Origin of the sequence: Sandarakinorhabdus sp. AAP62, from assembly GCF_000331225.1 — a bacterium.
Lineage (GTDB): Bacteria > Pseudomonadota > Alphaproteobacteria > Sphingomonadales > Sphingomonadaceae > Sandarakinorhabdus.
The window spans coordinates 1-54,029 of sequence record NZ_ANFY01000011.1 but is presented as its reverse complement, the minus strand read 5'-3'; the positions used below and the strand labels follow the sequence as shown (position 1 = coordinate 54,029).

At 65.8% G+C, this 54,029-nt stretch carries 63 protein-coding genes and 1 pseudogene (1 of these 64 running past the window's edge); 38 read left to right on the top strand and 26 right to left on the bottom strand.

Annotation, left to right across the window (positions count from 1 at the left end; genetic code table 11):
- The 3 genes in view from D619_RS18340 to D619_RS0111805 are tightly spaced (at most 41 nt apart) and all read right to left on the bottom strand, a layout consistent with a single transcriptional unit that may run on beyond the window.
- Positions 1–1,254: the 5' portion of an NTP transferase domain-containing protein gene (locus D619_RS18340; RefSeq protein ID WP_017668807.1), read on the bottom strand. The gene continues 315 nt to the left of window position 1, outside the view; 1,254 of the gene's 1,569 nt are visible here — the first part of the coding sequence; the start codon lies at positions 1,252–1,254; its stop codon lies beyond the left edge, outside the window.
- Positions 1,251–2,165, bottom strand: coding sequence for an XdhC family protein (locus D619_RS0111810; protein ID WP_243442646.1), 915 nt, complete (start codon positions 2,163–2,165; stop codon positions 1,251–1,253). Before D619_RS0111810 ends, D619_RS18340 begins: the two co-directional genes overlap by 4 nt.
- 41 nt (positions 2,166–2,206) lie before the next feature.
- Positions 2,207–2,809, bottom strand: coding sequence for a carbon monoxide dehydrogenase subunit G (locus tag D619_RS0111805; protein WP_017668805.1), 603 nt, complete (start codon positions 2,807–2,809; stop codon positions 2,207–2,209).
- A 183-nt stretch (positions 2,810–2,992) separates the two neighbouring features.
- On the opposite strand from D619_RS0111805, the gene D619_RS0111800 reads away from it, so the two are divergent.
- Together D619_RS0111800 and D619_RS16480 are read left to right on the top strand one after the other, a co-directional pair.
- Entirely contained in the window at positions 2,993–3,553 is a 561-nt protein-coding gene (locus tag D619_RS0111800; protein WP_017668804.1) for a cold shock domain-containing protein, read from the top strand.
- Positions 3,553–4,029 (top strand): DUF192 domain-containing protein, encoded by a 477-nt coding sequence (locus tag D619_RS16480; RefSeq protein ID WP_017668803.1) that lies wholly within the window; start codon positions 3,553–3,555, stop codon positions 4,027–4,029. The genes D619_RS0111800 and D619_RS16480 overlap by 1 nt, the downstream gene beginning before the upstream one ends.
- On the opposite strand, the gene D619_RS0111790 is transcribed toward D619_RS16480, so the two are convergent.
- Positions 4,030–4,362: a hypothetical protein gene (locus D619_RS0111790; protein ID WP_017668802.1), complete on the bottom strand. Its 333-nt coding sequence runs from the start codon at positions 4,360–4,362 to the stop codon at positions 4,030–4,032. It lies immediately after the preceding gene.
- Between the two features lie 125 nt (positions 4,363–4,487).
- Positions 4,488–4,748, bottom strand: a complete 261-nt coding sequence (infA, locus tag D619_RS0111785) for a translation initiation factor IF-1 (protein ID WP_017668801.1) — start codon at positions 4,746–4,748, stop codon at positions 4,488–4,490.
- A gap of 181 nt (positions 4,749–4,929) precedes the next feature.
- Here infA and D619_RS0111780 point away from each other — a divergent pair, with 181 nt between their 5' ends.
- Genes D619_RS0111780 through fghA form a run of 4 tightly spaced genes read left to right on the top strand, consistent with a single transcriptional unit; the run spans position 4,930 to position 7,945 of the window.
- Entirely contained in the window at positions 4,930–6,039 is a 1,110-nt protein-coding gene (locus D619_RS0111780) for an S-(hydroxymethyl)glutathione dehydrogenase/class III alcohol dehydrogenase (RefSeq protein WP_017668800.1), read from the top strand.
- A gap of 48 nt (positions 6,040–6,087) precedes the next feature.
- Positions 6,088–6,555, top strand: a complete 468-nt coding sequence (locus D619_RS0111775) for a hypothetical protein (RefSeq protein WP_017668799.1) — start codon at positions 6,088–6,090, stop codon at positions 6,553–6,555.
- Positions 6,552–7,082, top strand: coding sequence for a hypothetical protein (locus D619_RS0111770; RefSeq protein ID WP_017668798.1), 531 nt, complete (start codon positions 6,552–6,554; stop codon positions 7,080–7,082). Before D619_RS0111775 ends, D619_RS0111770 begins: the two co-directional genes overlap by 4 nt.
- 17 nt (positions 7,083–7,099) lie before the next feature.
- On the top strand, positions 7,100–7,945 hold the full coding sequence (gene fghA / locus D619_RS0111765; RefSeq protein ID WP_017668797.1) for an S-formylglutathione hydrolase: 846 nt from the start codon (positions 7,100–7,102) through the stop codon (positions 7,943–7,945).
- Between the two features lie 51 nt (positions 7,946–7,996).
- Here the strand turns inward: fghA and D619_RS0111760 are convergent, their stop codons facing one another.
- Both D619_RS0111760 and D619_RS16475 read right to left on the bottom strand, forming a co-directional pair.
- Positions 7,997–9,658 carry a thiamine pyrophosphate-binding protein gene (locus D619_RS0111760; protein WP_017668796.1) on the bottom strand — a complete coding sequence of 554 codons (1,662 nt, stop codon included), beginning with the start codon at positions 9,656–9,658 and terminating at the stop codon, positions 7,997–7,999.
- On the bottom strand, positions 9,655–11,097 hold the full coding sequence (locus tag D619_RS16475; protein WP_017668795.1) for a DUF1254 domain-containing protein: 1,443 nt from the start codon (positions 11,095–11,097) through the stop codon (positions 9,655–9,657). Before D619_RS16475 ends, D619_RS0111760 begins: the two co-directional genes overlap by 4 nt.
- Before the next feature lie 93 nt (positions 11,098–11,190).
- Between D619_RS16475 and D619_RS0111750 the strand changes: the two genes are divergently transcribed.
- Together D619_RS0111750 and D619_RS0111745 are read left to right on the top strand one after the other, a co-directional pair.
- Positions 11,191–12,366: an acetyl-CoA C-acetyltransferase gene (locus D619_RS0111750; protein WP_017668794.1), complete on the top strand. Its 1,176-nt coding sequence runs from the start codon at positions 11,191–11,193 to the stop codon at positions 12,364–12,366.
- A 157-nt stretch (positions 12,367–12,523) separates the two neighbouring features.
- Positions 12,524–13,423, top strand: a complete 900-nt coding sequence (locus D619_RS0111745; protein ID WP_017668793.1) for a crotonase/enoyl-CoA hydratase family protein — start codon at positions 12,524–12,526, stop codon at positions 13,421–13,423.
- 17 nt (positions 13,424–13,440) lie between these two features.
- Here D619_RS0111745 and D619_RS0111740 read toward each other — a convergent pair whose 3' ends face one another.
- The 3 genes from D619_RS0111740 to mgtE form a co-directional block, all read right to left on the bottom strand.
- The gene (locus D619_RS0111740; protein ID WP_017668792.1) at positions 13,441–13,776 is read right to left on the bottom strand and encodes a GntR family transcriptional regulator; all 336 of its coding nucleotides are present in this window, start codon (positions 13,774–13,776) and stop codon (positions 13,441–13,443) included.
- A gap of 77 nt (positions 13,777–13,853) precedes the next feature.
- Positions 13,854–14,264: a DUF1489 domain-containing protein gene (locus D619_RS0111735; RefSeq protein WP_017668791.1), complete on the bottom strand. Its 411-nt coding sequence runs from the start codon at positions 14,262–14,264 to the stop codon at positions 13,854–13,856.
- On the bottom strand, positions 14,264–15,673 hold the full coding sequence (gene mgtE, locus D619_RS16470; RefSeq protein ID WP_017668790.1) for a magnesium transporter: 1,410 nt from the start codon (positions 15,671–15,673) through the stop codon (positions 14,264–14,266). Before mgtE ends, D619_RS0111735 begins: the two co-directional genes overlap by 1 nt.
- Before the next feature lie 111 nt (positions 15,674–15,784).
- On the opposite strand from mgtE, the gene D619_RS0111725 reads away from it, so the two are divergent.
- Positions 15,785–16,336 (top strand): hypothetical protein, encoded by a 552-nt coding sequence (locus tag D619_RS0111725; RefSeq protein WP_152417432.1) that lies wholly within the window; start codon positions 15,785–15,787, stop codon positions 16,334–16,336.
- Positions 16,337–16,384: 48 nt separating this feature from the next.
- On the top strand, positions 16,385–16,750 hold the full coding sequence (locus D619_RS16465) for a hypothetical protein (RefSeq protein ID WP_017668788.1): 366 nt from the start codon (positions 16,385–16,387) through the stop codon (positions 16,748–16,750).
- On the opposite strand, the gene greA is transcribed toward D619_RS16465, so the two are convergent.
- The 8 genes from greA to D619_RS0111680 form a co-directional block, all read right to left on the bottom strand.
- On the bottom strand, positions 16,747–17,226 hold the full coding sequence (gene greA / locus D619_RS0111715) for a transcription elongation factor GreA (RefSeq protein ID WP_017668787.1): 480 nt from the start codon (positions 17,224–17,226) through the stop codon (positions 16,747–16,749). The two genes, D619_RS16465 and greA, sit on opposite strands and share 4 nt — an antisense overlap.
- Positions 17,227–17,263: 37 nt before the next feature.
- A complete protein-coding gene (locus D619_RS0111710) occupies positions 17,264–17,611 on the bottom strand; it encodes a hypothetical protein (protein ID WP_017668786.1) in 348 nt (115 codons plus the stop codon).
- A 107-nt stretch (positions 17,612–17,718) separates the two neighbouring features.
- Complete coding sequence (queA, locus tag D619_RS0111705) at positions 17,719–18,780, bottom strand: tRNA preQ1(34) S-adenosylmethionine ribosyltransferase-isomerase QueA (protein ID WP_020480476.1); 1,062 nt, start codon at positions 18,778–18,780, stop codon at positions 17,719–17,721.
- Positions 18,781–18,832: 52 nt separating this feature from the next.
- Positions 18,833–19,564 carry a peptidylprolyl isomerase gene (locus D619_RS0111700; protein WP_017668784.1) on the bottom strand — a complete coding sequence of 244 codons (732 nt, stop codon included), beginning with the start codon at positions 19,562–19,564 and terminating at the stop codon, positions 18,833–18,835.
- Positions 19,561–20,073, bottom strand: a complete 513-nt coding sequence (coaD, locus tag D619_RS0111695) for a pantetheine-phosphate adenylyltransferase (protein ID WP_017668783.1) — start codon at positions 20,071–20,073, stop codon at positions 19,561–19,563. The genes D619_RS0111700 and coaD overlap by 4 nt, the downstream gene beginning before the upstream one ends.
- Before the next feature lie 11 nt (positions 20,074–20,084).
- Positions 20,085–20,984, bottom strand: coding sequence for a polyprenyl synthetase family protein (locus D619_RS0111690; protein WP_017668782.1), 900 nt, complete (start codon positions 20,982–20,984; stop codon positions 20,085–20,087).
- Positions 20,985–20,996: 12 nt separating this feature from the next.
- On the bottom strand, positions 20,997–21,239 hold the full coding sequence (locus tag D619_RS0111685) for an exodeoxyribonuclease VII small subunit (protein ID WP_017668781.1): 243 nt from the start codon (positions 21,237–21,239) through the stop codon (positions 20,997–20,999).
- 33 nt (positions 21,240–21,272) lie between these two features.
- A complete protein-coding gene (locus D619_RS0111680; protein ID WP_017668780.1) occupies positions 21,273–21,929 on the bottom strand; it encodes a glutathione S-transferase family protein in 657 nt (218 codons plus the stop codon).
- Between the two features lie 99 nt (positions 21,930–22,028).
- Here D619_RS0111680 and D619_RS0111675 point away from each other — a divergent pair, with 99 nt between their 5' ends.
- Positions 22,029–23,132, top strand: coding sequence for an NAD(P)-dependent alcohol dehydrogenase (locus tag D619_RS0111675; protein WP_017668779.1), 1,104 nt, complete (start codon positions 22,029–22,031; stop codon positions 23,130–23,132).
- A gap of 119 nt (positions 23,133–23,251) precedes the next feature.
- Here the strand turns inward: D619_RS0111675 and D619_RS0111670 are convergent, their stop codons facing one another.
- The 4 genes from D619_RS0111670 to D619_RS0111655 form a co-directional block, all read right to left on the bottom strand.
- Positions 23,252–24,052 (bottom strand): enoyl-CoA hydratase-related protein, encoded by an 801-nt coding sequence (locus tag D619_RS0111670; RefSeq protein ID WP_026090990.1) that lies wholly within the window; start codon positions 24,050–24,052, stop codon positions 23,252–23,254.
- Positions 24,053–24,125: 73 nt separating this feature from the next.
- Entirely contained in the window at positions 24,126–25,256 is a 1,131-nt protein-coding gene (locus D619_RS0111665; RefSeq protein WP_017668777.1) for a M14-type cytosolic carboxypeptidase, read from the bottom strand.
- The gene (locus D619_RS16460; RefSeq protein ID WP_193743307.1) at positions 25,253–25,846 is read right to left on the bottom strand and encodes a DUF4136 domain-containing protein; all 594 of its coding nucleotides are present in this window, start codon (positions 25,844–25,846) and stop codon (positions 25,253–25,255) included. The genes D619_RS0111665 and D619_RS16460 overlap by 4 nt, the downstream gene beginning before the upstream one ends.
- Positions 25,847–25,928: 82 nt before the next feature.
- The gene (locus D619_RS0111655; protein WP_017668775.1) at positions 25,929–26,324 is read right to left on the bottom strand and encodes a RidA family protein; all 396 of its coding nucleotides are present in this window, start codon (positions 26,322–26,324) and stop codon (positions 25,929–25,931) included.
- Between the two features lie 147 nt (positions 26,325–26,471).
- Here D619_RS0111655 and ykgO point away from each other — a divergent pair, with 147 nt between their 5' ends.
- Both ykgO and D619_RS0111645 read left to right on the top strand, forming a co-directional pair.
- Positions 26,472–26,597 carry a type B 50S ribosomal protein L36 gene (gene ykgO, locus D619_RS0111650; protein ID WP_017668774.1) on the top strand — a complete coding sequence of 42 codons (126 nt, stop codon included), beginning with the start codon at positions 26,472–26,474 and terminating at the stop codon, positions 26,595–26,597.
- A gap of 85 nt (positions 26,598–26,682) precedes the next feature.
- Positions 26,683–27,291: an HAD family phosphatase gene (locus tag D619_RS0111645; RefSeq protein WP_017668773.1), complete on the top strand. Its 609-nt coding sequence runs from the start codon at positions 26,683–26,685 to the stop codon at positions 27,289–27,291.
- A 110-nt stretch (positions 27,292–27,401) separates the two neighbouring features.
- Here D619_RS0111645 and pyk read toward each other — a convergent pair whose 3' ends face one another.
- Entirely contained in the window at positions 27,402–28,853 is a 1,452-nt protein-coding gene (pyk, locus tag D619_RS0111640; protein ID WP_017668772.1) for a pyruvate kinase, read from the bottom strand.
- 78 nt (positions 28,854–28,931) lie between these two features.
- Here pyk and D619_RS0111635 point away from each other — a divergent pair, with 78 nt between their 5' ends.
- The 16 genes and pseudogenes from D619_RS0111635 to D619_RS0111565 all read left to right on the top strand — a co-directional run bounded on the left by D619_RS0111635 (position 28,932) and on the right by D619_RS0111565 (position 41,817).
- Positions 28,932–29,252: a DUF1244 domain-containing protein gene (locus D619_RS0111635; protein WP_017668771.1), complete on the top strand. Its 321-nt coding sequence runs from the start codon at positions 28,932–28,934 to the stop codon at positions 29,250–29,252.
- 34 nt (positions 29,253–29,286) lie between these two features.
- Positions 29,287–29,526 carry a DUF2312 domain-containing protein gene (locus D619_RS0111630; protein WP_017668770.1) on the top strand — a complete coding sequence of 80 codons (240 nt, stop codon included), beginning with the start codon at positions 29,287–29,289 and terminating at the stop codon, positions 29,524–29,526.
- A 16-nt stretch (positions 29,527–29,542) separates the two neighbouring features.
- Positions 29,543–30,184 (top strand): glutathione S-transferase family protein, encoded by a 642-nt coding sequence (locus tag D619_RS17370; RefSeq protein ID WP_017668769.1) that lies wholly within the window; start codon positions 29,543–29,545, stop codon positions 30,182–30,184.
- Between the two features lie 63 nt (positions 30,185–30,247).
- The gene (locus D619_RS0111620; protein WP_017668768.1) at positions 30,248–30,736 is read left to right on the top strand and encodes a (2Fe-2S)-binding protein; all 489 of its coding nucleotides are present in this window, start codon (positions 30,248–30,250) and stop codon (positions 30,734–30,736) included.
- A complete protein-coding gene (locus tag D619_RS0111615) occupies positions 30,729–31,505 on the top strand; it encodes an FAD binding domain-containing protein (RefSeq protein WP_017668767.1) in 777 nt (258 codons plus the stop codon). The genes D619_RS0111620 and D619_RS0111615 overlap by 8 nt, the downstream gene beginning before the upstream one ends.
- Before the next feature lie 11 nt (positions 31,506–31,516).
- Positions 31,517–31,840 carry a YbjQ family protein gene (locus D619_RS0111610; RefSeq protein WP_017668766.1) on the top strand — a complete coding sequence of 108 codons (324 nt, stop codon included), beginning with the start codon at positions 31,517–31,519 and terminating at the stop codon, positions 31,838–31,840.
- A gap of 73 nt (positions 31,841–31,913) precedes the next feature.
- On the top strand, positions 31,914–32,654 hold the full coding sequence (locus tag D619_RS0111605) for a YebC/PmpR family DNA-binding transcriptional regulator (protein ID WP_017668765.1): 741 nt from the start codon (positions 31,914–31,916) through the stop codon (positions 32,652–32,654).
- A 23-nt stretch (positions 32,655–32,677) separates the two neighbouring features.
- On the top strand, positions 32,678–33,091 hold the full coding sequence (locus tag D619_RS0111600) for a DUF4440 domain-containing protein (protein ID WP_193743306.1): 414 nt from the start codon (positions 32,678–32,680) through the stop codon (positions 33,089–33,091).
- A 93-nt stretch (positions 33,092–33,184) separates the two neighbouring features.
- Positions 33,185–33,511 (top strand): annotated as a pseudogene (locus D619_RS18335) (DUF559 domain-containing protein); the annotation flags it as partial.
- A gap of 147 nt (positions 33,512–33,658) precedes the next feature.
- Positions 33,659–34,141, top strand: coding sequence for a crossover junction endodeoxyribonuclease RuvC (gene ruvC / locus D619_RS18330; RefSeq protein ID WP_026090989.1), 483 nt, complete (start codon positions 33,659–33,661; stop codon positions 34,139–34,141).
- Entirely contained in the window at positions 34,138–34,734 is a 597-nt protein-coding gene (ruvA, locus tag D619_RS0111590; protein ID WP_017668762.1) for a Holliday junction branch migration protein RuvA, read from the top strand. The genes ruvC and ruvA overlap by 4 nt, the downstream gene beginning before the upstream one ends.
- Positions 34,735–34,876: 142 nt before the next feature.
- Positions 34,877–35,890, top strand: coding sequence for a Holliday junction branch migration DNA helicase RuvB (gene ruvB, locus D619_RS0111585; RefSeq protein WP_017668761.1), 1,014 nt, complete (start codon positions 34,877–34,879; stop codon positions 35,888–35,890).
- A gap of 38 nt (positions 35,891–35,928) precedes the next feature.
- Positions 35,929–36,471: a peroxiredoxin family protein gene (locus D619_RS16450; protein WP_017668760.1), complete on the top strand. Its 543-nt coding sequence runs from the start codon at positions 35,929–35,931 to the stop codon at positions 36,469–36,471.
- Between the two features lie 37 nt (positions 36,472–36,508).
- Entirely contained in the window at positions 36,509–37,744 is a 1,236-nt protein-coding gene (locus D619_RS0111575; protein WP_017668759.1) for a cysteine desulfurase-like protein, read from the top strand.
- 51 nt (positions 37,745–37,795) lie between these two features.
- Positions 37,796–39,211: a 3-isopropylmalate dehydratase large subunit gene (leuC, locus tag D619_RS0111570; RefSeq protein WP_017668758.1), complete on the top strand. Its 1,416-nt coding sequence runs from the start codon at positions 37,796–37,798 to the stop codon at positions 39,209–39,211.
- A 155-nt stretch (positions 39,212–39,366) separates the two neighbouring features.
- Positions 39,367–41,817, top strand: a complete 2,451-nt coding sequence (locus tag D619_RS0111565) for an EAL domain-containing protein (protein WP_193743305.1) — start codon at positions 39,367–39,369, stop codon at positions 41,815–41,817.
- Here D619_RS0111565 and nadB read toward each other — a convergent pair.
- Positions 41,814–43,436 carry an L-aspartate oxidase gene (nadB, locus tag D619_RS0111560; protein WP_017668756.1) on the bottom strand — a complete coding sequence of 541 codons (1,623 nt, stop codon included), beginning with the start codon at positions 43,434–43,436 and terminating at the stop codon, positions 41,814–41,816. The genes D619_RS0111565 and nadB overlap by 4 nt on opposite strands.
- A complete protein-coding gene (locus D619_RS0111555) occupies positions 43,417–44,346 on the bottom strand; it encodes an ABC transporter ATP-binding protein (protein ID WP_026090987.1) in 930 nt (309 codons plus the stop codon). Before D619_RS0111555 ends, nadB begins: the two co-directional genes overlap by 20 nt.
- Before the next feature lie 259 nt (positions 44,347–44,605).
- Here D619_RS0111555 and D619_RS0111550 point away from each other — a divergent pair, with 259 nt between their 5' ends.
- Positions 44,606–45,040, top strand: a complete 435-nt coding sequence (locus D619_RS0111550) for a hypothetical protein (protein ID WP_152417430.1) — start codon at positions 44,606–44,608, stop codon at positions 45,038–45,040.
- 20 nt (positions 45,041–45,060) lie between these two features.
- Here the strand turns inward: D619_RS0111550 and D619_RS0111545 are convergent, their stop codons facing one another.
- On the bottom strand, positions 45,061–47,379 hold the full coding sequence (locus tag D619_RS0111545; RefSeq protein ID WP_017668753.1) for a TonB-dependent receptor: 2,319 nt from the start codon (positions 47,377–47,379) through the stop codon (positions 45,061–45,063).
- 158 nt (positions 47,380–47,537) lie between these two features.
- Here D619_RS0111545 and D619_RS16445 point away from each other — a divergent pair, with 158 nt between their 5' ends.
- From D619_RS16445 to D619_RS0111505, 8 genes are all read left to right on the top strand, one after another.
- Positions 47,538–47,738 carry a zinc-finger domain-containing protein gene (locus D619_RS16445; protein ID WP_017668752.1) on the top strand — a complete coding sequence of 67 codons (201 nt, stop codon included), beginning with the start codon at positions 47,538–47,540 and terminating at the stop codon, positions 47,736–47,738.
- Entirely contained in the window at positions 47,735–48,676 is a 942-nt protein-coding gene (locus tag D619_RS0111535; RefSeq protein WP_017668751.1) for a hypothetical protein, read from the top strand. The genes D619_RS16445 and D619_RS0111535 overlap by 4 nt, the downstream gene beginning before the upstream one ends.
- Before the next feature lie 61 nt (positions 48,677–48,737).
- Positions 48,738–50,168 carry a metalloprotease TldD gene (tldD, locus tag D619_RS0111530; RefSeq protein ID WP_017668750.1) on the top strand — a complete coding sequence of 477 codons (1,431 nt, stop codon included), beginning with the start codon at positions 48,738–48,740 and terminating at the stop codon, positions 50,166–50,168.
- Between the two features lie 11 nt (positions 50,169–50,179).
- Positions 50,180–50,737: a pyridoxamine 5'-phosphate oxidase family protein gene (locus D619_RS0111525; RefSeq protein ID WP_017668749.1), complete on the top strand. Its 558-nt coding sequence runs from the start codon at positions 50,180–50,182 to the stop codon at positions 50,735–50,737.
- Positions 50,737–50,940: a DUF2007 domain-containing protein gene (locus D619_RS0111520; protein WP_017668748.1), complete on the top strand. Its 204-nt coding sequence runs from the start codon at positions 50,737–50,739 to the stop codon at positions 50,938–50,940. Before D619_RS0111525 ends, D619_RS0111520 begins: the two co-directional genes overlap by 1 nt.
- A 93-nt stretch (positions 50,941–51,033) precedes the next feature.
- On the top strand, positions 51,034–51,372 hold the full coding sequence (locus tag D619_RS0111515; protein WP_017668747.1) for a P-II family nitrogen regulator: 339 nt from the start codon (positions 51,034–51,036) through the stop codon (positions 51,370–51,372).
- A gap of 89 nt (positions 51,373–51,461) precedes the next feature.
- Positions 51,462–52,139 carry a 2,3-diphosphoglycerate-dependent phosphoglycerate mutase gene (gpmA, locus tag D619_RS0111510; RefSeq protein WP_017668746.1) on the top strand — a complete coding sequence of 226 codons (678 nt, stop codon included), beginning with the start codon at positions 51,462–51,464 and terminating at the stop codon, positions 52,137–52,139.
- Between the two features lie 113 nt (positions 52,140–52,252).
- Positions 52,253–53,965 (top strand): amidohydrolase, encoded by a 1,713-nt coding sequence (locus tag D619_RS0111505; protein ID WP_017668745.1) that lies wholly within the window; start codon positions 52,253–52,255, stop codon positions 53,963–53,965.
- Positions 53,966–54,029: the final 64 nt, after the last annotated feature.

Genomic DNA, 54,029 nt, shown 5'->3' with positions numbered 1-54,029 from the left:
CGCGATGCCGGCGGCCAGGCTGCGCCCCATGCCCTCTGCCCAGTCGGGCGCTGCCACGAACTGCACATCATATCCGGCCAGGGCGGCGCGAACGGCCGCTTCATCATGGCCCAGCACCACGATCGGCGGCGGTAACCCGGCGGCGACAATGGCGTCCACCGCATGTGCCACCAGCGGCTTGCCGCGCCAGGGCGCCAGCAATTTGTGGCCGGCACCAAAGCGGCTGGAGCGGCCGGCGGCGAGCAGCACCGCGCCGACCCGGCCTGGCGCGCTGGCCACGGCGCGCGGCTCCGGCCGTTCGGCTTCCGGAAGCAGGCCACCGTCACCCATGGCGCCGATTGTCGCGGCGGTCACCGCCAAGCCCGCGGCGAGGCGTTCCAGCACCAGATCGAGACCGTTGCGCTTGGGGCTCTTGGCGCAACCGGGCAGGCCGATTACCGGCCGGCCAGCGAGCCTGCCCAGCACCAGCAGATTGCCCGGGTCCACCGGCATGCCCAGCCGCTCTACCGTGCCGCCTGCGGCAATGATGGCTTGCGGGATCACGTCACCACGATCGACCGTGGCCGAAGCACCGGCAAGCAGCAACAGATCGGCACTGCACGCCGCCAGCTGCAAGGCCAGCGCGGCCACATCGTGCGGGCAGTGTGGCAACATCTCCAGCCGGCTGCCGAGCGCCGTGATCCGCGCCGCCGTTACCCGTTCCAGCTTGGCGAGCGCCTTGGCACTGGTGCCGGGCAGGGTGGTCGCGATCAATCCGACGGACAAGGGCCGGAAGGCTGCCACCGCCAGTGGACGCGCGGCGGCGATGGCGGTGCGCAATGCGTCGCCAGAGACCGCATAGTTGATCGTCTTGATGGTGGCGACAATGGCCCCTGCCGCCACTCGGGTGCCGATGGGCAGCGTGGCGAGGGTCTGGGCTTCATCGACAGCGTTCACGGCCGCCACCATGCCGGGCGGGGCGGTGAACAGGCCGGCGGCAGTGGCAGCGAGATTGACGCGGCCATGCACCGGCGACAGCGCCGTCAATCCCGGCCCGGCCAGCGCAGCCGCCAGGGCGGCGGCCGCCTCGTCTTCAGCGACATCGCCGGTTTCAAGCCGGGCGACGACCAGTTCGGCAAGGCCTGATGCCGCCGCTTCGGCCAGATCGGCCGCGCCGAGCACATGACCCTTGGGCAGGCGCCGCTGGCCGATCTGCAGTCCGTGCGCCAGCAAGGCACCTTCGGCCTGTGCCAGCGGAACTGGCCCGAACTTCATGGCGCAAGCGCGCCTCGCCAGGCCGCGGTCATCTGCGCGGCAATGGCGAGGGCGATTTCGGCCGGGCCGGTGGCGCCGATGGCAAGGCCGGCCGGGCCGTGGACACGGGCCAGATCAGCGGGGCCAAAGCCCTGTGCAGCCAGCCTTTCAAGCCGGCTGGCATGATTTTTCCGGCTACCCAGCGCGGCGATATAATGGGCCGGCGAGCGCAGCGCCGCGGCCAGCGCCACGTCATCGATCTTGGGATCATGGGTGAGCGCCACCACGGCAGACGCCGCATTGAGTGCACCCTCCAGAGCCTCATCCGGCCAGCGTCGATCCAGCGCCAGCCCGGCAAAGCGCGCATCGGCCGCAAACAGGCCGCGCGGATCGATGACGGCGGGCACCACGCCCAGCGCATCCGCCAGCGGCACCAGCGCCTGCGCGATATGGACGGCGCCGATGATGAACAGCCGGCGCGGCGGCGGATAGCGACGTACGAATGGGCCATCGTCGCCCGGCACGGCGCGCCCGGTGGCGGGATCGCTGCTGATCGCCATCGTGCGTCCGGCAGCGGTGGCGGCCAGCACTTGGCCAACGAGCACCGGCGGCAGCGCATCATCGGCGAGGCGTTGCACCAGGATCGAAATGCGCCCGCCGCAGGCCAGACCCGCGGTCCACGCCACCGTATCGGCGACGCCATAATCCAGCACGGCGTGGCCAGCTTGTGCTGCGATCATGTCCTGCGCGGCCAGGATCACATCGGCTTCGACGCAGCCGCCCGACACGCTGCCAGCAAACAGGCCATCAGCGCGGATGGCGAGGTGGCTGCCTTCGCGGCGCGGCGCCGAACCCCAGGTGGTGATGACCGTGGCGATCGCCACGCCGTGGCCGGTCTGCGCCCATGCCAGCGCTGTGGCCAGGGTGGTCAGATCCTCATCGCGGCCAACGCCGGTCAGATCCGCCGGCTGGTTCACCTGCCTGACCATTGCCAGAGCAGGAAGAGCAGGGTGACGATGATCAGGCCAGAGCCCCAGATCATCGCCGACAGGCCGCCGGTGGCGGGTTCCGGTCCGGCGGCCGTGGCCTCGTCGGAAGCGGCGGCCAGCGCCACGATATCGAGCTGCGGCGTTTCCACTTCAGACTTCAGTTTGGCGAAGAAGGCTTCGGCATATTGCCTGGCCGCACCTTCCACCAGCCGCGCCCCAAGCTGGGCGAGTTTGCCGCCCACTTGGGCCTTCACCACATAATCCAGCTGCGTCTTGGTCGGGCTCAGTTCGGTGAGCACGACATCGGCGCTGCCCTTGGCAAAACCGGCGACTCCACCCTTGCCTTCGCCGACCAGGCGATAGCTGACAGGCGCCACAATCTCTTCCAGACGCACGGTTCCGGCAAAGCGCGCCCGCACCGGGCCAACCTTGGCCTGCATGACTCCATCGAACACCGGCACATCGGCTTCGGTGCGAGTCAGGCTTTCCACGCCTTCGATGCAGCGGGCCAGCATGTCGGGGTCATTCAGCGCCGCCCACAGGATTTGGCGCGGGCTGGCAATCTCCACCGATCCTGCAAGGTCCATAAACTCTCTTTCCGGTTCAAGGCGGTGGGGGTAGGGCCGTGCTCTTTCGATGCCAGTTTTGCATGACAAGTCAATCATGAGCCGAAAAGCATCATTGCGATTTAAAAACTTTCCGTTAATAATCCGTTTCAGACTTATGTGCTGCGGGGTGTGCGACGTGCGTTGTAGGGTTTGGGGGGTTAGATGAAGGGCGCCGAGGAAGCGACGCAGCTTGCCGCTGATGAAGTGATCGTGCGTGGCACGATGAAGTGGTTCGACCCTGTTCGGGGTTATGGATTCATGGTGCCATCGGCCGGCGATGGGACGGATGTGCTGGTGCATTTCAGCCTGGTACGCGAACTGGGTCGTCGCACCTTGCCGGAAGGGGCCACGCTCACCTGCGTCGTGGTCGCGCGCGATCGCGGTCGCCAGGCGCGCCGCATCATCGATCTCGATCTCACCACTGCTGTTGGTCCGGATCCGGAAACCGCTGCCGCACGCGCGGCCGATCGGGTCAATCCGCAGGCCATGCTGGCGGCGGCCGGGCCGTTCGAACCAGCGCTGGTCAAGTGGTTCAACCGCTTGAAAGGCTATGGTTTCGTGGTGCGGCCGGGTTCCACGGAAGATATCTTCATCCACATGGAAACCGTGCGCCGGGCCGGGTTGGCCGAATTGCAGCCGGGGCAGGCGCTGGAAGTTCGGGTGGCACCGGGGCACAAGGGCCCATTGGCGGTTGCGGCACAAGCGGCTAATACGCCGGGGTGATGACCGCCCGACGCACCGCAGCTTTCCTGTTCGGCATTGCCCTGCTGGTGCCATTGGCAGCACCGGCGGCTGCCGCCACTTGCCCCAACAGCGGCCTGCGCACGTCCAGCGTGGCCTTTCACACGGCCAAGGGGCGTTTCACCTACAAGCTCGAGGTTGCGGCGACGGCCGAAGAGCAGGCCTGCGGCATGATGTTTCGCGATCGCATGGCGCCGGGCACCGGCATGGCCTTTCCGATGCAGCCGCCGCGCGCCACCGGGTTCTGGATGGAAAACACGCCGCTGCCGCTCGACATCATCTATGTCTCGCCGGCCGGGCGCGTGCTGAATGTGCGGCGCGGCCAGCCATATTCGCGCGAGGTGCTGAATTCGGCCGGTGTCACCGCTGAAGTGATCGAACTTCTGGCCGGTGAAGCAGATCGGATCGGGCTGAAACCGGGCGACCGCGTGCAGCGCCCACCCGCGAAATCACGCTGATCAGCGCGCGTCGGGATCAAGCAGGCGCTGCCACCAACGTTGCGCCTTGACCTGGGAACCACGGTGCATTTCCATCTGCCAGTGCGGCAGGCTGCTGGGTGCCACTTCGCGGCCCTGATCATCCACTACCAGGATGGCGATATTGCCGGCCGGATCGCGCCGCGCCGTCAGTGTGTGACTGCTGCCATCCAGCACGAATTCATGCTGTCCGTCGGCCATCAGATCGAGCAGGGAGGACGGGGTGGCCATCCACCCGGGCCCAATGATGCGATCGAGCACCGCACCCGCCGGGGTCGAAACAGCCTTGAACGCAGAAACAATGTAACGAGCCATGAGCCACCGTAACACACAAATGTTGCGACGCGAGGTCCAAGTTGCTGCGTTAGCGGACTGGCCAGAACGTCGCAAGCAACGCCCGGTTCCAAGCTGGTCAGCCCGGCCGGAGCAATGCCCCCCTGTCAGCGGCGGAAGAAGCGCCGCTGGTTCATGGGCATCGGGGTCGTCTTCTCGCGGAAGACGATGCGGCCCTTGTCCAGATCATAGGGCGTCATTTCGACATGCACCCTGTCACCCACGATGGAGCGGATGCGGTTCTTGCGCATCTTGCCAGCGGTGTAGGCGATGATCTCGTGCTCGTTCTCCAGCTTCACGCGGAAACGCCCGTCGGGCAGGATTTCGGTGATTTCACCTTCGATCCGGATGATTTCCTCTTTCGGCATTTTACGCCTGATATCCGCTGGCAAACTGCATGAATGATCCTGTGTTGAGTGCCCCGCCTGTGGCTTTCCACGGCGACCGGCCTGCCCCATGGCCCGAGCAGCCGAAAAATGCAAGCCTGCCACCTTGGCAAGGCGCAGCTTTGGCGGCAGGTGTGGCCCACATTCATCAGGGGAACTTGTCATGAAAAGCCGTGCCGCCGTCGCCTTCGCGCCCAACACGCCGCTGGAAATCGTCGAAGTTGATCTGGAAGGCCCAAGGGCCGGCGAGGTGCTGGTGGAAATCATGGCCACCGGTATCTGCCACACCGATGCCTACACGCTGGAAGGCAAGGACAGCGAGGGCATCTTCCCATCGATTCTGGGCCATGAAGGCGCCGGCATCGTGCGCGAGGTGGGCGCCGGCGTGACCAGCGTGGCACCGGGCGATCACGTCATCCCGCTCTACACGCCGGAATGCCGGCAGTGCAAAAGCTGCCTGTCGGGCAAGACCAATTTGTGCACCGCCATCCGCGCCACGCAGGGCAAGGGCCTGATGCCGGATGGCACGACACGCTTCAGCTACAAGGGGCAGCCGATCTTCCACTACATGGGCTGCTCCACCTTCTCCAACTTCACCGTGCTGCCCGAAATCGCCGTGGCGAAAATCCGCACCGACGCGCCGTTCGACAAGGCCTGCTACATCGGCTGCGGCGTCACCACCGGGGTGGGCGCGGTGGTGAAGACCGCCAAGGTGGAGCCGGGCGCGCGCTGCGTCGTCTTTGGCCTCGGCGGCATTGGCCTCAACGTCATCCAGGGCCTGAAACTGGTCGGCGCAGACCAGATCGTCGGGGTGGACATCAACCCCGACCGTGAAGCCTGGGGCCGCCAGTTCGGCATGACCGATTTCGTCAATCCGAAGGAAGTTTCCGGCGACCTGGTCGCCCATCTCGTGGCCCTGACCGATGGCGGTGCCGATTACACCTTCGATTGCACCGGCAACACCGACGTGATGCGCACCGCGCTGGAGGCCTGCCACCGCGGCTGGGGGGAAAGCATCATCATCGGCGTGGCCGAAGCCGGCAAGGAAATCGCCACCCGTCCGTTCCAGCTGGTGACCGGCCGGGTGTGGAAAGGCAGCGCCTTCGGCGGCGCCAAGGGCCGCACCGATGTGCCGAAAATCGTCGATTGGTACATGAACGGCAAGATCGCCATCGATCCAATGATCACCCATGTGCTTGATCTGGAAGATATCAACAAGGCGTTTGACCTGATGCATGAAGGCAAGAGTATCAGGAGCGTGGTGGTCTTCTAAAAGGCCAGTCATCATGATATTCTTCCTCTCTCTTGGGGGGAGATCATCATGCGTGCGTTTTCTGCACTGTTGCTGGCCGGCGCGTTGGCAACCTCTGTCGCCGCCCAGCAGGCACCGGCAACAGCGATCAAGCTCAATCCGGCGATCATCAAGACGCTGCCGCCACCAATGGTCGCGCAACCGGCCAAGCCGCTGGCCGATCTGCTTGCCACTTGCCCGGCCTGCCAGACAATCGCGACGCCCACCGGCACCTTTCAGATGAAACCGGGCGCTGGTGGCCAGATGGTCATCATGCAGACGAAGGGCAATCCTTTTGGCGCCGCCGCCTGCCCGGCAGGGCTTGATGCTGCGCAGACGACGGCGATGAAAGCGCGCCTGGCCAGTCTGATCGGCGCACCGACCGTGAAGCTGCTCGAACAGGGCGCTGCGAGGGAAAGCTGCCCCAACGTCGCGCTCGCCATCAGTTTCGCGCAGATCGTGCTGGGGGACGATATCAGCATCGCCAAGAAGCCATGATCCGCTGGCTGCTGGCCGTGCTTTGGCTGGTGCTGGCAGTGCCGGCGGCGGCGGCGACCGCCGAGGAGATTGCCGCCGGATTGGTGAAGCAGCAGGCGGCGCGTCCCCCCGTTGCAGCGGAACTCTTGCCTTCCGGCGTTTGCCCGGCCCCGCCCGATCTTGGCCGGAAAGGCGAAGCCCTGTGTGAATCGGCGCTGGATGCCGCCACCGAAGCCATGCGCTTCAATGTCGAGGTGCATCGCTATAACGCCAACATGTATCGCCGCCACCAATTCTGGACAGAGGCTGCGGCGGTGGCGGTCTACCTGCTCACCTTTTCCGGCCTGGTATTTGCCGGGCTGCAATTCTTCGGCTTTGGCAAGGCCGGTATCCGGAACAGTGATGTGGAGATCGTGGGGCTTGCCAAGATCAGCTCGCCGGTAATCGGGCTCGTTATCCTTATCATTTCGTTTGGATTTTTCTACCTTTACGTGAAGGACGTCTATACCATAAAGCCGGCTGGCCCGGCGCAGCACGCATCGGGCTGATCCAGGCGCAAGGCATCATGACCCAGATTGAAACGCTTGCGCGCGCCGCTGCCCATGGCGGCGTGCAGAGTTTCCACAGCCACCAGAGCAGCGCCTGCGGCACGGCGATGCGCTATGGCGTGTTCGTGCCGCCCAGGTCCGAGCTGCGCCAGGGGCCGTTTCCCGTGCTCTGGTGCCTGGCCGGGCTGACCTGCACGGAAGAGACTTTCGCCATCAAGGCTGGCGCGCAAAGGCTGGCGGCGGAGCTGGGCCTGATGCTGGTGACGCCCGATACAAGTCCGCGCGGCGAGGCTGTGGCCGACGATCCGGCATGGGACATGGGGCAGGCCGCAAGCTTCTATCTGGATGCGACCGCCGCACCCTGGGCGTCGCATTATCAGATGCGGACGTGGCTGATGGACGAACTTCCGCACTTGATCGCGGCGCATTTCCCGGCAGACATGGGCCGGCAAGGCATCACCGGGCACAGCATGGGCGGGCACGGTGCGCTGACGCTGGCGCTGAAGCATCCGGGCGTGTTCCGTAGCGTGTCAGCCTTTGCGCCGATCGTCGCGCCAACCCAGGTGCCATGGGGCCAGAAGGCGCTGCCGGCCTATCTGGGCGATAATCGCGGCGCGTGGGCAGCGCATGATGCCTGTGCGCTGATCGACGCTGGGGCGCGCGTGACGGAACTGCTGGTTGATCAAGGCGAGGCGGATGCCTTCCTCGCTGATCAGTTGCGCCCGGAACTGCTGGAAGCCGCTTGCGCGCGCGCCGGCGTTCCGCTGACGCTGCGCCGCCATGCCGGCTACGACCATGGCTATTGGTTCGTGCAGAGTTTTGTTGCTGATCACCTGAAATGGCATGCGGCGCGGCTCGCCTAGGCCATTCCCACCCCCATCCCTTCCCGCCGGCAGGAGGGCTTGGGGGTGGGTTCACGGTGCTCGCGCCACCGGCACTTCGATCAGCGTTGGTGCATCGCTGGCCAGCGCGGCCTTGAACGCATCGATCAGCGCCGGGATGCTCTCCACCCGCACGCCCTGCACGCCATGTGCTGTCGCCAGCGCCATGAAGTCGATGGGCGGGTTTTCCAGGTCCATCGCCACGAACACCCCTTCACGGGCGCTGTGGTCGCCGATGGCGCGGGTGCGCTGCTTGAGGATGCGGTAGCTGCTGTTGTTGAACACGATGGTGACGACCGGCAGCTTGTAGTGCGCGCAGGTCCACAGCGCGGCGGCGGAATACATCAGGCTGCCATCGCCGGTCAGCGCCACCACCGGCCGGCCGGGGTTGGCCAGTTGCATGGCGGCGGCCTGCGGCAGGGCGACGCCAATGCCGCCGCCGCGCATACCGAACCATGAGTCAGGCCGGGTGGCGGGCAGCAATTGGCGGACGGTGTTCATGCCGGAGGACAGCAATTCCTCGATGATGATGGCATCATCGGGCATCACTTCGCCCAGCCGCTTCAGCACGGCCATTGGGTCCATCGGGCTCGCACCCATCGCGGCTTCGGCCTTGGCATGCAACGCCGCCCTGGCCCCGGCAATCTTCGCCTCGACGCCGACGCGGCGGCCCACGCCGCAGCCCTGCACCAACGTCGTCAATTCCGGCAACGTCGCCTTCGGGCAGCCCTGAATGGCGGCGGTGGCGGCGAAATTCTTGCCGATCTGCCACGGTTCATCATCGAGGTGGACCACCCTGGTGCCGGGCGCGAGCGCCTCGACCCCCGTGGCCTGGCTTTGCGTAAGCAGGTCAGCGCCGATGCTGATCAGCAGGTCATGGTTCTGCATGGCAGCGCGCAAGGCCGGCGTCATGCGCGGCACGGTGCCGGCGTAGAGCGGATGGTTCGACGGGAAGGCGGCGCGGTTGGCCATGCCTTCCATGTACACTGGCGCGCCCACGGCTTCGGCGAAGGCGACAATTTCGGCAAAGGCATCGCGGTTGGCCACGCAATCGCCGGCGAAGATCACCGGAGTTTCGGCCTGGCTGATCAACGCAGCGGCCTTGGCGATCTCGTTTGCATCACCGCGGATGCCGCCACCGATGCGGGTCGGCGCGCCGATGTCGAGGCCCTCGGGCGCCATGGCGGTCAGCACGTCGCCGGGGATGGAGAGGAACACCGGGCCCGTCGGCGCCGTCAAGGCTACCTTGGCCGCCCGGCGTACGGCGCGCGGCAGTTCCTCGATGCTGTTCACTTCAAACGACCATTTGCACAGCGGGCGCGCCATGGTGGCCAGATCGTCCCACAGCAACGGCTCCGTCAGGCGGATGCTCATGTCCTGCTGGCCGGCGGTCACCAGAACCGGCGCGCCGGCCTTGGCCGCGTTGTAGAGCATGCCCATCGCGTTGCCCAAACCGGGTGCGGCATGGAGGTTGCACACGGCCAGCTTGCCGGTGGCCTGGGCCCAGCCATCGGCCATGCCCATCACCACCACTTCGTTCAGGCCGAGCACATAGCGCAACCGGTCTTCCACCACGAAGGCATCGAGCAGCGGCAATTCGGTGGTGCCGGGATTGCCGAAGATGATCTCCACGCCCTCGCTATGCAGGATGTCGAGGAACAGGTGCTTGCCGGCTTGTCGCGTGTTTGCGTTCATGGGATCATCTCGTCTTCGGTCACCGGCGGCAGGCGGAACGAGCCATCAAGCAACGGCGCGCCGGGCAGATAGGCGCGGAACATCAGGATGAAATTGCCCTTGGGTGCTGGCAGCCAGTTTACCACACGCTCGCCCGACGGCTTGGTTGCCTGCACGAACAATTCGATGCTGCCGTCGCGTTCCGGGCGCAGATGCTGCGAACGATCACCCACAGCGAAGCGGTTCAGTTCGTTCGGCACGAAGAACAGCCGGCCATCCTGTGTCTGCTCATACATGGTCAGCGACCAGAAACCGCCCACTGGCACATTGGCCGGAATCTTCACCCGCCAGCTCTTGTCGCCGGTCAGCCGGCGGCCCTGGCCATCCTTGCTGGCCGAAACATAGACCGCCTCGATGCGCGGCAGGGCGGCCAGGCCGCCGAGTGCGACGCGGGCGCGCAGATCGTCATCCTCGCCATACAGCGCCATGTTGAAAGGCGGATAGACCCAGCCATCAATACCGTCGCCATCGAACAGCCCGGCGCGCAGTTCGTGGATCAACGCTGGCAGGCTGTCATTCCACAGTTTCTGCTGTTCCGGTGTCAGCGAGTCCCACGTCCTGCCAAGGCCCTGATCGGCAAATTGCGTGGCGCGATTGGCCAGCAGCGCATCACCCGAACGCTCGATCGCGGTGTTGACCGTGGTGAGGAAGGCCTGCCCGTCGGGCCGCGTCGGCACCTTCAGATCAAGCGGGGTGTCGCCGGCCACAGCCGACAGGGTGAAGCGGGTGAGCCCATCGGCAGCCGCGGCCAGATCCTCCTCGCCGTTCACCACCACCCGCACCAGCAGCCAGGCATCGTTCGACTGTGAGCGCACCATTTCAACGCCCGCTGGCAGATCGCCGCGCCAATTGGGGCCCACGATGGCATAGCGCCCGCCAGTGCGGCCATTGGTGCGCGTGCCGAGCAGGGCGACCACATCGCCGGTGATGCTCATCAGTGCCGCCGAGTGATAGCGATTGAGGCCGGGGATCGAGAAGAACACCGGCCCCTGGGCCAGATCGAGCCAGGCTGAGCCATAGAGCGTGTCATTGTTGGGTGTCGTCACGTCCCTCGTGTTGGCATCGGCCAGCGTGAGGCGCGGGACCAGCGCGTTGATCCCAGTGCCCATGCCGGCAGCGCTCACCCGGCTGATCTGCATCTGGCGGGTGCGCAGCATTTCGTAGGGCGCAAAACCAAAGCGAAAGGCGCGGCGCAGCGCCTGGATTTCCGGCGTGTCGGGTAGGGGGGCGGGGGTGATGATAGCCGCCGCTGCCGGTTTGGCAGCGGGCTTTGCTGGCGCCGGTTTGGCAACCGGCTTGGCGGGTGCAGCCTTCTTCGCTGGCGCGCTGGCGGGCGCGGCATCCCCCGGCTGAGTTGCCAAGGCCAATGCGACAGCGACGATTCCCCAATGGCGGCGCATTCGCCTCTCCCTGATTATTTCGTCCGTCAATGCCCAAGGGGGTGAGCGGCGTAAAGTGCTGCGTTGCGAATCTCTCGATCAGGAGTGGGAAGAATGAGCGAAGCCTATATCGTTGCCGCCCAGCGCACCGCAGGTGGCCGTCGTGGCGGCCTGCTGCGCGATTGGCATCCGGCCGATCTGGCCGGCAAGGTGCTGGATGCACTGGTGGACAAGACGGGCGTTGATCCGGCCCTGATCGAGGATGTGATCATGGGATGCGTGGGCCAGGGCGGCCAGCAGAGCACCAACGTCGCGCGCAACGCCGTGCTCAGCTCCAAACTGCCGGAATCGGTGCCGGGCACAAGCGTCGACCGCCAGTGCGGTTCCAGCCAGCAGGCGGTGCATTTCGCCGCCGCCACGGTGATGAGCGGCCAGATGGACGTGGTGATCGCCGCCGGTGTCGAATCGATGACGCGCGTGCCGATGGGCATGACGGTGGCACTGCCGGCCAAGGCTGGCATGGGCATGCCCTATGGCGAGGCGATGGCGGCGCGCTATCCAGGCATCCAGTTCAGCCAGTTCACCGGCGCCGAGTTGATCGCCGCCAAATATGGGCTGACCAAGGACATGCTCGATGAATTTGGCTATGAAAGCCAGGTTCGCGGCGGCGCGGCGGCCAAGGCTGGCGCCTTCGATGCCGAAATCGTGCCCATCGATGTGACCGATCATGACGGCAACCCGCTGGTGCACCGACAGGACGAAGGCATCCGCTTCGACGTCAGCCTGGAAGGCGTGAAGGGCGTAAAGCTGATCAACCCCGACGGCGGCCGGCTGACGGCGGCGACCAGCAGCCAGATCTGCGACGGCGCTTCGGGCGTGATGATCGTCAACGAGCGTGGGCTGAAGGCGCTGGGCGTCAAGCCGCTGGCCCGCATCCACACCATGACCGTGGTGGGCGAAGACCCGGTGATCATGCTGGAAGCCCCGATCGGCGCGACCAAGAAGGCGCTGCAGCGCGCCGGCATGAACATCGGCGACATCGATCTGTATGAAGTGAACGAGGCCTTTGCCTCGATCCCGATGGCGTGGATGCAGGTGCTGGAAGCCGATCATGCCCGCCTGAACGTCAACGGCGGTGCGATTGCGCTCGGCCATCCGCTCGGCGCGTCGGGCACCAAGCTGATGACGACGCTGGTGCACGCCCTGCACGCCCGCGGCAAGCGCTGGGGCCTGCAGACGATGTGCGAAGGCGGCGGCTTGGCCAACGTGACGATCATCGAGGCGTTGTGACAAATACCCTCTCCCCTTGCGGGAGAGGGTCGACTCGCGCCGCAGGCGCGGCGGGGTGAGGGGCGGCTCACGGGGCGCTTCATGAACCCCTCACCCCGGGCCGCCTTCGGCGTCTCTCGCCCTCTCCCGCAAGGGGAGAGGGGTAAAGGAGCAGACCATGACCTATACCCAGATCGCCCTCGATATCGACGGCCCCATTGCCACCATCACCCTTGATCGGCCGGACAAGCTGAACGCCTTCACGGGCGTGATGATGGCCGAGATGATCGCAGCGTTTGACGAGACCGACGCCAATGACGCGGTGAAGGCCGTCATCGTCACCGGCCGTGGCCGCGCCTTCTGTGCCGGGGCGGACCTCAGCGCCGGTGCCGCCACCTTCGATTACGAGAAACTGGGCGGTGCGCGCAGCGCCAACCCGGTGCGCGAGGATGGCAGCATCGATTGGCGCCACCCGGCCACCCGCGACGGCGGCGGCCAGGTGACGATGCGCATCTTCCGCAGCTTGAAACCGGTGATTGCGGCCGTGAATGGCCCGGCCGTCGGCATTGGCGCGACCATGCAGCTGGCGATGGACATGCGGCTGGCCAGCGACACCGCCCGCTTCGGTTTCGTCTTTGCCCGGCGCGGCATCGTGCCGGAGGCGGGGTCGAGCTGGTTCCTGTCCAAGCTCGTCGGCCTGCCGCAGGCGCTGGAATGGTGCATGACCGGCCGGGTGTTCGACGCGACCGAAGCCGAGAAGGGCGGCCTCACCCGCTCCACCCACGCGCCCGATGATCTGCTGCCCGCCGCCCGCGCGCTGGCGCTGGAAATTGCCGAGAACACCGCGCCGGTATCGGTCGCGCTCACCCGCCAGATGCTGTGGCGCATGGCGGGTGCCGCCAGCCCGTGGGACGCGCACCGGCTCGACAGCCGCATGGTCTACATGCGCGGGCGCTCAGGGGATGCGAAGGAGGGCGTGGTCAGCTTCCTCGAGAAGCGCAAGCCGACCTATCCCGACACGGTGAGCCAGCACATGCCGGAGAATGTGTTCCCGTGGTGGCCAGAAGAAGAGTGGTAACAGAGCGCTGGTAAGCCTCAGGCCTGTTCGAACAGGTCTGCCACGTCCAGCCCGAGCTGGCTGATGCGGGCCTGCACGCGCGGCCATTCCTCGGTGAGGAACTGGTTGCGTTCCTGAGCGAGCAGATTGTTCAGTGCGCCATCGGCGGCAAACAGGCCGACGCCCTTCTTCGCTCGCACCAGTCCGCTGCTCTGCAGGTCCTGATAGGCCTTGGCGACAGTAAGCGGGTTCACGCCTGCTTCGGCGGCCAGCGCCCGCACGGAAGGCAGCATGGCGCCATCCCCTAGTGTGAGGATGCGATCGATGATCAGATCGCGGATCTGGCGATAGATGGGACGATCAGTGGCAAACATGGACTGTTGTATGCCGCCAGCACAGCCAAAGGTCAACTCTGTGTTAAATGCGTAACTCACGTTGGGGGGTAAGCGGTTCAGATCAGCCACAGGCTTTGCAGTTCGCGCACCAGGCCGGCAGGCAGGGCGTCGATGCCGTCGCCGGGGCCTTCCCCCAGGTCCGGCGGCGCGTCCTCGGCGGCCAGATAGCGCCAGCCCTGGTGGGCGCGGCACGGGCGCGGTGCCACCCGCACCGGGCCGGGCTGCAGCGCGATGGCGCATTTCGGGCCCCAGTCGGTGTTGGCCATTTCGATGGCAAGGATGGTCTGCCGCGCCACCAGCCGGTGGCCGATGATCCAGAAGATCGAGCCGCCGATCAGTTCCTCGGCACGTTTCGGCATGAAGCGGGTGTGCGCCCCGGCGCGGCTCGCGCCCCACCAGTGCGCCTGCCGGGCGGCCAATGTCTCGATATCGGGGCAGCCGGCGGCCACCTTGGTGAGATGCAGCATCAGCCCAGGTACTGCACGCCCACCAGCGTGGCGAGGCCGAGGAAGGCGAAGAAGCCCATCGAATCGGTGATCATCGTCACGAACACCGACGACGCCACCGCCGGGTCGGCCTCCAGCCGGTCGAGGGTGAGCGGCACCATCACCCCAGCGAGGCCGGCCACCACGATGTTGAACAGCATGGCCGCCGCGATCACCAGGCCCAGATTGGCATTGCCGAACACCAGCATGACGCCGGCCGCCATCAGCGCCGCCAGCGTGAGGCCATTCAGGAACGCCACGCGGATCTCGCGCCAGATGGTGCGGCGCGTGTTGCTGTCGGTCAGCTGGTTGGTGGCAAGCGCGCGTACCGTGACGGCCATCGTCTGGTTGCCGGCATTGCCGCCGACGCTGGCGACGATGGGCGACAGCGCGGCGAGGGCCACCAGCGCCTCGATGCTGGCCGAAAAGGCGCCGATGACGCTGGCCGAAACGAGCCCGGTGATCAGGTTGGCGACCAGCCAGCGCGAGCGGGTGCGATAGGTGCTCAGCACCGGCTCGTTGATGTCGCCATCGCCGGCGCCCGACAGTTTCAGCACGTCCTCGCCGGCTTCGGCCTGGATGATGTGCACCACGTCGTCTACGGTGATGACGCCGACCAGCTTGCCGGCATCATCCACGACGGCGGCGGAAATCAGCGCATATTTCTGGAACTGCAGCGCCACTTCCTCCTGGTCCATGGTGACCGGGATCAGCGTCTGCTCGCGCTTCATCACGTCAGCTACCATCAGGTCGGGTGGCGCGGTGAGCAGCCAGGAAAGCCGCATGGTACCAATGGGGCGCCCGGCGATATCGACAACGAAGATTTCCCAGAAGTCCGTCGCCGGATCGATGCTGGCGCGGATGCGATCGATGACGCCGACCACGCTCATCGTTTCAGTCACCGCCACCAGGTCGCGCTGCATCAGGCGGCCGGCGGATTCTTCCGGGTAGTTCAGCGCGGCTTCGATGTCGGCGCGGTCTTCCGGCGCCAGCGCGCGCAGCACCTCGCGCTGTTCGTCGGCCTCCAGATCCTCGATGACCGCCACGGCATCATCGGTATCGAGCTGGGTGACGACTTCGGCCACCTCGCCGGGCGAGAGTGCGTCCAGCACGTCTTCGCGCACATAATCGTCGAGCTCGGCGATGACTTCGGCGCCCAGCAGTTCGCCCAGCGCATCGGCCAGCGGCGCACGCATATCGGCAGCCAGCGCAGCAAACAGATCGGCGATATCGGCCGGGTGCAACGGGCTGACCAGCGCGCGAACGCCATCATCGTCGCCGGCCTCCACGGCAGCAGCAACGTCGCTGACAAAGGCGCGGCTCAGCCGGCCTTCTTCCAGCGCATCCGGGGCCTCGTCGGCCCGCGGATCAAGACGCAGATCGTCGTTCACGGCGACGGGTTATACGCGCCTTTGCCGGGAGCGCCAGCCTTGCCAGCGCGACGGGAAAAAGCGCCGCAGCCGGGGCTTGTCGAGGTCCATGCAACCGATATGCTGGCCTGCATGCGCCTCAATCTGCCGTCCGCCATGCCGCTGTTCATTGCCGCCGGCCTGTCGGTTGGCGCGATCATCACCAGCTGGCCGGAGCCGCTGGCTGGGGGATGGGAGTGGGCATCGCTGCTGGCGGCCGCGGTGGGTGTGCTGTTCAGCCTGCCCTTCTGGCGCGCCGCGCAGATCGATGCCATGGCCGATGGCAAATCGGGGATCGGCGCGTTGATTGCCGCGATCTTTGCCGGCATGCTGGTGGCAGTGACCCTGCTGCACCTGGGCAATGCCATCCTGCCGCCCGGCGGTTCACAGGAAATCGTGGTGGCCGTGACCGAAAAATATGTCAGTCGCGGCCGGCGCGGGCGGCGCAGCTATCACGTGGTGACGACACCGGTGCCGGGTGACAATGACCGCACCGATCACAAGGTGGGCGGGCTGTTTGCCAGTTCGGGCAGTTACAACGATTATCAGATCGGCGGCTGCATGGCGTTGCGCTGGCGGCCTGGCTGGTGGTGGCCGGTGGTGGTGCGGCGCGAACCGGTCAGCTGTGCCGCGCTCGAGGCGTGACGCGGGGATGACAACTGCTATAAGCGGATGGGCAGGGGAGGCGCAGCAATGCTGATCTGGTTGCCGATCATGATCTATGGAACCACCGTTGCGTTGGGGCTGGCGCTGGGCTGGTATTTCCTGAGCGAGAAGCGCCCGCCGCGCGCCCTGCAGGCCCTGCATCTCATCCTGGGGTTTGGCGGCCTGGAAGCCGTGATGCTGACCACCACAAAGGTGGGCGGCAGCCCCGATCTGAAGCAGAATGCCACCATCGCGCTGGTCTTGCTGGGCATCACGGCGGTGGTCGGCCTGTTTGCCGGGATCATGGCCAAATCGCACCCCGCCAACATGGGCACGATCCTGGCCGCGCATGGGCTTGCCGGCGGCACGGCGTTCCTGGTGCTGGCCAACTGGGCGATGAACGCTGCGGGTTAGTCGACCGCAACGATCTCCACGTCCTGCCCGGCGAGGATCACCACATCGCCAGCCATCTTGCCAATCATGGCGCGCGCCAGCGGCGAGACATAGCTGACACTGCCCTGGGCCGGATCGGCTTCATCGTCGCCAACGATGGCATAGCGCTGGATGCGGCCGTCGGCACGCTCGAACGACACGCGGCTGCCAAAGCCGACGCTGCCATCACTGGGCCGGGCCTCCACCAGCTGCGCCGAGGTGCGCCGGGCGGACCAATAGCGCAGATCGCGGGTGGCGCGGGCCATGGCGGTGCGGTCGCTGCTGATCTGGTCGCTGGCCTGGGCCTCGGCATAGGCGGCGCGGGCGGCAGTCAATGCCATCTCGATCTGGGCCAGACCCGTAGCGGTGACGAGATTCGGGTGCGCCGGGATCGGCCGGTCCGGCAGATCGGCGGCAACGGCTTCCGCGTCTGATTCCCTGGTGAAGGCAACACTCATGGTCTGGCCCTCAGAAGGAAAGCTGCACGCCGTCGCTTCAGGCGCGGGCGGTGGTTCCGAGCAGGCGGTTCAAACGACTGCGCAGGGACCAGGCCGGCCGCTGCGTGGCCGCCGGGGCCGGAGCGGGCGCCACGAGTCGGCTGAGCTGCACCAGCTGACCGTTGCCGTCGACGGCCACGAGGCAATCCGCGCCAGCGGCATCGCGCATCACCACGAACCGGGCATCGCCATCCGACGTGGCCATCACGAAGCTGTGCTGATTGCGGCGGACATAGGACATGATGTTGACTGCCATGTCTGACCAGCCGGCGCCGCCCAGCCGCTCCGCCACATAACCATCGCTGCCAGGCAGCACTTCGATTTTGGACACATGATACTCAGCCATGCCGCCACCCTAGGACGCACCGGATTGATTCGACAACAGCTATTTATCAAAACGAAAGAAATGTGAACGAAACAGCTCGTCCTGCCTCTGCTGGGCCGATTGGTGGCTCAAGGCAGCAACAGGCTGCCGTCACCATAGCTGTAGAAACGATAGTCCTTCTCGATGGCGTGGGCATAGGCCGATCGCATCACGTCCAACCCCATCAGCGCGCTGACCAGCATGAACAGGGTCGAGCGCGGCAGATGGAAATTGGTGATCAGGCCGTCGACGGCCTTCCAGCGATAGCCGGGGGTGATGAAGATCGACGTATCGCCGGAGAAAGCCCGTATGGCGCCGCTCCCATTGGCCTCGCTGTCGGCCGCGGATTCGAGCAGGCGCAAGCTGGTGGTGCCCACGGCAATGATGCGGCCGCCAGTGGCGCGGGCGGCGTTGAGGCGCAGCGCGGTCTGATCGTCGATGCTGCCCCATTCGGCGTGCATCTGGTGATCCTCGACCTTGTCGGCCTTTACGGGCAGGAAGGTGCCAGCCCCCACATGCAGGGTCACGGTCTCGCGGCTGATGCCGGCTGCATGCAGGGCCGACCACAGGCGCGGCGTGAAATGCAGGCCGGCGGTGGGGGCCGCGACAGCGCCATCCCTGGCGGCGTGTAGCGTCTGGTAATCGCTGAAATCCTGGGCATCGATGTTGCGTCGGCGCGCGATATAGGGCGGAAGTGGCATCTCGCCCACGCTGTGCAGCGCTGATTCCAGCGGCTGGCCAGCGGTTTCGAACTGCCAGAGCACGCCGCCCTCGTCGGCCTTTTCGATTACCTCGCCGATCAGCACGGCACGGCCGCCCTGGCTGAAATCCACGCGGATGCCCGGCTTCAGGCGGCGGGCGTTCTTGACGAAGCTCCACCAGCGGTTGTCGGATTCGCGCTTGTGCAGCGTCACGCCGATGGCGGCTTCACCCACGGTTGCAAACAATTGCGCCGGGATGACGCGGGTATCGTTCACCACCAGCACGTCGCCGGCGCGCAGCTGGCCGGGCAGATCGGTGAAGAGGAGATCATCCAATGCGCCGACATTCCTGCCGCGCACGGTCAGCAGCCGGGCGCTGTCACGCGGGCTCACCGGCCGCAGCGCGATGCGGTCTTCAGGCAAGTGGAAATCGAAATCAGAGACAAGCATCTCTGGCAGCATCGGGGGAACAGCCCTTTGGTGGAAACTGGAAGCGGCGGAATCAGCGCGGCGGCTGCGGCCCCGTCGGCGGCGGCAGATTGAGCACGCCGGCTGGAATCGGCGTTGCGGCGGCCTTGAGCGCGGCGAAATCGGGCGGGGGCACCTTGTCGGCCGCGATGCTGGCCTTGATGATGCGCGACGGGTTTTCCGGCGGCTCTCCCTTTTCGATGCCATCGACAAACGCCATGCCTTCCACGACGCGGCCCCACACGGTGTAGGTGCGATCCAGCTTCAGCGCTGGCATCAGCACGATGTAGAACTGGCTGTTGGCGCTGTCGTCGCTTTGCGAACGCGCCATGGCGGCGGCGCCCCGCACGTGCGGCAGATCGTTGAACTCGGCTTTCAGATCGTCCAGCTTGGAACCGCCGGTGCCGGTGCCGGTCGGATCACCGCCCTGCGCCATGAAGCCATCGATGACGCGGTGGAAGATGGTGCCATCGTAAAAGCCCTGGCGCGCCAGCGTCTTGATGCGCTCGACATGCTTGGGCGCCACATCGGGGCGCATGACGATCTTCACGCGGCCGCCCGACGACAGATCGAGCACCAGCACATTTTCCGGATCCACCTGGGCGATCATGCCGGCAATATTGGACGGCGCCGCCATTTCCGGCAGCTTGGGCGGGGCCTTCAAATCCTTGGGGTCCGGACGCGCCGGCTGGGCCAGGGCGCCGGTAAGGGCCGGGCCGGTGGCCAGCGCAAGAACTGCAGCAATCAACAACGAAAATCGCATCATTGGCCTTTCATGCCCATTTCCGTCACCCGGGCCATCACGTCGTCGGCGATGCGGGGCGGAACGAACTTGTGGATGTCGCCACCATAGACAGCGATTTCCTTGACCAGGCGTGAAGCGATCGGCTGCAAGGCGACATCGGCCATCAGGAAGACCTGTTCGATATCGTCGTTCAGGGCACGGTTCATGCCGGTCATCTGGAACTCATACTCAAAATCGCCGGCACCGCGCAGGCCGCGCACGATCACCGTGGCGCCGAGCCGTTCGGCAAACGACATCAGCAGTTCGTCGAATTCCACCACCTCGACATTGCCGATTTCGGCGCATTCCCGGGCAATCTGCGCCTTCCGCTCAGCGAGCGTGAACATCGGCGATTTCGACGGGTTGGTGGCGACGCCGATCACCAGCAGGTCCACCAGCCGCGCGCCGCGACGGATGATGTCCATATGCCCAAGCGTCATTGGATCGAAAGTGCCGGGATAGACGCCGATACGCGGGCCAATCGTGGTCATGGGCGGGTTCCTTACCGGTCACGCTCTACGGCAAAGCGGGCGATGGCACGCAACAGGTCGGCCTCTGGCCCGAACGCAGATAGGTGGGCGATGGCCTGATCGATCAGCATGTTGGCCTGGGTGCGGGCGCGTTCAACGCCCATCAGCGAAACGAAGGTCGCCTTGCCGGCGGCGGCATCCTTCTGCACGGCCTTGCCGGTCTTGGCGGATTCGCCTTCGACATCGAGCAGATCATCGGCAATCTGGAACGCCAGTCCGAGATCGCGGGCATAGCCACGCAGCGATTTGCGGCTGGCTTCCGATGCGCGGCCCATGATGGCGCCGGCTTCCAGGCACCACTGTATCAGCGCGCCGGTCTTCAATTGTTGCAGGCGGGTGATGCCGGCCAGATCATAGGCCACGTCGCCGGCCACCATGTCCATCATCTGGCCGCCGGCCATGCCGGCCGGGCCGCTGTGGATCGCCAGTTCGGTCACCAGTTCGAGCCGCACCGCCGGGTCTTCATGGGTGGCCGGATCGGCGAGGATACCGAACGCCAGATCATGCAGGCAATCGCCGGCCAGCACGGCAGTGGCTTCGTCAAAGGCCTTGTGCACGGTGGGCTTGCCGTGGCGCATGTCGTCATTGTCCATGCACGGAAGATCATCGTGAATCAGGCTATAGCGGTGGATACATTCGATCGCGAGCGCGACGCGCAGCGCCTGCTCGCGATTGACCTGAAAGATGTCGCAGGCCGCCACCACCAGCAGCGGCCGCATGCGCTTGCCGCCGCCGATCACCGAATGGCGCATGGCTTCATACAGGCGCGCGCGCGGATCATCCGGCACAGCCAGCAGCCGGTCAAAGCGCTGATCAATGGCCTTGCCGATGGCATCAAGGGCGGGTTTCAGGCTGAGCGAGGGCTGCACCATCGTCGTTCCCCCTTATTGCGCGTCGAAGGGGCGGGTGGCGACGGCTTCACCGGCGGCACTCTGCTGGATCTGTTCGATACGCATGCGGGCATCATTGAGCCGCGCCTCGCACAATGACTTGAGCGCCTGTCCGCGTTCATAGAGGCGGATACTGTCATCCAGGCTGAGATCGCCCGATTCCAGCTTGCGCACGATATCTTCCAGTTCGCGCAGAGCTTCCTCGAAACTGGGCGGGGTGGCGGCAGGCGGTTCCATGGTCGCCGTATCTGGACGGGCGCGGGCGCGTGGTCAAGCGGTGCGCGGGGCCGTCAGCCGGGCCATGAAGCCATTCTCCCGCGCCACCAGCCCGGCAAGGCAGGGGCGGGCAAGAATATCAGCCACATAAGCCGCCAATCGCGGCCAGCGATCGGCATCGATGTGCCAGCCGGCGTGGGCCAGATTCACGAACACGCTGGCCACCGAAATATCGGCCAGGGTGAAGCGCCCGCCGACAAGATGGCCATCGCCGGGAATCGCCGCGTTCAGCCAGTCGAGGATCGGTTCCAGCTCTCGCGCGCCAGACTCGGCGGCGGCTTCGTCGCCGGGCCGCTTTTGCAGGATGGGGGCGACGACACGGTTGAAGAAGATCTTGGCAGCTGGCGGCTGGAAAATGGTGTCGGCAAATTCGTCAAACCACACCACCCGGCCGCGCTGCTGCGGATCGGCCGGGATCAGCGCCGGTTCCGGCACCTTGGCATCCAGATAATGGGCGGTGGCCGAACTGTCGGCCAGGGTGAAGTCGCCATCGCGCAGCGCCGGCATCTTGCCGAATGGGCTGGCAGCGCGGAATTCCGGATCGGGATCGCCCAGGCCAACGTTCTTCAGCTCGACGGACAGGCCCTTTTCAGCAGCCACAGCCAGAACCTTGCGCACGAAGGGCGAAAGTCCGGCACCATAAATGATCATGTCGTTCTGGTCCCAAAATATTGCTCTGATGCGCAATCTGGCGCTTGCGGGTCGAAGCTGCAAGCGCGACACTATCTTGGGGAATTTGGGGAGTTTGCCATGCCGATGCCCGTTCGTGCCGCCGTATTGCGACAGCGTGGTGGCCCCTATGCCATCGAGCAGGTGGAACTGGTCGATCCGGGGCCGGGGCAATTGCTGATCAAGCTGGCGGCGTGCGGTATCTGCTTCACCGATGTGGGCGTGCAGCGTTATGAGCAGGGCACGCCGCTGCCGCAGGTTCTGGGCCATGAAGGTGCCGGCACGGTGCTGGCGGTGGGCGCGGGTGTCCGCCATGTGGCGGTCGGTGACCGGGTGGTGCTCAGCTATGCCAGTTGCGGTGCCTGCGCCAACTGCGGCCATGATCATCCGCAATATTGCAGCAACTTCATGGCACTCAACTATGCCGGCGTGCTGCCCGATGGCCGGGTGCCGATGCGCCAGAATGGCCAGCCGGTCTATGGCGGCTTCTTCGGCCAATCCAGCTTTGCCGATCACGCCATCGCCTATGCCCGCAATACGGTGAAACTGGCCGACGATGTGCCGTTCGCCCTGGCGGCGCCCTTTGGTTGTGGCCTGCAGACCGGCGCAGGCACGGCCTATAATACCCTCAACGTGCAGGCGGAACACAGCTTTGCCGTGATGGGCGCCGGCTCGGTGGGCCTGGCGGCGATGCTGGCGGCGGTTGATCGCGGCTGCCACAGCATCATCGCCATCGACCGGGTGGCGGAGCGACTGGAGCTTGCCCGGCAATTGGGCGCGACCCACACGATCCTGGCGGACGGACGCGATGTCATGGCGGCCCTGCGTGCGATCGTGGCCATCGGTATCGATCGTATTGTCGATACCACCGGCGCGTCGCCGGTGATCCGCGCCGGGCTGGAGGCTCTGGCCAGCCGCGGCGAGCTGGCCATGCTGGCCGTCACGGCGCCGGGCACGGAAATCACCTTCAATCCCAACACGCTGCTCGGCGGCCGATCGCTGAAGGGCGCGGTGGAAGGCGATGCCGATCCGCAGAGCTTCATCCCGTGGCTGATCGACCGCCACCGCGCCGGCCGCTTCAATCACGCGCCGCTGGTGCGGGAATATCCGCTGGAGGCGATCAACGAGGCCGTGGCCGACATGGCCAGTGGCAAGGCGGTGAAGCCGGTGCTGGTGATGAGGTAAGAAGGCCTCGCGCTGCTCGGCACCCTCCCCCAGCCCCTCCCTTGCAGGGAGGGGAGGCTTCTTCTGCTCCCCTCCCTGCAAGGGAGGGGCTGGGGGAGGGTGTGAGCGGAGCGAACCCCCTACTTCCCTGTGAACGCGGCGGGCCGCTTCTGCAGGAAGGCGCTCACCCCTTCGATGAAATCGGCGCTGCGGCCAGCTTTCAGCTGATTGCGGCGCTCGACCATCAGGCCTTCGGACAGCGATACATCCAGGCAATCGCGGATGCCCTGACGGATCAGCGCATAGGATCTGGTCGGCCCTTTCGCCAGTTTCTCGGCCACGGCGCGGGTGGCGGCGGCGAGATCGGCATCGTCGACCACCTTGTACACCATGCCCCAATCCAGCGCGGTTTCAGCTGGGATCCGTTCGCCCAGCATCATCATCGCCTGCGCCCGCGCGCGGCCAGCGAGGCGCGGCAACAGCCAGGTCGAACCAACGTCGGGCACCAGCCCGATGTTGACGAAAGCCTGCAGAAAATAGGCGGATTTGCCGGCAATCACGATGTCGCCGGCCAGCGCATAGGAACAGCCGGCACCCGCCGCGGCGCCATTGACCGAGGTGATGAACGGCACCGGCAGCGCGAACAGCCGCTCCAGCAACGGGTTGAAATGGGTTTCCAGCACGGCGCCGGCGTCGGGCGGGCCAGAGCGTTGCGCGCCGCCCCCGGCGCCGCCCCCGGCCAGATCGGCACCCGAACAGAAGGCCCGGCCCGCGCCGGTGAGCACCAGCACGCGGGCGCTGCCTTCATCCCGCACCCGATCCACCGCGTCGATCATTTCGCTGATCACGCCGATATGGAGCGCGTTCATCACCTGCGGACGGTTGAGGGTGATGGTGGCGATGCCTTCGGCTTCGTCGAACAGGATATGGGTATAGGTCATGGCGCTCTCCCTTTGGCCGGCACGATAGGGGCCGTCGCCAGCGCCCGTCACCCCACCAAAGCGCCAAGGTCGTTCACAGATCGGGCATGATCTCCAACATGGCGGCCAGGCAATCGCGGCCCAGCAGCTTCGATCGTTCCGGCGACCAGCCATGGTCGGGGCAGGGCAGATCGTCATTGTCCTTGAACGGCATTTCCAGCGTCATCGCCACGCAGCCGAAGCGTTCGGCCAACTGGTTGGTGCTCATCGCAAGGTTGGCAGTGCCGGGGCGGGCGATGGGATAGCCCTTGGCTGTCTGGAAATCCGGCGTGATCCGCGCCAGCCGCATCTTGTAATCGGCCAGCAGCGCCAGTTGCTTGTTGGTGATCGACGGGATGCCTTCAAAGCCGGCGATGAACACCTGCGGGATGGCCTCGTCGCCGTGCACATCCATGGCAAGGTCACAGCCGGTCTTGTCCATCGCACCCAGCACGCACAACACTTCCGGCGATTTTTCCGCCGATGGCGCGGCCCATTCGCGGTTGAGGTTCACGCCGGCCGCGTTGCAGCGCAAATGGCCGCGGATACTGCCATCCGGATTCATGTTGGGCACGATGTGGAACGTGGCCAGTTGGCGGAGCTTTCGTGCCACCGGGTCATGGGGATCGGTCAGTCGCTCCAACGCACCTTCCATCCACCATTGCGCCATGCTTTCGCCCGGATGCTGGCGGGCATAGAGCCAGATGGTCTTTGCACCCGTGCCCATGACCAGTCGATCAATCGGCCGGCCATCTAGGCTGTGGCCCAGCACATCGGCAGCAACGCCCGGCGCCGCCGCCATGCGGGCGATCAGATCATGGTGCCGTTCCAGGCTGTAGGGCGCGAAATAGGCAAACCAGAGTTGGTCCACCTCGGGTGTCACTTCGATGGTCAGCGTGCCGTTGGCTGATGACGGGTCGTAACTGGTCTTCGCTCGCGTCCAGCGCTGGCGATCGGCCGACATGGCGGCGCGATAGCCCGGCCAGCCATCGGGATAGGCGCTGCCCTTCAGATCGATGATGCGGATCAGGCAGCGCTGGCCCCTGGCGCCCGACAGGCGGAAATGGAACCATTGGTAGAAGTCGCTGTGCGCGTCCTTTGGGATGCTCAGCACGATGTCGTGCGGGCCGCTGATGCGCTCGATTCTGATGTTGCCGGAGTCGAACGCGCTGTCGATACTGATCATGGGGTCGTCTTCACCTTTACCGTCTCGCTTTGGCCATTGCCGCCGGGAAAGCCCTTGAGCAAGGCCTGCAGCAGCACCGGCGCGGCGCTGAGCGCATCCGGGCCGGGCGCAATGGCACTGGCCCGGCCTTCCCACAGCACGCTGTTGTCGCGCACCCGGCGGATCTGCATGGTCAGCTGCGCGGCGGTCACCATGCGGGTGCCGCCGCCGATCGGGAAGGACACACCGCCGCCCACGCCGCCGTTCCAGCCACCGGTACTGCCGCCCACGCCAATGGAGATGGGGGAACGTTTGCGCACCACCTCGCTGGTGCCGGTCAGGCTGATGCGGGCAACATGATCGGCCGGTTGGCCAGCGGCCATCAGCTTGAAACCGGCGCGCGCCAGTTCCGCATTGGCCGCTGCCGCCAGTGCGCCGAACTGAAGCGAGGATACCGCCGCCGGATCGGCCGGCTCCACCATGATGCTGCTGCCCGCCAGCGACGGAGCCGGCGGCGCCAGGATATGGAAGCGTGCCAACTCCACCTTCACGGTGGCGGCATGGGCCTTAACCGGCACCAGCAGGGCGGCCATAAGGGCAGGGAAAATCATGTGGCGGGTCATTGGCTTCACTCAACTGGCGCGCATCAGTACCCGTCTGGTCGCACTTCAGCTGCGGCCAAGCAAGGGTGGTTCAGGCGACCGCCGTCGCTTCCAGTTCGATCATCAAGGCGGGATCGAACAGACGTGTCACGCCCAGCAGCGTGCACGTCGGCTGCACGCCATCGGCCGCATAGATCGGCACGATTTCACCGGCCTTGGCCATGAATTGCTCGACATCGGTGGTATAGAAGTTGAGGCGCACCACGTTGGTCGGCGTCATGTCAGCCGCGGCCAGTGCCTCCTTGAGATTGGCCCAGGCAGTGGCAAACTGGGCCACCAGGTCGCCGGCATGGAGGGAGGATCCGTCGGCAGCGGTGGACGTTTGCCCGGAAAGATAGAGCGTTCGGCTTCCGCCCTTCACCTCGATGGCGTGACTCACACTGAAATTGGCAAGCCAGGGTGTGGGATTGATCGCACGGCGTTCCATGGTGGAGTCTCCCCATTCAATGTGGAATAGCGAAAGCGTCTCATACACAGGAGACGCTGGCAAATGTCGCCATCGGTTGACAAAGCCGGCTGCCTCCCTTAGCTCGCCGGTTCCTTTCGACCACCGATTCACTTGCCGGGATTGATCATGAAGATCCGCAACAGCCTCAAGAGCCTCAAGGGCCGCCACCGTGATTGCCAGGTCGTGCGCCGCCGTGGCCGCACCTATGTGATCAACAAGACCAACCGCCGCTTCAAGGCCCGCCAGGGCTGATGTTGCCGCTGCCAGCCATTGTGGCTGGCGCGTTGCCTTGCAAACCCCTGCCATCCGGCGGGGGTTTTGCTGTTTCTGGGCCCTCATGATGCTGCGTGCGGTCGTCTTCGATATCGGCAATGTCATCGTCGATTGGGATGTGCGCGCCTTCTATGCCCGCTTCATCGCTGATCCGGCGCGGCTGGATTGGTTCCTTGCCAATGTCGTCACGCCGGAATGGCATTTCCAGCACGACATGGGCCGGCCATTTGCCGAAACCAGCGCCGAACTGATCGACCGCTTTCCGGCCGAAGCCGATCTGATCCGCCTCTATGGCCCGCGCTTCAACGAAACCGTGCCTGGCCCGATTCCCGGCATGGTGGAACTGGTGGAACGGCTGGCCGCGCGCGGTGTGCCGCTGTTTGCCATCACCAATTTCAGCCATGAATTCTGGGCGCAATTCCGGCCCGAATGGCCGGTGTTCGATCATTTCATCGATATTGTCGTGTCCGGCACGGAGCGTCTGGCAAAGCCCGATCCCGCCATCTATCAGCTGGCGCTGCGCCGCTTTGGTCTGGAGCCAGGTGACGCCATCTTCATCGATGACCGCGCCGACAATGTGATGGCGGCGCAGGCCAATGGCTTCCTCGGTCACCTGTTCACCGGCCGAGAACCGCTGGCGGCGGAATTGGCGCGGCTCGGCCTGCTGGCGTGAGTCTCGCTGCGCTCGGCACCCTCCCCCAACCCCTCCCTGGACAGGGAGGGGAGCACCACTTCACCCCTCCCTGCCAGGGAGGGGTTGGGGGAGGGTAATGCTCTGCCCCCTCAATAATTCTTCAGCTCGTCGCCGGTCAGCCGCACGACATGCACCACATTGGTGGTGCCCGGCGTTGAAAACGGCACGCCGGCAATCAGCACCAGCGGGTCACCACCGCGCGCCAGGCCGGTGCGCAGCGCCATGCGCTTGGATTTGGCGACCATCTCTTCAAAGCTGCCAACGTCGCGGGTGGTGACGGCATGAACGCCCCACACCAGCCCCATGCGCCGCGCCGTCGTCTGGCTGGGGGTGAGGCACAGCACCGGCACCGACGGCCGTTCCCGGGCGGCTCTGCTGGCGGTGGAGCCGGAAATGGTGAAGCACACGATGGCCCGCGCCCCGATGGTGCGGCTGATATCGGCGGCAGCAGCGGTGATGGCGGCCGGCGTCGAGCGGCCGGCGGCGACTTCGGTGAAATGCACCCGGCCGTGATAGCTGGGATCGGCCTCCACCTGGGCGGCGATGGCGTCCATCATGCTCACGGCCTCCACCGGCCACGACCCGGCGGCGCTTTCGGCCGACAGCATCACGGCATCGGCCCCGTCATAGATGGCAGTCGCCACGTCCGATACTTCGGCGCGGGTGGGGGACGGGCTGGTGATCATCGATTCCAGCATCTGTGTCGCCACCACCACCGGCTTGCCCTGGCTGCGCGCCATGGCGACGATACGCTTTTGCGCCGGCGGCACATTCTGTGGCGGCAGTTCCACGCCCAGATCGCCACGCGCCACCATCACCGCATCGGCGATTTCCAAAATTTCCTCCAGCCGCTCCAGCGCTGCCGGCTTCTCGATCTTGGCCAGCAGCAGCGCCTTGCCACCGATCAGGCGACGGGCTTCGGCAACGTCTTCCGGGCGCTGCACAAAGCTCAGCGCCACCCAGTCCACGCCGCAATCGAGCGCGAAGGCGAGATCGGCCCGGTCCTTGGGGGTCAGCGCCGGCAGCGGCACCACCACGTCGGGCACGTTGACGCCCTTGTTGTCCTTGATGAGGCCGGGCACTTCCACGATGCAATCAATGGCTTCGGCCGAAACCGCCGTGGCCCGCAGCACCACCTTGCCATCGTCCACCAGCAGGCGGGCGCCGGGGGTGAGCGCGGCGAAAATCTCCTTGTGCGGCAGGCACACGCGGGTGGCGTCGCCCGGCGCCGAGCTGCGATCAAAGCGGAAGGCCTGGCCCTTCACCAGCTCGGCGCCACTGCCGGCCACGCGGCCGACGCGCAGTTTCGGCCCCTGCAGATCGGCGAGGATGGCGATCGGGCGGCCATTGGCCTTTTCCACGGCGCGCACGGCCTGGATCAGCTTGCCCTGGCTTTCGTGGCTGCCGTGGCTCATGTTCACGCGAAAGGCATCGGCACCGGCGGCGTGCAGCTTGCCAATCATCTCCTCGCTGGCCGAAGCCGGGCCCAGCGTGGCAAGCACCTTGACCCGGCGGCCGCGTGGTTGAAGATGTCGGCTCATGATGCGTCCCAATATGTGCGAATTTGGCCGCACCCTAGCGGCTGATGCGGCGCATTGCCACAGGAGAGAGACAGGTCAATGACAATCCTGAGCGATGACGCAGTGCGGGAACAACTTGAAGCCGCAGCCTTTCGCCGGCTGATGCAGCATCTGCGCCAGCGCAGCGACGTGCAGAATATCGACCTGATGGGCTGGAGCGGTTTCTGCCGCAACTGCCTGGGCGACTGGCTGCACGAGGAAGCCGAGCGCCGTGGCCTGACGTTGAGCAAGGACGAGGGCCGCACCCATGTCCATGGCATGACGCAAGCCGCGTGGAAGGCACTGCATCAGCAGCCGGCCTCCCAGGAACAGCTGGACCGCATGGCCGAATCGCTGGCGAAGAACGAGGCGGTCAGATAACCGCAGCGCATCTCCATTCACTGCAGGGACCACCATGAGCGAAGAAAATGTGTCCGCCACCCAGCTGCGCCTGTTCATCGAGCGCATCGAGACGCTGGAAGAGGAAAAGAAGGGCATCGCCGACGACATCAAGGACGTCTATGCCGAAGCCAAGGGCACCGGGTTCGACATCAAGACGATGAAGACGCTGGTGCGCCTGCGCAAGATGGAGACAGCCGCACGGCAGGAAGCCGAAGCGCTGCTGGAAACCTATCGCGCCGCCATCGGCCTGTAAGACAAGGAAAAACGCGATGATCCTCTATGGTGGCAAGCTTTCGCCCTTCGTGATGCGGCCGCTGCTGGTCAGCCGGGCCAAGGGCGCGGAAGTCACGCTGGCGTCGTTCGAAGGCGGCATCAAGTGCCCGGAATATCTGGCGCTCTGCCCGACGGGGAAAATGCCGCTGCTGGTTGATGGCGATCTGGCGCTGCCGGAAAGCCAGGTCATCGCCGATTATCTCGATCTGGCGCTGCCCGGGCCCAGGCTGATCCCGGCCGACATCGTGGGCGCCACCAAGGTGCGGTTGCTGGTGCGGCTGGCTGATAGCTATGTCGTGCCGCAACTGGGTGGCCTGTTCCGCGGCCGCGAGAACCCGGCTGGCGTGCCGGATGCGCTGAAGGGCATGGGCGAGGCGCTTGGTTATATCGAACATTACCGCAACGCCGGTGACGCGTTCGCTTATGGCGACAGCTTCACCCAGGCAGATGCGGCGCTGATCCCGCTGTTCTTCTTCCTTGATGCCCTGGATGGCCCGATGCCGACCAAGGCACTGGTGGCGGCGCAGCCGGGCCTTGCCGCCTGGTGGGCCCGCGCCAAGGCCAGCCCGCTGGGGGCGCAGGCGGTTGCCGAACAGGCCGAGGGCCTGAAGCAGATGATGGCCAGCCGCGCAGGCTGATTGCCGGGCGCCAATTGGCGCGATAGATTGGCCGGGGCCGGATCAGACGGGGGGGAGAAGCCGATGCAGATGACGCTGACCATCAATGGCCAAGGCCACAGCGTGGACGCCCCGGCGGCCGCGCTGCTGGTGGAAGTGCTGCGCGACGATCTGGGCCTGACCGGCACCCATATCGGCTGCGACACCAGCCAGTGCGGGGCCTGCAACGTGCTGATCGATGGCGCTGCGGTGAAGGCCTGCACCATGCTGGCCGCGCAGGCACAGGGCGCCCGCATCACCACGATCGAAGGGCTGGGCACGCCCGAAGCGCTGCACCCGATGCAGCAGGCCTTCCGCGAAGCCCACGGCCTGCAATGCGGTTTCTGCACGCCGGGCATGGTGATGGCGGGCATGGAGATGGTGCGCAAGCACGGCACGAAGCTGACGCCGGAACTGGTCACCCACGAACTGGAAGGCAATCTCTGCCGCTGCACCGGTTACATCAATATCGTGAAGGCAATCGTTGCCGGCGCAGCCGCAATGGAAAGCCTTGGGGAGGCACCCCATGCGTGATTTTGCCCTGCACCGCCCGACCAGTGTGGCGGCCGCTGCTGCGGCCTTTTCCGGCGCACAGGGCGAAGCCGCCTTCATCGCCGGTGGCCACACGCTGATCCCGGCGATGAAATCCCGCCTGCGCATGCCCGATGCGCTGGTTGATCTGTCGGGGTTGGGCCTGTCGGGCCTGGCCGTGGATGGTAACCGGCTGTGGATCGGCGCGATGACCACCCATGCCGATGTGGCTGCCAAGGCCTCCGCCATTCCGGGCCTGGCCTGCCTGGCTGCCGGCATCGGCGACGCGCAGGTGCGCAATCGCGGCACCATCGGTGGCAGCCTGGCCAACAATGACCCGGCTGCCGATTATCCTGCCGCCGCGCTGGCGCTGGACGCGGTGATCGAGACGGATCGCGGTGCCCACGCTGCGGATGATTTCTTCCAAGGCATGTTCAGCACCGCGCTGGGCGATGGTGAGATCATCACGCGCGTCGGCTTCGCGCTGCCGCAGCAATCATCCTATGCCAAGTTCCGCCACCCGGCATCGCGCTATGCCATGGTTGGCGTCTATGTCGCCCGCCATGCATCCGGCTGGCGCGTCGCGGTGACCGGGGCCGGGCCTGGCGTGTTCCGCTGGACGGACGCTGAAGCCGCGCTGGACGCCGGCCGCGATACCGCCGGGCTGGTGCTGGCGGCGGATGATCTCAACAGCGATATCCACGCCAGTGCCGACTATCGCGCCCATCTGTGCGGCGTGATGCTCAAACAGGCGCTGGCCACACTGGCCTGAAGGAGACGGACATGATCGTCACCACCACGCCTACCATCGAAGGCCGCCCGGCCACCCATTATCTGGGCATCGTTTCGGGTGAGACCATCATGGGCGCCAACATCTTCCGCGATATCCTGGCGGGAATCCGCGATATCGTGGGTGGCCGCTCCGGCGCATGGGAAGAGGTGATGCAGCAGGCCCGCAAGGAAGCGCTGCTGGAAATGCAGGACCATGCGGCCCGGCTGGACGCCGATGCGGTGATCGGCGTGCAACTCACCTTCAATGCGCTCGGCGCGTCGGATTCGATGTTGATGGTGACAGCCAGCGGCACGGCCGTGAAGCTTGGGGGGTGAAGCTGGCCTGATTGCCGTTTCGCGCCTTGGTTGCTAAGGCCGCTGCTCATCCCGCAGCAACGAACGAACGATCATGGCCGGCCACAGCAAATTCAAGAACATCATGCACAGGAAGGGCGCGCAGGACAAGAAGCGCAGCGCCCTGTTTTCAAAGCTTTCCCGCGAAATCACCGTGGCGGCCAAGATGGGCATGCCCGATCCGGCCAACAATCCGCGCCTGCGCGCCGCCGTGCTCGCCGCGCGGGTGGAAGGCATGCCGAAAGACAATATCCAGCGCGCCATCGACAAGTCGCAGGGTGGTGACACGGCGAACTATGAAGAGGTGCGCTACGAAGGCTTCGGCCCCGGCGGTGTGAGCCTGATCATCGAGACCCTCACCGACAACCGGAACCGCACTGCCACCAACGTGCGCACCGCCATGGCCAAGAATGGCGGCAACCTCGGCGCGTCGGGCAGCGTCTCTCACGGTTTCGAGCGATTGGGCCTGATTTCCTATCCGGCCAGTGCCGGCAGCGCCGATGCCGTGTTCGAAGCCGCACTGGAAGCCGGCGCCGACGATGTGGAATCGAGCGAGGACGGCCACGAAATCTGGGTCGGCATCGAAAATCTGCACGAAGTTGCCCGCGCGCTGGAACCGGTGCTGGGCGACAGCGGCCAGGCCAGGCTGGCGTGGAAGCCGGGCACGATGGTGACGGTGGGCGCCGAGGATGCCGCGCAGCTGATGAAGCTGATCGACGTGCTGGACGATGATGACGACGTGCAGACGGTGTGGGGCAATTACGATGTGCCCGACGACGTGATGGCCAGTCTGTGAGGCTGGGGGCGCTGCTGATGATCATGGCGACGCCCGCTGCTGCTGATCCGGTTGCCGAGATCAAGGCCGCGCGCGCCGCCTACAACGCCGCCATCGCTGCCCGCGATGCCGCTGGCGTGCGCGCCGCGCTGGGAGAAGCCTATGTCGGCATTGCCGGCACCGGCGGCGAAGCCATCATCGGCGCTGAAGCCATGACCGATTATTTCGCCCGCGCCTTCAAGACGCCGGGCTTTCTCGGCTTCGTGCGCACACCCGACGTGGTGACCGTCGCCAACCCGCCACAACGCGCCATGGAGCGCGGCCACTGGTCGGGCGGCAGCCTCAATGGCCGGTTCAGCGGCGAATATCTGGCGGTGTGGGTGCCAACCTCGCAGGGCTGGAAGCTGCGCAGCGAAACGTTTGTGACTCTTGGCGTGACACTGGGCCAGGCGAGATGATCTCCCCTCCCTGCGTGCAGGGAGGGGTCGGGGGAGGGTGCGAGCGCAGCGAGCCGCTTGTTCCTCACCCGTTCGCCCGCTAACCGTTGCACCATGGCCCGTCGTATCGATCCCCGTCTTGGCGGTTTTGCCCGCGCGATGCGGGCCGAGCCGACGCCGCCGGAGCAGGCGCTCTGGCGTGCGCTTTCGGCGCGAAGGCTCGATGGGCTCAAGTTTCGACGCCAGGCGGTCATCGAAGGGGTGATTGTCGATTTCTACTGCCCGGAGGCCAGGCTGGTGGTGGAACTCGATGGCCGCACGCACGACGATCCCGACCGCGATGCGCGCCGCGATGCGAGGCTGTTGGCGCTGCGCGGATTGCAGGTGGTCCGCTTTTCCAATCAGCAGGTTGGACTTGATCTGGAAGGCGTCTTGCAGACGATCCTGCGTGCAGCGCGCGGCCCGCAGACCCTCCCCCAACCCCTCCCTTTGCAAGGGAGGGGAGAAGCAGCTCCCCTCCCTGCTCGCAGGGAGGGGCCGGGGGAGGGTGCCGAGCGCCGCGAGGCCCGTGCTACCAGCGGGCGCACCATCATCGGCCTTGATCCCGGCCTGGCCGCCACCGGCTGGGGGGTGATCGTGGCCGAGGGCAACCGGCTGCGGCACGTCGCCAATGGCACCATCAAGACCCGCGTCACCGAACCGATGGTGGAGCGGCTGCGGCTGCTGCACGACGAACTGATGGCGGTGATCGCCGCCCACCAGCCCACGGAGGCGGCGGTGGAGGAGGTGTTCGTCAATTCCAACCCGCAATCGGCGATCAAGCTGGTGCAGGCGCGCGGCGTGGCGCTGCTGTGTGTGGGCCGCGCGCGGCTGATGGTGGCCGAACATTCGACCCGGGCCGTCAAGAAGGCGCTTACCGGCACCGGTGCCGCCGAAAAGCCCCAGGTGCAGGCAATGGTGGAACGGCTGTTGCCGGGCGCGCAGATTGCTGGCAGCGATGCCTCTGACGCGTTGGCGGTGGCAATCGCCCATGCGCACCTGGTGAAAAACATGCGTGAGTTGATGGGATGATCGCGCGACTGAGAGGCCTGGTGGACAGCGTGTCGGCCGACGCGCTGGTGATCGACGTGAACGGGGTGGGCTATCTTGTGCAGGCCTCCACCCGCGCGCTGGCCAACCTGTCCGTCGGCCAGCCCATTGCCATGCACATCGAGACGCAGGTGCGCGAGGATGCCATCACCCTGTTCGGATGCCCGTCCGAGGCCGAACTGGCGGCGTTCCGGGCGCTGATCACCGTGCAGGGCGTGGGCGGCCGCGTGGCGCTCAATATCCTTTCGGTGCTGACGCCCGATCAGGTGGCGCATGCCGTGGCGGCCGGTGATGCCGCCTCGCTGGCGCGCGCCAATGGCGTCGGCCCCAAGCTCGCCGCCCGCATCGCCAATGAGTTGAAGGGCAAGATGGGCGGCGTCGCGCTTTCGGCCGGTGCGCCGTTGCCGGTGCAGGCCGGCGCCCGCATTGTCGAGGATGCGGTGGCGGCCCTCGCCGCACTCGGCTTCAAGCCGATGGACGCCAGCCGCGCCGTCTCCGAAGCGCTGGCCGAACTGGGCGAGGGCGCCGGGCTGAATGACGTGGTGCGTGTGGCGCTGAAGAAGAGCGCGCGGTGAGGCTCGCACCCTCCCCCAACCCCTCCCTTGCAGGGAGGGGGGCGAACGTGACTCCCCTCCCTGCAAGGGAGGGGTTGGGGGAGGGTTCTAGCCGCATGCGCCACCTCTTGTTGCAATGCGCGCCTTGGCCTAGCCACGCACCATGACCGCCGATCTCTCCCCCCAGCGTCGCCCGGACGACATCGACGCCGCGCTGCGGCCCAAGGGGCTGGACGAGTTCATCGGCCAGCAGGCGCTGCGCGAGAATCTTGGCGTGTTCATCGCCGCCGCCCGCGGGCGTGGCGAAGCGATGGACCATGTGCTGCTGCACGGCCCGCCGGGCCTGGGCAAGACGACGCTGGCGCAGATCGTGGCGCGCGAATTGGGCGTGGGGTTCCGCGCCACCTCCGGCCCGGTGATTGCCAAGGCCGGCGATCTGGCCGCCATCCTCACCAATCTTGAACCGCACGATGTGCTGTTCATCGATGAAATCCACCGCATGTCGCCAGCCGTGGAGGAGATCCTCTATCCGGCGATGGAAGACCGGGTGCTCGACATCATGATCGGCGAAGGCCCATCGGCGCGCTCGGTCCGCATCGATCTGCCGGCGTTCACGCTGGTGGGCGCCACCACCCGTGCCGGGCTGCTGACGACGCCGCTGCGTGACCGCTTCGGCATCCCGCTACGGCTGAACTTCTATTCCGTCGATGAACTGGAACAGGTGGTCACCCGCGCCGCGCGGCTGCTCGATCTGCCACTCACCGCCGATGGCGCGCGCGAGATTGCGGCGCGGGCGCGGGGCACGCCGCGCATCGCCGGCCGGCTGCTTCGGCGGGTACGCGATTTTGCCGGCGGCAAGCCGGTGGATCAGAAACTCGCCGATGCCTCGCTCAGCCGGCTGGAGGTTGACCGCCTCGGTCTCGACGCCATGGACCGGCGCTATCTGATGATGATCGCCGACATTTATCGCGGCGGGCCGGTGGGGATCGAGACGATTGCCGCCGGCCTGTCGGAAGCGCGCGACACGGTGGAAGACGTGATCGAACCCTTCCTGATCCAGCAGGGCCTGATCGCCCGCACCGCGCGCGGCCGCATGCTGAACGGCCCGGCGTGGAAACATCTCGGGCTGGTGCCGCCAGCCAATCAGGTGCAACTGCCACTGCTTGATGAAGAGTAAGCTGCAACCATTGCCGGCACCGGCGCGAAAGGCCCTTCATGCGCATCATCCCCGCCCTCATCGCCCTATCCGTCATCGCCGCGCCGGCTGCGGCCTTCCCGGCGGTGGGGGACAAGGCGCCCGCCGTGGCCGGCACCGATATCACCGGCAAGACCCGCACGCTGAAGCAGGTGGCTGGCCGCAAGGGCACGGTGCTGATGTTCTTTCGTTCGGCGTCGTGGTGCCCGTTCTGCAAGGCGCAGCTGATCGCCATGAACGACAAGGCCGCTGATGGCCTGGCGCAGCGCGGTTATGCGCTGGTCGGCCTGTCCTATGACAGCTTCGAAGTGCTGGCCAAGTTCGCGGCCGAGCGCAAGGTGAACTGGCCGCTGCTGTCGGACCCGCAATCGAAGGTTATCGATGGCTGGCAGCTGCGCGATCCGGCCTATCCGCTGGGCAACAAGGCCTATGGCGTGCCGTTGGCCTCGGTCTATGTGATTGACAGGAAAGGCATCATTCGCGCCCGGCTGATGGAGGCCAATTATCGCGTGCGCCCACAGCCCGAAGCCGTGCTTGCCGCCGTGGACGCGCTGGGCCAATAAGTCCCCCGCAATTGGGGGGACTGAAATGACATTGCCGATGCACGATGTTCGCGCGGCCTTTCCGGCGCTGGCGCTGGTCGATGATGGGCGCCCGCGCCTCTATCTCGATGCGCCGGCCGGTACCCAGGTCGCGGGCCGGGTGGTCGAGGCCATGAGCCACACCATGATCGCCGCCTGCGCCAACGATGGCGGCACCTTCCGCACCAGCGTGGCCACCGGCGCCATCGTCGAGGCGGCGCTGGCTGCTGCTGCTGCGCTGTTCAACTGCGCCGAGGATGAGGTGATCTTCGGCCTCAACACCACCAGCCTGTTCTTCCAGATGGCGCCGCTGATCGCGGCTGATTGGCGGGCTGGCGACAATATCCTGCTCACCCGCATGGATCATGATGCCAATGTCTCGCCCTGGCTGCAGTCGGCGCAGGCGCGCGGGGTGGAGGTGCGCTTCATCGAATGGGATCGCCAGACTTTTGCGCTGAAACTGGAAACCCTGCCCGATCTGATCGACAGCCGTACCCGTGCCGTTGCCGTGGGCCATGCCAGCAATTTCCTTGGCACCATCAACGATGTCGCTGCCGTCTGTGCTGCGGCGCGCGCCGTGGGTGCGGTGAGCATCGTCGATGCCGTGCAGTCCGCGCCGCACATCGTGCTGGATGTGCAGGCCATCGGCTGCGACCTGATGGCGGCTTCGGCCTATAAATTCTTCGGGCCGCACCTGGGGGTGATGCATGTCTCGCACCGGCTGCAGGGCCTGATCCAGCCGCTGAAAGTCCGCCCCTCCGTTGACACGATGCCGACCCGGTTGATGCCCGGCACGCCGAGTTTCGAGGCGATGGCGGGCACCACGGCAGCCATCGAGCATCTGGCCTGGCTGGGCGAGGCCGCCGGCACGGTCAGCGCCAGCGCGCCGCTGCGGCAACGGCTGGTGGCCGGGCTGGCGGCGGCGCAGGCGCATGAGACGGAACTGATGCGGCGTTTCCTTGACCGGATCGCCACGGTGCCGGGCGTGACGTTGCACGGCATCGCCAATGCCAATCGGCTGCACGAACGGGTCGCCACCTTCACCTTTGAAATCGCCGGCCACAGCGCCGATGCGATTGCCGAAGCGCTGGCGGCGCGCAACATCTTCGTGTGGAACGGCTATTATTACGCGTGGGAACCGGCCGGTGTCCTTGGCCTGCGGGATCGCGGTGCGGTCCGGGTCGGTTTCACCCACTATAACAACCAGGACGAGGTGGATTTGCTGATCTCTGCGCTGCGGAGCATCGCGGGCTGAACCGCATTTGCCACTGGATTTTGGCGCGCGGGCTTGGCACAGCCTCACGCCATGAGCAGCACGCCCCGCACCCTCTATCAAAAGATCTGGGATGATCATGTCGTCGAGACGCTGGACGACGGCACCGCGCTGATCTTCATCGATCGCCACCTCATCCATGAGGTGACGACCCCGCAGGCCTTCGAATCGCTGCGCCTGGCGGGCCGCAAGCTGCGCCGGCCCGATCTGACCCTGGCCGTGCCCGATCACAATGTGCCGACGACCGATCGCCGGCTGCCCATCCTCGATCCGATGTCGAAGGCGCAGCTGGAAGCGTTGGTGACCAACTGCACCGATTTCGGCGTGGAGCTTTACAGCATCGACGCGCCGGAACAGGGCATTGTCCATGTCATCGGCCCGGAACAGGGCTTCACCCTGCCGGGCGTCACCCTGGTTTGTGGCGACAGCCACACGGCCACGCACGGTGCCTTCGGGGCATTGGCCTTCGGCATCGGCACGTCGGAAGTGGAACATGTGTTTGCGACACAGACGCTGCTGCTGCGCCAGTCCAAGACGCTGGAAGTGCATGTGACCGGCGAACTGGGCTTCTCGGTTTCGGCCAAGGATGTGGCGCTCGCCGTGTGTGGTGCGCTGGGCTCGGGCGGCGGCGCTGGCCATGTCATCGAATATACCGGCCCGGTGATCGAGGCGCTGTCGATGGAAGGCCGCATGACCTTGTGCAACATGGCCATCGAAGCCGGGGCGCGGGCTGGCCTGATTGCGCCGGATGAAAAGACCTTCGCCTATGTGCGGGGCCGGCCGCGCGCGCCAACCGGTGCGGCGTGGGATGCGGCCCTGGCCTGGTGGAAAACGCTGAAGACCGACGCCGGCGCCGCTTATGACAAGCGCATCGAGATCGACGGCAGCGCCATCGCGCCGCTCGTCACCTGGGGCACCAGCCCGGACGATGTGGTGGCGATCACCGGCGCCGTGCCCGATCCGGCCAGCTTTGCCGATGCCGGCAAGCGCGCGGCCGCCGCCAAGAGCCTGGATTACATGGGGCTCGCCCCCGGCACCCGGATGGAAGATGTGGCCGTGGAGAATATCTTCATCGGCAGCTGCACCAACAGCCGCATCGAGGATCTGCGCGTGGCGGCCGACGTGGTGAAGGGCCGCAAGGTTGCCGGCAATGTGCGGCAGGCGCTGGTGGTGCCGGGCTCTGGCCTCGTCAAGCGCCAGGCCGAAGCCGAAGGGCTGGACCGCATCTTCATCGCGGCCGGCTTTGAATGGCGGGAACCGGGCTGTTCCATGTGCCTGGGCATGAACCCCGATCAGGTGCCGGCCGGCGAGCGCTGCGCCAGCACGTCGAATCGCAATTTCGTTGGCCGCCAGGGCCCCGGCGCCCGCACCCATCTGCTGTCGCCCGCGATGGCGGCAGCGGCGGCCATTTCGGGGCATTTGGTTGATGTGCGGCAGTTGATGCGCTGATTCGGACGCTGTTTCCGGCACTTTTACCTTGGAAAAATGCCTGCAGAAGCAGGCGGTAATGGTTCCTAAAGAGCTTGTCCCTTATGTTTGTCTCTTACGAGGGATAGGCAAAGGACGGAATGTTGCGACAAGGCAGCAGACCGACATCGGCTCTGATGGGTCGCCTGGCCCCCTTTACCAGACGATCTTGGGGTCTGATCGTATTGGTGGTGGGGCTGTTCTTCGCGCTTTGGGTGGCACCGGCGCGAGCCGAGACCGTGCAACTCGCGTACAAGCAGGTTCCGACCTGCCAGGGCAGCAACTGCATCACCCCCATGTCGCCCGGTGCGGCCAAGGATCCCCCCGCCAAATGGACCTGGTTCGCCGTTGATCCGGTGCGGCTGCAGCGCATGCCGACGGACTGGAACCTGGTGATCGACAATGTCCGCTTCACCGCCGTTGAAATCCGGGTGGTGCATGCCGGCGGCGCCGCCGTGATCTACCGCGGCCAGTTCGATCTCGGCCGCAACTGGTCGATGGGCAATAATCTGCGTTTCCAGATCCCGGTGCCGGGGCCCGACGTGTCGGCCATCCAGATCGGCTATCGCGACATGGATGCGCCGGGCCTGCTGCGTTCCATGAAGGCGATGGATGCCGCCGGCCATGAAGCGCATGTGCTGCGCTGGACCGTGCAGGTCGCCCTCGTGCTCGGCATGCTGTTTTCGGCTTTTGTGTACAACATGTTCCTGCTTACCTGGCTGCGTACCGGGTTCCAGCGCTGGTATGTGGTGTGGCTGGCAGGCAGCCTGGGCTATCTGCTGGTCTGGTCCGGCGCCATCCTCAACGTTTTCCCGTTCCTGGCCGGGCCGGCTTCGGTGCGCACCTTCTATCTGCTCATCGGCCTGATGGTGGTGTCTGGCGCCGCCTTCTTCTTCTCGCTGATCGAGAAGGACAAGCTGCCCCAGCGGCTGATCGATTTTGGCCAGCTCGCCGGCATGGGCGTTGCGCTCACCTCGGTGCTGGCCGCGTTCGACACGTTGTTCCTGGCCTCGCTGGGGGACCTGCTCCTCAACGTCTGGCTGGTCATCATCACGGTCACGCTCACCATCGCGTCGGGCTATGCGGCGCTGCGCGGCAGCCGGGCCATCTGGTATTATCTGGCGGGCTGGCTGCCGGCGCTGGCGGTGCTGGTGCTGCGCATCTTCCGCAATTTCGAACTGCTGCCGCAGGATGACATGGTCGATCTGGCCGGCTTTGCCGCGATCGGCTGGGAATCGCTGCTGCTGTCACTGGCCATTGCCGATCGCTTCCGCCAGCTGCGCCGCGATGCCGATGCCGCCGATGCCGAACGCGAAACCCTGTTCCGCGTGGCGACCACCGATCCGCTGACTGGCCTGGGCAATCGCGCCCTGTTCCAGAACATGCTGGAACAGCCGCTGGCCCGCAATTCCGGCATCGACGTGATCGCCATCGACATCGACTTCCTGAAACAGACGAACGACATGGCCGGCCATGATGCGGGCGATGCGCTGATTGTGGCGGTGGCGGAAAGATTGACGGCGGCGGCCGGGCCCGAAGCCAATATCGCCCGTGTTGGCGGCGACGAATTCGTCATCCTCTTGACCGGCGCCGCCCGCGAGCGCCTGTCGGCGGTGCGCCAGATGATCGCCCTGTCTTCGGGCGTGCCGCTGCGCCATTCGGGCCATAATCTCACCATCTCGATCTGCGCCGGCCACAGCGCGTCGGAAGACAAGAGCCTGTCGCTGGCCCGCATCTGCAAGCAGGCCGATCTGGCCCTGTACCGCGCCAAGGCCGCCGGCAGAGGCTGCTGGCGCAGTTATGACAGCAGCATGGCCGATGAAGCCGAAGCCCGCACCCGCCTGCTGTCGGAAGCCCGTGTTGGCCTGGCCGGCAATCAGTTCCTGCTGCATTATCAGCGCGTTGTGCAGCTGGACGACACGCTGGTCGGCTATGAGGCGCTGCTGCGCTGGCAGCATCCGCGCCTGGGCCTGCTGGCCCCGGGTGATTTCCCCGATGTGCTGCGCGAATCCACCCTGCTGCCGCAGCTTCAGGCCCATGTGCTGAAACTGGCGCTGGAACAGCTGGCGACGCTGCGCAGCGACGGCCGCGATCTGACCATGGCGGTCAACTTCGTCGGCAGCCAGCTGCAGGGCACGGCGGCGGCGGTTGCCATTCTTGATGAACTTGCCCGCCACCGGGTGCCGCCGCATGCGCTGGTCGTGGAAGTGACCGAATCGGTGGTGATGAGCGGGCTGGGCGGTGCGCTGATCGAGGCGCTGGAATGCCTGCGCGATGCCGGTGTGAGCGTGGCACTGGATGATTTCGGCACCGGCCACGCCAGCCTGATCCAGCTGCGGGACGTGCCGGCCAATATCGTCAAGATCGACAGCAGCTTCATCGCGCGCCTGTCGGAATCGGCCGGCAACCAGCAGGTGGTGCGGGCCACCATCGATCTGGCCCATTCGATGGGCAAGCAGGTAGTGGCCGAAGGGGTGGAGAATGACGCCCAGCGCCAGTTGCTCACCCGCCTGGGCTGTGACCTGGCGCAGGGCTGGCTGTTCGGTCAGCCGCAGCCGTTTCCGCTGACCCGGCGGGCGGCGGCCTAGGCTTCGCGGGTCATCACCGGATCGAGGATGGTATCCACCGCTTCGGCCGCCATGGCCGGATAATCGGTGCTGTAATGCAGGCCGCGGCTTTCGCGGCGTCGGCGGGCAGAGCGCACGATCAGATCGGCCACCGTCACCAGGTTGCGAAGCTCGATCAGATCGGCGGTGATGCGGAAATTGCCGTAGTAATCCTGCACTTCCTTGCGCAGATTCTTCACCCGGTGGGCGGCGCGCTCCAGGCGCTTGTCGGTGCGCACGATGCCGACATAATCCCACATGGTGCGGCGTAGTTCGTCCCAGTTGTGGGCGATCACCACTTCCTCGTCACTGTCGGTCACCCGGCTTTCATCCCAGGGTTTCACCTCCGGTGCTGGCGCGGGTGAGCCTGATGCGCTGATGTCGTCGGCCACGGCCTGGCCGAACACCAGGCATTCCAGCAGGGAATTGGAGGCCAGCCGGTTGGCGCCGTGCAGGCCGCTCTGCGTCACTTCGCCGGCCGCCCACAGGCCCGCCAGATCGGTGCGGCCATCCAGCGTGACCATCACGCCGCCGCAGCTGTAATGCGCCGCCGGCACCACCGGGATGGCCTGCAGCGTGCAATCGATATCCAGCTCGAGCAGCCGGGCATGGATGGTAGGGAAATGCGCCTTGATGAAATCGGCACCCAGGTGGGTGAGATCGAGCAGCACATGTTCCAGCCCCAGCCGCTTCATTTCGGCATCGATGGCGCGGGCCACCACATCGCGCGGGGCGAGTTCGAGCCGGTCGTCATAGCGCGCCATGAAGCGGCTGCCGTCGGGCAATTTCAGATGGCCGCCTTCGCCGCGCGCGGCTTCCGTGATCAGGAAATTGCGGACCTTGGGGTGATAGAGGCAGGTCGGGTGGAACTGGTTGAATTCCATGTTCGATACCCGGCAACCCGCCCGCCAGGCCATGGCAATGCCGTCGCCGGTCGCGCCATCGGGATTGGTGGAATAGAGATAGACCCGGCTCGCTCCGCCGGTGGCCAGCACTGTGGCCGGGGCGACAAAGCGCGCGACATGGCGTTTCTTCACATCCAGCGCATAGACGCCGTGACAGCGCCGCTGCGGGAAGCGTTCGTGCAGCACGTGGCGATGGGTGATCAGATCGACCGCGGCCATGTGCGGCACCAGCGTGATGTTGGGATGCGCCTGCGCCGCCTTGATCAGTGCCTGCGATACGGCCCAGCCGGTGGCATCATCGACATGCACGATGCGCCGATGGCTGTGGCCGCCTTCGCGGGTGAGGTGCCAGCGTTCCGAAACCGTCTCGCCGGGGTTGAACGGCACGCCCAGCGCCGCCAGACGATCGATCGCGGCGCTGGCATTGCCGGCGACATATTCCACCGTAGCGGGATGGTTGAGCCCTGCGCCCGCGACCATCGTGTCGTCCACATGGGCCGCCACCGTGTCGCCGGCATCCAGCACCGCAGCGATGCCGCCCTGCGCCCAGGCGGTGGAGCCATCGGCCAGATCGCCCTTGGCCAGCACCGCTACCGTGCCCTTCTCGGCCAGATGCAGCGCGGCGGTCAGCCCGGCCGCACCCGATCCCACCACGATGGCATCGAAATGGCGCGCCTCAGGCGGCAGTCTTGCCACTTGTCAGCTCCAGGAACACATCTTCCAGATCGGCTTCGCGGGTGGAAACCTCCACCACGCCCAGCCCGGCGGCGCCCACCATCGCCAGCACGGCGCCGGCATTGTTGGTGCGCTTGTCATAGGTGATGACCAGCGTGCGCGGGCCTTTCAGCTCCACCGCCTTGCAGCCAGTCAGCACCGGTGGCACGGCGGCCAGCTCGCGGTCCACCACCACTTCCAGCACCTTGTCACCCGTGGTGCTCAGCAGCTTCGAGGTTTCGTCGTTGGCGACGACCTGGCCATGGTTGATGATGGCGATGCGGTCGCACAGGCTTTCGGCTTCTTCGAGATAATGGGTGGTCAGCACGATGGTGGTGCCCATGCTGTGCAGTTCGCGCACATAATCCCACAGCAATTGCCGCAGTTCGATATCCACGCCCGCGGTCGGTTCATCCAGCACCAGCACCGGCGGATTGTGCACCAGCGCCTTTGCCACCAGCAGCCGACGCTTCATGCCGCCCGAAAGGGTGCGCGAATAGACATGCGCCTTGTCATCCAGCCGCACGGCCTTCAGCAATTCCATGCTGCGGCGCTGTGCCTTGGGCACGCCGAACAGGCCGGCCTGCAGTTCCAGCGTTTCAAACGGCGTGAAGAAGGCATCGAACACCAGTTCCTGCGGCACGATGCCGATGCTGGCCTTGGCGTTGCGGGGATGCTCGTCGATGTCGAAGCCCCAGATGCGGGCGCTGCCAGCGGTCTTGTTCACCAGGCCGGCGAGGATGTTGATGGTCGTCGATTTGCCGGCACCGTTGGGCCCCAGCAGGCCAAAGATCGAACCGCGCGGGATGTCGAGATCAATGCCCTTCAGCGCCTGCTTGCCGCCGGCATAGGTCTTGGTGAGGCCAGTGAGGCGAATAGCGGGCTCGGTCATCATGGCAGCGATAGAATAGCGGATGCACGCCGGCAAGTGCGGCCGCAGCAGCAAGCGGCCAAGGGGACCGTGTTAATACAAATTTTACTTGCGCGACAGAGAGCTGCTGGGTAACAGAACATGTCCGATCCGTTATTCGGACAAAAGATTTGTGAATGTTGCGTAGGCGGGGGTGTATCCCGCCGTGTGAGGGTTGCTTTCGATGACGCCAATTGTCGCCAAGGCACTGGTTGCCCTGTGCATTTGCCCGCCCGCCGTGATGACCGCCATGGTCGCCACGTCACCGCCGGCCCGCTCCCATGCTGTCAAGGCCGTGCGCCACGCCCTGCGTCGGACGCCGCCGCCGCCGCCCGCACCAGCGGCGCCGGGGGTGGTTTCGAGCACGCCGCTGAACGGGGGCTGCGAGAATTTGCCCCGGCTCGCCGCGCTGGCTGTGCCCATGGATGACGTGACCAGCCTGCCGGCCGCGGCACTGGCCAATTCGGTTCTCGGGGCCAGCAATGCCCTGCCGCCTGGCCTGAGCCTCGACCTCGCACCGCTTGGCGGATTGACATCCTTTGCGCCGGCGCCGCCCGCCATGTCGGATTTGCTGCCGCTGTCCGGTGCGCCCGATCTTGGGCAGTGGATGCAGATGATGATCGGCTTCGGCCTGATTGGCAGCACGGTCCGCGTGCGGCGCCGGTCCCAGGCCTGAGCCCGGGACCGGTCAAGCCCTCAGAAGCGCACCACCGCTTCCACGCCAAACAGGCGCGGCAGGCCGCGAATGAAGGTGGGGATGCCGAAGGCGCCGCCAGTGTTGCCGGCGTCGAGCAGATATTCCTGATCGAACAGGTTGTTGGCAAAGCCGATGACTTCCCACTTGCCCTTCTGGTCACGCACGCCGGCGCGCAGGTTGACCAGCGTGACGGGGCCTTGCGAGGTCACCGGGTTGTTGGGCAGTTCGAAGAACACGCTCGAACGATGGGTCACATTCGGGTTGGCAAACAGTTCGATCCTGTCACCCAGCGGCAGGCGGAAATTGGCACCAGCCGAACCCTGCCATTCCGATTGCAGGCGGAATCGATCGCCCGCGAAATTGCCGAAGCGCGGTTCATTGTTCACGCGCGCATCGATATAGGCGCCGTTGGCGAACAGCCGGACATTTTCCGACAGGTTGAGCGCGAATTCGGCTTCAATGCCCTTGTTGGTGGCATCGGCATTGACGATCAGCGCCGGCGCACCCTGCTGCGGCACCGAAATCTGGAAATCCTTGTACTTGATGATATAGGCGCCCACGCTGAAGTTTAGCTTGCCGATGGTGCCCTTCACGCCGGCTTCGAAATTGTCGAGCAGTTCGGCCGGGAACACGCGGACCGCCGGGGCCAGCACGCCGCCAACCCGGCCAGCATTCACCTGCACCACCGGCGAACGGCGGCCACGCGAATAGGTGGCATAAAGGTTCACGCTGTCGGTGGCGCGGAACAGGATGTTGGCGCGCGGCAGGAAGGCATCGAAACGCCCCGACGCGCTGAGCACTTCGCCATTGGTGTTGATGCCGCCGGGGATCAGCGGCGCGCGGGTGATCACCGTGTTGGGGATGCGGGTGGAAATGCCGCTGTCACGGTCTTCGGTCAGCCAGCGGCCGCCCAGGTTGATTTCCAGGCGCGGGGTGGGGATCACCGTGATGTCCCCAAACAAGCTGAAAGTGGTGATATCAGCCGAGTTGCGGAACAGTTCGGCCGAATAGGGCAGCACGGTCGCAGCGCCACCGGTCAGGATCGCGGTGGCGCGGGCGGCTTCCACCACGCCTGTGGTGTTGTTGATGCAGGCGAGACCCGGCACCAGCCGCGCCGCGCACTGCAGGAAAATGCCTTCTTCCGAACTGAACGGCACGGCCTGGAAGCCGGTTTCGGCGAAATAATTGGCGCCGAAGAAGCCGCGGACCTTCTCGCTGTCGAAATTGGCGCGGGCTTCAAAGCTCATCTGTTCGCCGCGTGCGTCTTCGGCAAATTCGAGATACCAGGCCTGGGTGCCATCGGCGTCGAACACTTCGTTGCTGTCGAAATTGCGATAGCCGGCGATGGTGGTGATGCTCCAGGCGTCGCTGATCTTCGCGTTCACCGTCAGGTTCACGTCATACACATTGCGCGTCAGGCTGGGCTGATCGGCGCCCAGTACGGCAGCGCTGAACGGCGAACCGGCGGCTTCCTTGAAGCTGTAGGGGCTGGTGGTGCCACCGGTGGGCGCGAATGTGCCCGACGAGAAGGCGGTGCCCGGCGCGCGCTGGCCGTCATAGGTGGCAACCAGATCGGCGGTGAGGTCCGGGGTTGGCGTGAAGCGCAGCGAGACGCGGGCGCCATACTGGCCCTGGCCATTGAGATCATCCACACGCGGGCCATTTGGCGTCTGCGAGCCGGGACGACCGGCGATATTTTCCACCACGCCGTCACGCAGCTTGATGGCGCCAGCGACGCGCAGGGCGATGATGTCGTTGCCGATGTTGACGTGCCCATCGATGCGGCGCTGGTCATAATTGCCGTAACCCACACGCAGTTCGCCCGACAGGCCGGGCTTGGGCTTGGCGGTGATGACGCTGACCACACCCACCGCCGCCGCAGTGCCGAACAGGGTGGACTGCGGGCCCTTCACGACCTCGACACGCTCCAGGTCATAGAGATCGAAATAGGAACCGCGCGACCGCGAGACATCGACGCCGTTCAGATAGACGGTGACGGCGGGCGAACCTTGCGAGGAGCCGGTGTCCGAGGTGATGCCGCGAATGACGAAGCCCGGGTTGTTGGGGGACTGTTCCTGCACGTTGAGGCCGGGCACATAGGCGGCGAGTTGATCGAACTGGGTGACGCCGATTTCACGCAAGCTGCGCCCGGTGTAGGCGGTGATGGTGATCGGCACATCGTTCAGCTTCTGCTCGGACTTCTGGGCCGTCACCACGATTTCCTCGCCGATCGATTCGGCCATCTGATCGGCTTCGGCGGCAAAGCCGGGCAGGGCGGGCAACAGGCTGGCGGAGGCAAGCAGCAGAAGACGACGCATCGTAAGACCCCATGTTGGCGGCACGGCGATGTTGCAGTGCGGCAAGCCAGCGCGATCTGCCGCCTGCAGATTGCAGTGGTGTTGCGCCCAGATGACAAAGCTGTTGCACCAACCTGCGACATGGTGACTTGCCGGCCCGGCGCTGCTAATCATCGCGCATGGCTTCTCCCCGCGCTCTCGCCCGTCCGGCCCCCGAATCCTATGTGACCGATGTCGCCCGCGTATATTGCGATGGTGATGAACATGGCGGTGATGGCCACCCGCGCGTGTGGATCCAGATTGATGCGACGGGCTTTGCAGATTGCGGCTATTGCGACCGTCGTTTCATCCTGGCGGGCGGCCCGGCCGATCGTCGATGAGGGCGCAGGCGCTGCTGGCATCGGTGCTGCTGGCGGCACCCGTGCAGGCGGCGAAGGTTGCAACGCCGCCGGTGTTTACCCTTCGCGTGAGCGAGAATGGCAATCCCTATCTGCCGGTCGCCGTGAAGCAGGCGACGTTGAATATCCGCATCGGTCTCAGCTTTGATACGGCGCTGATTCTCAACATGGCGCCGGCCACAAGCGCCGGGCTGAAGCCGTTTCCCTTTTTCGGCAAGCGCACCTTCAAGAATGCCATGATCCCCGGCGGGGAGGCGACCTTCCGCTTCAACCTGGCGACCATCACGCCGCAAGGGCTGCCGCCCAAGAAGGTGCCCACCGTGTGGGTGAGCCGGCCGGTGGCCAGCGATGCCGATGGGATATTGACTGTCGGCGCACTGAAGGCGGACCGGATCGATATTGTCCTGCGCGAGACGCCGCCGGGCAGCCAGACCTATGTCCTCAAGAAGAAGGGCACCGGGGAAACCGCCATCAAGTCGCGCATCGGCGATGAGGAGGTGGACATCAGCCTGGAGCTGAACAGCCCCACGACCGTGATGAACGCCCGCGCCGGCGAGGCGCTGGTCGCGGCCGGGCTGGCGCGGCGGGCGAACGCGGTCAGTTATTGGCGGCCGTTCCCCGGTGTGGCATTGCCCTATCAGGCGCTCACCCCCAAGGCCGGGCTCACCATCGCCGGCCTGCCGATGCGGCAGCTGGGCGTGCGCGTGTCTGAACGCCAGGCCAAGCTGATCGACGCAGCAGCCAAGGGCACTTCGACAGCGAGCGACGACGAGGACACGATCACGGTTTCCGCCGATCGCAAGCGTCGCGGTGGCCGTGATCCGTGGGTATTGATCGGCCGCGATGTGCTGGATGATTGCAGCCGCGTCAGCTTTGATCGCGCTGGCGAGCGCTGGGTGCTGACCTGCAACTTCGGTTGATTGCAGCGGCTGCGGCGACAGACCTCTTTCCCTTTGGCCAACGCTGGCCCATATCTTGGCCATGACCACGCCCGACGCCACCCAGCTGTTCTATACCGATACCGGGCTTGACCCCGATCGCACCGCCGCCCAGATCGCCGATGCCCTGAATGGCTGCGACGATGGCGAGCTGTATCTGCAATATGGCGTGTCCGAGAGTTTCGCCTTTGACGATGGCCGGCTGAAGGCGGCCAGCTTCGATACGGTGAAGGGTTTTGGCCTGCGCGGCGTGGCAGGCGAGATGACCGCCTTTGCCCATGCCAACGATCTGTCGCACGCTGCCATCGCCCGCGCTGCCGATACCATCAAGGTGGTGCGCGATGGCCATGGCGGCACCATGGCGATGCCGCCGCTGCCCACCAATGCGCGCCGCTATACCGATGCCAATCCGCTGGCCGGCATCGATTTTTCCGCCAAGGTGGCGCTGATGCAGCAGATCGATGCCGCCGCTCGTGCCCGCGATCCGCGCGTGGTGCAGGTGTCGGCCAGCCTGCTCGGCAGCTGGAACGTGGTGGAGATTTTGCGCGGTGATGGCACCCGCGTGCGTGATGTGCGGCCGTTGGTGCGGCTGAACGTGCAGATTGTCGCCGAAAAGAATGGCCGCCGCGAAACCGGCTTTCACGGGCTGGGCGGGCGTTATCTCTACGACGCGCTGTTCAAGGATGCCGCCTGGGAAGGCGCCATCGATATCGCGCTGGCCCAGGCCCTGGTGAATCTTGATTCCATCGATGCCCCGGCCGGCGAGATGACCGTGGTGCTCGGCCCCGGCTGGCCCGGCATATTGCTGCATGAAGCCATCGGCCACGGCCTGGAAGGCGATTTCAACCGCAAGGGCACCAGCGCCTTTTCGGGCCGCATCGGCGAACGCGTGGCGGCCCCCGGCGTCACCGTGGTTGACGATGGCAGCCTGGATCAGCGTCGCGGCAGCCTGACCGTAGACGATGAAGGCACGCCGACGGGGCGCACCACGCTGATCGAGGACGGTATCCTGAAGGGTTACATGCAGGATCGGCTCAACGCCCGGCTGATGGGCGTTGCCCCCACCGGCAACGGCCGCCGCGAATCCTATGCCCACGCGCCGATGCCGCGCATGACCAACACCTTCATGCTGGGCGGCAGCGAAGACCCGGGCACGATCCTTTCAAGCGTGAAGAAGGGCATTTTCGCCAAAAGCTTCGGTGGCGGCCAGGTCGACATCACCAGCGGCAAGTTCGTGTTTTCCTGCACCGAAGCCTATGAGATCGAGAATGGCAAGCTGGGCCGCCCGCTGAAAGGCGCGACGCTGATCGGCAATGGTCCCGACGTGCTGACCCGGGTGCGCGCCATCGGCAACGACATGGCGCTGGATGAAGGCGTTGGCATCTGCGGCAAGGCCGGGCAGAGCGTGCCGGCCGGTGTGGGCCAGCCGACCCTGCTGGTGGACGGATTGACGGTGGGCGGCACCGCGGGCTGAAGGAGGGCTGCATGTCGGAATTCTTTGATCACATCACCCCCGATCATGCGGACTTCATTGCCCGCCAGCCGGTCTTCTTCGTTGCCACCGCAGCCGAAGGCGCCCGCATCAACCTCAGCCCCAAGGGCATGGACACGTTCCGCGTGCTGCCCGGCGGGAAAGCCTGCGCCTATCTCGATTTCGGCGGCAGCGGCAATGAAACCCACGCGCATCTGGCTGCCGATGGCCGCATCACCATCATGTTCTGCGCCTTCGATCAGCCAGCGCTGATCTACCGCATCTATGGCCGTGGCCGCGCCGTGCTGCCGCAGGATGGCGGCTGGGACGCGCTGGCGGCGCATTTCACCATCGAACGCGGCGTCCGCCAGATCTTCCTGATCGATGTGGATTCCACCCAGACCAGCTGCGGCTGGGCCGTGCCCAAGATGCAATTGGTGGAAGAACGCGAGACGCTGCGCAAATATTTCAAGCAGGACGATCCGGCCAAGCGCTTGCTCAAATATCACGAGCGGGATCGGTCCATCGACGGGCTGTCCGTCACGCCGCCATCGCACCTGCCCTACAGCTGATGGGTCTGGCCTGCGTCGACACGCTGTTTTCTCCCGTCGAAGCCGCCGTCGTGCGCAGCCGGCTGGAGGCCGCGGGCATTGATTGCGTGTTGTTCGATGCCGGCATCGCCAGCCTGATCGGGCCCGGCGTATCGGGCATCCGCGTCATGGTGGATGCCAACGATCTGGCCATCGCCCGCACCGAACTGGCCCGCCCGCTCTGAGCCACGGGCGCGCACCGGCAAACGCCTTATACTGTAACCAGATGCACTGCGGCAGTATTGCCAAATCGTCACTATCGGGATGTTCACCACGCCATGAAGCTGATCACGGCCATCATCAAGCCGTTCAAGCTGGAACAAGTGCGCGAGGCCCTGATGCAGGCCGATGTGCAGGGCATGACTGTGACCGAAGTGCGCGGCCAGGGCCGCCTCATCGGCCAGGACGACATCTACCGCGGCGCCGAGAACAACCCGCAGCTCGTGCCCAAGCTGCAGATCGAAGTTGTGGTGGAAGCCGAAGACGTTGCCCGCGTTGTCGATGCCATCCTGCACGCCGCTCACACCGGCAGCGTGGGGGACGGCAAGATCTTCGTATCGACCATCGCCACCACCGTCCGCATCCGCACCGGCGAACTCAACGACGCTGCCCTGTAAGATTCGGGCTGACCAAATTCGCGCTGGCCAAATTCGCGCTCGCCAAATTCGCACTGGATTGCTGTCGCCCGGCAGCCTAAACCGCGCCCATGCCAACACTCGTCCTTCTCCGCCACGGCCAGAGCCAGTGGAACCTTGAAAACCGCTTCACCGGCTGGTGGGACGTGGGCCTCACCGATCAGGGCACCGCCGAAGCGCTCGACGCCGGCCGCCGCATGAGGCAAGCCGGCCTTGATTTCGACATCGGCTTCACCAGCGTGCAGAGCCGCGCCATCACGACGCTGAACCTCGCACTCGCCGCCATGGACCGCGTCTGGATCCCGGTCATCAAGAACTGGCACCTCAACGAACGCCACTATGGCGGCCTCACCGGCCTCAACAAGGCCGACACCGCCGCCAGGTACGGCGAGGAGCAGGTGAAGATCTGGCGCCGCAGCTTCGACGTGCCGCCGCCACCGCTGGAACCGGGCTCGCCCTTCGATCTGTCCGGCGACCGCCGCTATGAAGGCATCACCGTGCCCGCCGCCGAAAGCCTGAAAGACACGATCGCCCGCGTCCTCCCCTATTGGGAACAGGCCATCGCCCCCGAACTCAAGGCCGGCAAGCGCGTCATCATCGCCGCCCACGGCAACTCGCTGCGCGCCCTCGTCAAGCATCTCTCCGGCCTGTCGGACGACGAGATCGTCCACGAGGAAATCCCGACCGGCCAGCCGATGGTCTATGAACTGGCCGATGACCTGACGGCGGTTTCGCGGAAGTATATCTGAAGGGGCCTCCGGCGGGCAGGGACTCGTCCCTGCACCCGTTCGTTTTGGATCGCCCGCTTGACCGAGGCGGTGATGCTGCCAGACTGCCCGCAACCACAGGGCAGGGGGCAGACATGATCCGGACATTCCTCGCAGCAACCTCACTTCTCGCCGCACCGGCACTCGCCGCGCCGGCTGACACCGTCCTCCTCCACGGCCGCATCATCACCGCCGACGCCAAGGACAGCATCGCCCAGGCCCTCGCCATCACCGGCACCACCATCACCGCCGTCGGCAGCGACGCCGCCATCCAGAAACTCGTCGGCCCGAAAACCAAGGTGATCGACCTGAAAGGCCGCGCCGCCACGCCTGGCCTGATCGACACCCACGCCCATATCCTCTCCACTGGGCTGGGCGAACTCAACCAGATCCCGCTCGCCGGCGCCCGCTCGGTGGCGGACATGGTCGCCGCGGTGAAAGCCCGCGTCGCCACCACGCCCAAGGGGCAATGGGTGCTCGGCGTCGGCTGGGATGAAGGCAAGTTCGCCGACGGCCGCTACCCCACCGCCGCCGAGCTTGACGCCGTCTCGCCGGACAATCCGGTCTGGCTGGAAAACACCACCGGCCACTATGGCGTCGCCAACGGCCTCGCCCTGAAAATGGCCGGCGTCACCGCCGCCACCGCCACCCCCACTGCCGGCACCATCGAGAAGCTCCCCGATGGCCGCCCCGCCGGCGTGATGAAGGAAACCGCGCAATATCTCGTCACCCGCCTCATCCCCGAACCCAGCGTCGCCCAGCGCCAGGCCGCGCTCACCCACATGATCCGCCGCCTCCACGAAGAAGGCATGACCGGCTTCAAGGACCCGAGCATCGACCGCACTGATTGGGAGGCCTATCTCGGCCTCGCCAAGGCCGGGCAATTCCCGATCAACGCCTGCGTGCTCTTCTCCGGCGGCCGCTCCATGGCCACGGCCACCAAGGCGCTGGCCGAAATCAAGCAGGCCAAGGCCGAAATCGCCCCCGTCGCGAACAGCAGCCTCAGCGTCTGCGGCGTCAAGCTGTTCATGGACGGCAGCGGCGCCGCCCCCACCGCCTGGATGTATGAAGACTGGAACCACCACCGCACCGAAATCGCCAAGGGCAACAGCGGCTATCCCCAGATCGACCCGGCCGAATATCGCCAGATGATCGCCATGTTCATCAACGCCGATATCGGCATCGGCACCCACGCCATTGGGGACAAGGCGATCGACTGGGTGGTGGATGGCTATGCCGACGCGCTGAAAACCCACCCGGTGAAAGACCTGCGCCTCTCCATCATCCACACCAACACCCCCACCGATCACGCCATCTCCACCATGAAGGCGCTGCAAGCTGACTACGGCTCCGGCTACCCCGAAACGCAGGCCACCTTCACCTGGTGGATCGGCGACATCTACGCCGCCAACCTCGGCCCCGCCCGCTCCCTGCGCCTCAACCCCTATGCCACCTATGTGAAGAACGGCATCCTCTGGGGTGGCGGCTCCGATACCGGCGTCACCCCCTTCCCCGCCCGCCTCGGCCTGTGGGCCTCCACCGCCCGCGAAACCAGCGGCGGCACATGGGGCAAAGCCCCCTTCGGCACCGCCGAAAGCGTGGACATCCACACCGCCCTGAAAAGCTACACCACCTGGGCCGCCCCCCTCATCCGCGCCGACAACGCCGGCACGCTGGTCGTGGGCAAAGCCGCCGACATCGCCGTGTGGGACCGCGATCCCTATGCCGTCCCCACCGCCGCGGTGAAGGACATGAAGGCGGAGATGACGCTGTTCCGGGGCCGGGTGGTGTTTGATCGTTCGAAGTAGGGAAGAGGGGCCTCCGAGGGCACCCATCGAAACACAGTTTCGATGGGACCCGCCGCGTGCAGGG

Coding starts and splice junctions, on each gene's coding strand:
- D619_RS0111655 (WP_017668775.1), bottom strand. CDS start 26,324: ATGGAACGCCGTGCGATCAATCCCACACCCTGGCTTGCCAATTTCAGT.
- leuC (WP_017668758.1), top strand. CDS start 37,796: ATGAGCAGCACGCCCCGCACCCTCTATCAAAAGATCTGGGATGATCAT.
- D619_RS0111750 (WP_017668794.1), top strand. CDS start 11,191: ATGAGCGAAGCCTATATCGTTGCCGCCCAGCGCACCGCAGGTGGCCGT.
- D619_RS0111515 (WP_017668747.1), top strand. CDS start 51,034: ATGAAGCTGATCACGGCCATCATCAAGCCGTTCAAGCTGGAACAAGTG.
- D619_RS17370 (WP_017668769.1), top strand. CDS start 29,543: ATGATCCTCTATGGTGGCAAGCTTTCGCCCTTCGTGATGCGGCCGCTG.
- D619_RS16445 (WP_017668752.1), top strand. CDS start 47,538: ATGGCTTCTCCCCGCGCTCTCGCCCGTCCGGCCCCCGAATCCTATGTG.
- D619_RS0111605 (WP_017668765.1), top strand. CDS start 31,914: ATGGCCGGCCACAGCAAATTCAAGAACATCATGCACAGGAAGGGCGCG.
- D619_RS0111800 (WP_017668804.1), top strand. CDS start 2,993: ATGAAGGGCGCCGAGGAAGCGACGCAGCTTGCCGCTGATGAAGTGATC.
- D619_RS0111775 (WP_017668799.1), top strand. CDS start 6,088: ATGCGTGCGTTTTCTGCACTGTTGCTGGCCGGCGCGTTGGCAACCTCT.
- queA (WP_020480476.1), bottom strand. CDS start 18,780: ATGCTTGTCTCTGATTTCGATTTCCACTTGCCTGAAGACCGCATCGCG.
- pyk (WP_017668772.1), bottom strand. CDS start 28,853: ATGAGCCGACATCTTCAACCACGCGGCCGCCGGGTCAAGGTGCTTGCC.
- D619_RS0111670 (WP_026090990.1), bottom strand. CDS start 24,052: ATGACCTATACCCATATCCTGTTCGACGAAGCCGAAGGCATCGCCACC.
- D619_RS0111735 (WP_017668791.1), bottom strand. CDS start 14,264: ATGCTGCATCTCACCAAGGTGGCCGCCGGCTGCCCCGATATCGAGACA.
- D619_RS0111505 (WP_017668745.1), top strand. CDS start 52,253: ATGATCCGGACATTCCTCGCAGCAACCTCACTTCTCGCCGCACCGGCA.
- ykgO (WP_017668774.1), top strand. CDS start 26,472: ATGAAGATCCGCAACAGCCTCAAGAGCCTCAAGGGCCGCCACCGTGAT.
- D619_RS0111725 (WP_152417432.1), top strand. CDS start 15,785: ATGCGCCTCAATCTGCCGTCCGCCATGCCGCTGTTCATTGCCGCCGGC.
- D619_RS0111700 (WP_017668784.1), bottom strand. CDS start 19,564: ATGATGCGATTTTCGTTGTTGATTGCTGCAGTTCTTGCGCTGGCCACC.
- D619_RS16480 (WP_017668803.1), top strand. CDS start 3,553: ATGACCGCCCGACGCACCGCAGCTTTCCTGTTCGGCATTGCCCTGCTG.
- D619_RS0111740 (WP_017668792.1), bottom strand. CDS start 13,776: ATGTTTGCCACTGATCGTCCCATCTATCGCCAGATCCGCGATCTGATC.
- D619_RS0111805 (WP_017668805.1), bottom strand. CDS start 2,809: ATGGACCTTGCAGGATCGGTGGAGATTGCCAGCCCGCGCCAAATCCTG.
- D619_RS0111620 (WP_017668768.1), top strand. CDS start 30,248: ATGCAGATGACGCTGACCATCAATGGCCAAGGCCACAGCGTGGACGCC.
- D619_RS0111770 (WP_017668798.1), top strand. CDS start 6,552: ATGATCCGCTGGCTGCTGGCCGTGCTTTGGCTGGTGCTGGCAGTGCCG.
- D619_RS0111685 (WP_017668781.1), bottom strand. CDS start 21,239: ATGGAACCGCCTGCCGCCACCCCGCCCAGTTTCGAGGAAGCTCTGCGC.
- gpmA (WP_017668746.1), top strand. CDS start 51,462: ATGCCAACACTCGTCCTTCTCCGCCACGGCCAGAGCCAGTGGAACCTT.
- D619_RS0111565 (WP_193743305.1), top strand. CDS start 39,367: ATGGGTCGCCTGGCCCCCTTTACCAGACGATCTTGGGGTCTGATCGTA.
- tldD (WP_017668750.1), top strand. CDS start 48,738: ATGACCACGCCCGACGCCACCCAGCTGTTCTATACCGATACCGGGCTT.
- fghA (WP_017668797.1), top strand. CDS start 7,100: ATGACCCAGATTGAAACGCTTGCGCGCGCCGCTGCCCATGGCGGCGTG.
- D619_RS0111645 (WP_017668773.1), top strand. CDS start 26,683: ATGATGCTGCGTGCGGTCGTCTTCGATATCGGCAATGTCATCGTCGAT.
- D619_RS0111745 (WP_017668793.1), top strand. CDS start 12,524: ATGACCTATACCCAGATCGCCCTCGATATCGACGGCCCCATTGCCACC.
- coaD (WP_017668783.1), bottom strand. CDS start 20,073: ATGACCACGATTGGCCCGCGTATCGGCGTCTATCCCGGCACTTTCGAT.
- D619_RS16465 (WP_017668788.1), top strand. CDS start 16,385: ATGCTGATCTGGTTGCCGATCATGATCTATGGAACCACCGTTGCGTTG.
- infA (WP_017668801.1), bottom strand. CDS start 4,748: ATGCCGAAAGAGGAAATCATCCGGATCGAAGGTGAAATCACCGAAATC.
- D619_RS0111555 (WP_026090987.1), bottom strand. CDS start 44,346: ATGACCGAGCCCGCTATTCGCCTCACTGGCCTCACCAAGACCTATGCC.
- ruvA (WP_017668762.1), top strand. CDS start 34,138: ATGATCGCGCGACTGAGAGGCCTGGTGGACAGCGTGTCGGCCGACGCG.
- D619_RS0111550 (WP_152417430.1), top strand. CDS start 44,606: ATGACCGCCATGGTCGCCACGTCACCGCCGGCCCGCTCCCATGCTGTC.
- D619_RS16450 (WP_017668760.1), top strand. CDS start 35,929: ATGCGCATCATCCCCGCCCTCATCGCCCTATCCGTCATCGCCGCGCCG.
- D619_RS0111790 (WP_017668802.1), bottom strand. CDS start 4,362: ATGGCTCGTTACATTGTTTCTGCGTTCAAGGCTGTTTCGACCCCGGCG.
- D619_RS0111525 (WP_017668749.1), top strand. CDS start 50,180: ATGTCGGAATTCTTTGATCACATCACCCCCGATCATGCGGACTTCATT.
- D619_RS0111545 (WP_017668753.1), bottom strand. CDS start 47,379: ATGCGTCGTCTTCTGCTGCTTGCCTCCGCCAGCCTGTTGCCCGCCCTG.
- D619_RS16460 (WP_193743307.1), bottom strand. CDS start 25,846: ATGATTTTCCCTGCCCTTATGGCCGCCCTGCTGGTGCCGGTTAAGGCC.
- D619_RS0111615 (WP_017668767.1), top strand. CDS start 30,729: ATGCGTGATTTTGCCCTGCACCGCCCGACCAGTGTGGCGGCCGCTGCT.
- D619_RS0111630 (WP_017668770.1), top strand. CDS start 29,287: ATGAGCGAAGAAAATGTGTCCGCCACCCAGCTGCGCCTGTTCATCGAG.
- D619_RS0111520 (WP_017668748.1), top strand. CDS start 50,737: ATGGGTCTGGCCTGCGTCGACACGCTGTTTTCTCCCGTCGAAGCCGCC.
- D619_RS0111535 (WP_017668751.1), top strand. CDS start 47,735: ATGAGGGCGCAGGCGCTGCTGGCATCGGTGCTGCTGGCGGCACCCGTG.
- greA (WP_017668787.1), bottom strand. CDS start 17,226: ATGAGTGTTGCCTTCACCAGGGAATCAGACGCGGAAGCCGTTGCCGCC.
- D619_RS0111680 (WP_017668780.1), bottom strand. CDS start 21,929: ATGATCATTTATGGTGCCGGACTTTCGCCCTTCGTGCGCAAGGTTCTG.
- D619_RS0111780 (WP_017668800.1), top strand. CDS start 4,930: ATGAAAAGCCGTGCCGCCGTCGCCTTCGCGCCCAACACGCCGCTGGAA.
- D619_RS0111665 (WP_017668777.1), bottom strand. CDS start 25,256: ATGATCAGTATCGACAGCGCGTTCGACTCCGGCAACATCAGAATCGAG.
- D619_RS0111675 (WP_017668779.1), top strand. CDS start 22,029: ATGCCGATGCCCGTTCGTGCCGCCGTATTGCGACAGCGTGGTGGCCCC.
- D619_RS0111760 (WP_017668796.1), bottom strand. CDS start 9,658: ATGAACGCAAACACGCGACAAGCCGGCAAGCACCTGTTCCTCGACATC.
- D619_RS0111690 (WP_017668782.1), bottom strand. CDS start 20,984: ATGGTGCAGCCCTCGCTCAGCCTGAAACCCGCCCTTGATGCCATCGGC.
- D619_RS16475 (WP_017668795.1), bottom strand. CDS start 11,097: ATGCGCCGCCATTGGGGAATCGTCGCTGTCGCATTGGCCTTGGCAACT.
- D619_RS0111575 (WP_017668759.1), top strand. CDS start 36,509: ATGCACGATGTTCGCGCGGCCTTTCCGGCGCTGGCGCTGGTCGATGAT.
- D619_RS0111600 (WP_193743306.1), top strand. CDS start 32,678: ATGGCGACGCCCGCTGCTGCTGATCCGGTTGCCGAGATCAAGGCCGCG.
- D619_RS0111710 (WP_017668786.1), bottom strand. CDS start 17,611: ATGGCTGAGTATCATGTGTCCAAAATCGAAGTGCTGCCTGGCAGCGAT.
- D619_RS0111610 (WP_017668766.1), top strand. CDS start 31,517: ATGATCGTCACCACCACGCCTACCATCGAAGGCCGCCCGGCCACCCAT.
- ruvB (WP_017668761.1), top strand. CDS start 34,877: ATGACCGCCGATCTCTCCCCCCAGCGTCGCCCGGACGACATCGACGCC.
- D619_RS0111635 (WP_017668771.1), top strand. CDS start 28,932: ATGACAATCCTGAGCGATGACGCAGTGCGGGAACAACTTGAAGCCGCA.